The sequence below is a fragment of the Corallococcus sp. AS-1-6 genome, from assembly GCF_020037015.1.
Lineage (GTDB): Bacteria > Myxococcota > Myxococcia > Myxococcales > Myxococcaceae > Corallococcus.
On record NZ_JAIQDE010000037.1, the window covers coordinates 1 to 55,238 of the forward strand.

The 55,238-nt window shown below is 72.1% G+C and carries 51 protein-coding genes (1 of these 51 running past the window's edge); 25 read left to right on the forward strand and 26 right to left on the reverse strand.

Annotated features, from left to right (window positions below; translation table 11 throughout):
- Window positions 1-229 precede the first annotated feature (229 nt).
- Window positions 230-676 (forward strand): hypothetical protein, encoded by a 447-nt coding sequence (locus K8612_RS34525; RefSeq protein ID WP_223744330.1) that lies wholly within the window; start codon window positions 230-232, stop codon window positions 674-676.
- Window positions 677-688: 12 nt separating this feature from the next.
- On the opposite strand, the gene K8612_RS34530 is transcribed toward K8612_RS34525, so the two are convergent.
- Window positions 689-889: a SlyX family protein gene (locus tag K8612_RS34530; protein WP_120553911.1), complete on the reverse strand. Its 201-nt coding sequence runs from the start codon at window positions 887-889 to the stop codon at window positions 689-691.
- 31 nt (window positions 890-920) lie between these two features.
- Between K8612_RS34530 and K8612_RS34535 the strand changes: the two genes are divergently transcribed.
- Window positions 921-1,220 (forward strand): tetratricopeptide repeat protein, encoded by a 300-nt coding sequence (locus K8612_RS34535; RefSeq protein ID WP_014392969.1) that lies wholly within the window; start codon window positions 921-923, stop codon window positions 1,218-1,220.
- 15 nt (window positions 1,221-1,235) lie between these two features.
- On the opposite strand, the gene K8612_RS34540 is transcribed toward K8612_RS34535, so the two are convergent.
- From K8612_RS34540 to K8612_RS34550, 3 genes are all read right to left on the reverse strand, one after another.
- Window positions 1,236-2,117, reverse strand: a complete 882-nt coding sequence (locus K8612_RS34540; protein ID WP_223744329.1) for a tetratricopeptide repeat protein — start codon at window positions 2,115-2,117, stop codon at window positions 1,236-1,238.
- Between the two features lie 93 nt (window positions 2,118-2,210).
- Window positions 2,211-2,555 (reverse strand): DUF2007 domain-containing protein, encoded by a 345-nt coding sequence (locus tag K8612_RS34545; RefSeq protein ID WP_223765370.1) that lies wholly within the window; start codon window positions 2,553-2,555, stop codon window positions 2,211-2,213.
- Window positions 2,556-2,655: 100 nt separating this feature from the next.
- Window positions 2,656-3,072: a hypothetical protein gene (locus K8612_RS34550; RefSeq protein ID WP_223744328.1), complete on the reverse strand. Its 417-nt coding sequence runs from the start codon at window positions 3,070-3,072 to the stop codon at window positions 2,656-2,658.
- A 217-nt stretch (window positions 3,073-3,289) separates the two neighbouring features.
- On the opposite strand from K8612_RS34550, the gene K8612_RS34555 reads away from it, so the two are divergent.
- Window positions 3,290-3,481: a hypothetical protein gene (locus K8612_RS34555; RefSeq protein ID WP_223744327.1), complete on the forward strand. Its 192-nt coding sequence runs from the start codon at window positions 3,290-3,292 to the stop codon at window positions 3,479-3,481.
- Between the two features lie 55 nt (window positions 3,482-3,536).
- On the opposite strand, the gene K8612_RS34560 is transcribed toward K8612_RS34555, so the two are convergent.
- The 4 genes from K8612_RS34560 to K8612_RS34575 form a co-directional block, all read right to left on the reverse strand.
- On the reverse strand, window positions 3,537-4,367 hold the full coding sequence (locus K8612_RS34560) for a hypothetical protein (RefSeq protein ID WP_223765371.1): 831 nt from the start codon (window positions 4,365-4,367) through the stop codon (window positions 3,537-3,539).
- Window positions 4,364-5,119, reverse strand: coding sequence for a hypothetical protein (locus K8612_RS34565; protein ID WP_223765372.1), 756 nt, complete (start codon window positions 5,117-5,119; stop codon window positions 4,364-4,366). The genes K8612_RS34560 and K8612_RS34565 overlap by 4 nt, the downstream gene beginning before the upstream one ends.
- Complete coding sequence (locus tag K8612_RS34570; RefSeq protein ID WP_255672611.1) at window positions 5,119-7,152, reverse strand: TonB-dependent receptor; 2,034 nt, start codon at window positions 7,150-7,152, stop codon at window positions 5,119-5,121. Before K8612_RS34570 ends, K8612_RS34565 begins: the two co-directional genes overlap by 1 nt.
- A 226-nt stretch (window positions 7,153-7,378) precedes the next feature.
- Window positions 7,379-7,789 (reverse strand): hypothetical protein, encoded by a 411-nt coding sequence (locus tag K8612_RS34575; RefSeq protein ID WP_223765373.1) that lies wholly within the window; start codon window positions 7,787-7,789, stop codon window positions 7,379-7,381.
- A 209-nt stretch (window positions 7,790-7,998) separates the two neighbouring features.
- On the opposite strand from K8612_RS34575, the gene glpD reads away from it, so the two are divergent.
- The 4 genes from glpD (at window position 7,999) to K8612_RS34595 (ending at window position 12,953) form a co-directional block, all read left to right on the forward strand.
- Window positions 7,999-9,696 carry a glycerol-3-phosphate dehydrogenase gene (glpD, locus tag K8612_RS34580; RefSeq protein ID WP_223765374.1) on the forward strand — a complete coding sequence of 566 codons (1,698 nt, stop codon included), beginning with the start codon at window positions 7,999-8,001 and terminating at the stop codon, window positions 9,694-9,696.
- 277 nt (window positions 9,697-9,973) lie between these two features.
- Window positions 9,974-11,785, forward strand: a complete 1,812-nt coding sequence (locus K8612_RS34585; protein ID WP_223765375.1) for a S8 family serine peptidase — start codon at window positions 9,974-9,976, stop codon at window positions 11,783-11,785.
- Window positions 11,786-11,977: 192 nt separating this feature from the next.
- Window positions 11,978-12,682 (forward strand): hypothetical protein, encoded by a 705-nt coding sequence (locus K8612_RS34590; protein WP_223765376.1) that lies wholly within the window; start codon window positions 11,978-11,980, stop codon window positions 12,680-12,682.
- Window positions 12,683-12,743: 61 nt separating this feature from the next.
- Window positions 12,744-12,953 (forward strand): hypothetical protein, encoded by a 210-nt coding sequence (locus K8612_RS34595; RefSeq protein WP_223744320.1) that lies wholly within the window; start codon window positions 12,744-12,746, stop codon window positions 12,951-12,953.
- Window positions 12,954-12,967: 14 nt separating this feature from the next.
- Here K8612_RS34595 and K8612_RS34600 read toward each other — a convergent pair whose 3' ends face one another.
- Window positions 12,968-13,561 carry a CDP-alcohol phosphatidyltransferase family protein gene (locus K8612_RS34600; protein WP_223765377.1) on the reverse strand — a complete coding sequence of 198 codons (594 nt, stop codon included), beginning with the start codon at window positions 13,559-13,561 and terminating at the stop codon, window positions 12,968-12,970.
- Between the two features lie 182 nt (window positions 13,562-13,743).
- Between K8612_RS34600 and K8612_RS34605 the strand changes: the two genes are divergently transcribed.
- The 4 genes from K8612_RS34605 to K8612_RS34620 all read left to right on the forward strand — a co-directional run bounded on the left by K8612_RS34605 (window position 13,744) and on the right by K8612_RS34620 (window position 20,357).
- Window positions 13,744-14,637 (forward strand): DUF4846 domain-containing protein, encoded by an 894-nt coding sequence (locus tag K8612_RS34605; RefSeq protein WP_223765419.1) that lies wholly within the window; start codon window positions 13,744-13,746, stop codon window positions 14,635-14,637.
- A gap of 256 nt (window positions 14,638-14,893) precedes the next feature.
- Window positions 14,894-18,313 (forward strand): PAS domain-containing protein, encoded by a 3,420-nt coding sequence (locus K8612_RS34610; protein ID WP_223765378.1) that lies wholly within the window; start codon window positions 14,894-14,896, stop codon window positions 18,311-18,313.
- Complete coding sequence (locus K8612_RS34615; RefSeq protein WP_223744317.1) at window positions 18,310-18,774, forward strand: response regulator; 465 nt, start codon at window positions 18,310-18,312, stop codon at window positions 18,772-18,774. The genes K8612_RS34610 and K8612_RS34615 overlap by 4 nt, the downstream gene beginning before the upstream one ends.
- Window positions 18,771-20,357 (forward strand): ATP-binding protein, encoded by a 1,587-nt coding sequence (locus K8612_RS34620; protein WP_223765379.1) that lies wholly within the window; start codon window positions 18,771-18,773, stop codon window positions 20,355-20,357. The genes K8612_RS34615 and K8612_RS34620 overlap by 4 nt, the downstream gene beginning before the upstream one ends.
- 6 nt (window positions 20,358-20,363) lie before the next feature.
- Here K8612_RS34620 and yidD read toward each other — a convergent pair whose 3' ends face one another.
- Window positions 20,364-20,702 (reverse strand): membrane protein insertion efficiency factor YidD, encoded by a 339-nt coding sequence (gene yidD, locus K8612_RS34625; protein WP_223744315.1) that lies wholly within the window; start codon window positions 20,700-20,702, stop codon window positions 20,364-20,366.
- Entirely contained in the window at window positions 20,699-20,932 is a 234-nt protein-coding gene (locus tag K8612_RS34630; protein ID WP_223744314.1) for a DUF4177 domain-containing protein, read from the reverse strand. The genes yidD and K8612_RS34630 overlap by 4 nt, the downstream gene beginning before the upstream one ends.
- Before the next feature lie 272 nt (window positions 20,933-21,204).
- Between K8612_RS34630 and K8612_RS34635 the strand changes: the two genes are divergently transcribed.
- The 4 genes from K8612_RS34635 to K8612_RS34650 are packed head-to-tail and all read left to right on the forward strand — an operon-like array spanning window position 21,205 to window position 24,867.
- Window positions 21,205-21,849, forward strand: a complete 645-nt coding sequence (locus K8612_RS34635; protein WP_223765380.1) for an EcsC family protein — start codon at window positions 21,205-21,207, stop codon at window positions 21,847-21,849.
- 56 nt (window positions 21,850-21,905) lie between these two features.
- Window positions 21,906-23,186: an ABC transporter substrate-binding protein gene (locus K8612_RS34640; RefSeq protein WP_223765381.1), complete on the forward strand. Its 1,281-nt coding sequence runs from the start codon at window positions 21,906-21,908 to the stop codon at window positions 23,184-23,186.
- Window positions 23,183-24,061 carry a carbohydrate ABC transporter permease gene (locus tag K8612_RS34645; protein ID WP_223765382.1) on the forward strand — a complete coding sequence of 293 codons (879 nt, stop codon included), beginning with the start codon at window positions 23,183-23,185 and terminating at the stop codon, window positions 24,059-24,061. The genes K8612_RS34640 and K8612_RS34645 overlap by 4 nt, the downstream gene beginning before the upstream one ends.
- Window positions 24,058-24,867 carry a carbohydrate ABC transporter permease gene (locus K8612_RS34650; protein ID WP_223765383.1) on the forward strand — a complete coding sequence of 270 codons (810 nt, stop codon included), beginning with the start codon at window positions 24,058-24,060 and terminating at the stop codon, window positions 24,865-24,867. The genes K8612_RS34645 and K8612_RS34650 overlap by 4 nt, the downstream gene beginning before the upstream one ends.
- 2 nt (window positions 24,868-24,869) lie before the next feature.
- Here the strand turns inward: K8612_RS34650 and K8612_RS39680 are convergent, their stop codons facing one another.
- From K8612_RS39680 to K8612_RS34670, 4 genes are all read right to left on the reverse strand, one after another.
- Window positions 24,870-25,187: a type II toxin-antitoxin system RelE/ParE family toxin gene (locus K8612_RS39680; RefSeq protein WP_223744309.1), complete on the reverse strand. Its 318-nt coding sequence runs from the start codon at window positions 25,185-25,187 to the stop codon at window positions 24,870-24,872.
- Between the two features lie 8 nt (window positions 25,188-25,195).
- The gene (locus tag K8612_RS34660) at window positions 25,196-25,438 is read right to left on the reverse strand and encodes an addiction module protein (protein ID WP_223765385.1); all 243 of its coding nucleotides are present in this window, start codon (window positions 25,436-25,438) and stop codon (window positions 25,196-25,198) included.
- Window positions 25,439-25,513: 75 nt separating this feature from the next.
- Window positions 25,514-26,170, reverse strand: coding sequence for an NAD(P)H-binding protein (locus K8612_RS34665; RefSeq protein WP_223765386.1), 657 nt, complete (start codon window positions 26,168-26,170; stop codon window positions 25,514-25,516).
- A gap of 113 nt (window positions 26,171-26,283) precedes the next feature.
- Entirely contained in the window at window positions 26,284-27,471 is a 1,188-nt protein-coding gene (locus tag K8612_RS34670) for a phosphatidylserine/phosphatidylglycerophosphate/cardiolipin synthase family protein (RefSeq protein ID WP_223765387.1), read from the reverse strand.
- A gap of 226 nt (window positions 27,472-27,697) precedes the next feature.
- Here K8612_RS34670 and K8612_RS34675 point away from each other — a divergent pair, with 226 nt between their 5' ends.
- From K8612_RS34675 to K8612_RS34685, 3 genes are read left to right on the forward strand one after another with little or no spacing between them, the layout of a single operon-like run.
- Complete coding sequence (locus K8612_RS34675) at window positions 27,698-28,048, forward strand: YciI family protein (RefSeq protein ID WP_223765388.1); 351 nt, start codon at window positions 27,698-27,700, stop codon at window positions 28,046-28,048.
- A gap of 4 nt (window positions 28,049-28,052) precedes the next feature.
- On the forward strand, window positions 28,053-29,291 hold the full coding sequence (locus K8612_RS34680; protein WP_373692161.1) for an RNA polymerase sigma factor: 1,239 nt from the start codon (window positions 28,053-28,055) through the stop codon (window positions 29,289-29,291).
- Window positions 29,292-29,339: 48 nt separating this feature from the next.
- Window positions 29,340-30,659: a hypothetical protein gene (locus tag K8612_RS34685; RefSeq protein ID WP_223765389.1), complete on the forward strand. Its 1,320-nt coding sequence runs from the start codon at window positions 29,340-29,342 to the stop codon at window positions 30,657-30,659.
- Between the two features lie 12 nt (window positions 30,660-30,671).
- Here K8612_RS34685 and gor read toward each other — a convergent pair whose 3' ends face one another.
- Window positions 30,672-32,102 carry a glutathione-disulfide reductase gene (gor, locus tag K8612_RS34690; protein WP_223765390.1) on the reverse strand — a complete coding sequence of 477 codons (1,431 nt, stop codon included), beginning with the start codon at window positions 32,100-32,102 and terminating at the stop codon, window positions 30,672-30,674.
- Between the two features lie 186 nt (window positions 32,103-32,288).
- On the opposite strand from gor, the gene K8612_RS34695 reads away from it, so the two are divergent.
- Both K8612_RS34695 and K8612_RS34700 read left to right on the forward strand, forming a co-directional pair.
- Complete coding sequence (locus tag K8612_RS34695; protein ID WP_223765391.1) at window positions 32,289-35,837, forward strand: serine/threonine-protein kinase PknK; 3,549 nt, start codon at window positions 32,289-32,291, stop codon at window positions 35,835-35,837.
- A gap of 7 nt (window positions 35,838-35,844) precedes the next feature.
- Window positions 35,845-36,708, forward strand: a complete 864-nt coding sequence (locus K8612_RS34700) for a methyltransferase domain-containing protein (RefSeq protein ID WP_223744297.1) — start codon at window positions 35,845-35,847, stop codon at window positions 36,706-36,708.
- On the opposite strand, the gene K8612_RS34705 is transcribed toward K8612_RS34700, so the two are convergent.
- Window positions 36,698-37,558 (reverse strand): SDR family NAD(P)-dependent oxidoreductase, encoded by an 861-nt coding sequence (locus K8612_RS34705; RefSeq protein WP_223765392.1) that lies wholly within the window; start codon window positions 37,556-37,558, stop codon window positions 36,698-36,700. The two genes, K8612_RS34700 and K8612_RS34705, sit on opposite strands and share 11 nt — an antisense overlap.
- Window positions 37,559-37,625: 67 nt before the next feature.
- On the reverse strand, window positions 37,626-38,027 hold the full coding sequence (locus tag K8612_RS34710) for a 3-keto-5-aminohexanoate cleavage protein (protein ID WP_223765393.1): 402 nt from the start codon (window positions 38,025-38,027) through the stop codon (window positions 37,626-37,628).
- A gap of 168 nt (window positions 38,028-38,195) precedes the next feature.
- Here K8612_RS34710 and K8612_RS39415 point away from each other — a divergent pair, with 168 nt between their 5' ends.
- Window positions 38,196-38,738: a DUF2378 family protein gene (locus K8612_RS39415; protein ID WP_223765394.1), complete on the forward strand. Its 543-nt coding sequence runs from the start codon at window positions 38,196-38,198 to the stop codon at window positions 38,736-38,738.
- 8 nt (window positions 38,739-38,746) lie between these two features.
- On the opposite strand, the gene K8612_RS34720 is transcribed toward K8612_RS39415, so the two are convergent.
- A complete protein-coding gene (locus K8612_RS34720) occupies window positions 38,747-41,014 on the reverse strand; it encodes a hypothetical protein (RefSeq protein WP_223765395.1) in 2,268 nt (755 codons plus the stop codon).
- Between the two features lie 219 nt (window positions 41,015-41,233).
- Here K8612_RS34720 and K8612_RS34725 point away from each other — a divergent pair, with 219 nt between their 5' ends.
- Complete coding sequence (locus tag K8612_RS34725; protein WP_206786293.1) at window positions 41,234-41,782, forward strand: DUF2378 family protein; 549 nt, start codon at window positions 41,234-41,236, stop codon at window positions 41,780-41,782.
- Here the strand turns inward: K8612_RS34725 and K8612_RS34730 are convergent.
- The 6 genes from K8612_RS34730 to K8612_RS34755 all read right to left on the reverse strand — a co-directional run bounded on the left by K8612_RS34730 (window position 41,764) and on the right by K8612_RS34755 (window position 51,129).
- The gene (locus K8612_RS34730) at window positions 41,764-42,516 is read right to left on the reverse strand and encodes a lysophospholipid acyltransferase family protein (protein WP_223765396.1); all 753 of its coding nucleotides are present in this window, start codon (window positions 42,514-42,516) and stop codon (window positions 41,764-41,766) included. The two genes, K8612_RS34725 and K8612_RS34730, sit on opposite strands and share 19 nt — an antisense overlap.
- Window positions 42,513-43,481, reverse strand: coding sequence for a ketoacyl-ACP synthase III (locus K8612_RS34735; protein WP_223765397.1), 969 nt, complete (start codon window positions 43,479-43,481; stop codon window positions 42,513-42,515). The genes K8612_RS34730 and K8612_RS34735 overlap by 4 nt, the downstream gene beginning before the upstream one ends.
- Complete coding sequence (locus tag K8612_RS34740) at window positions 43,478-45,319, reverse strand: cyclic nucleotide-binding and patatin-like phospholipase domain-containing protein (RefSeq protein WP_223765398.1); 1,842 nt, start codon at window positions 45,317-45,319, stop codon at window positions 43,478-43,480. Before K8612_RS34740 ends, K8612_RS34735 begins: the two co-directional genes overlap by 4 nt.
- 87 nt (window positions 45,320-45,406) lie before the next feature.
- Window positions 45,407-48,601, reverse strand: a complete 3,195-nt coding sequence (locus tag K8612_RS34745; RefSeq protein ID WP_223765399.1) for an efflux RND transporter permease subunit — start codon at window positions 48,599-48,601, stop codon at window positions 45,407-45,409.
- A gap of 9 nt (window positions 48,602-48,610) precedes the next feature.
- Window positions 48,611-49,819 carry an efflux RND transporter periplasmic adaptor subunit gene (locus K8612_RS34750; RefSeq protein ID WP_223765400.1) on the reverse strand — a complete coding sequence of 403 codons (1,209 nt, stop codon included), beginning with the start codon at window positions 49,817-49,819 and terminating at the stop codon, window positions 48,611-48,613.
- Window positions 49,807-51,129 (reverse strand): TolC family protein, encoded by a 1,323-nt coding sequence (locus tag K8612_RS34755; protein WP_223765401.1) that lies wholly within the window; start codon window positions 51,127-51,129, stop codon window positions 49,807-49,809. Before K8612_RS34755 ends, K8612_RS34750 begins: the two co-directional genes overlap by 13 nt.
- A 651-nt stretch (window positions 51,130-51,780) precedes the next feature.
- On the opposite strand from K8612_RS34755, the gene K8612_RS34760 reads away from it, so the two are divergent.
- The gene (locus K8612_RS34760; RefSeq protein WP_223765402.1) at window positions 51,781-52,422 is read left to right on the forward strand and encodes a hypothetical protein; all 642 of its coding nucleotides are present in this window, start codon (window positions 51,781-51,783) and stop codon (window positions 52,420-52,422) included.
- Between the two features lie 82 nt (window positions 52,423-52,504).
- Window positions 52,505-52,888, forward strand: a complete 384-nt coding sequence (locus K8612_RS34765) for a hypothetical protein (protein WP_370640009.1) — start codon at window positions 52,505-52,507, stop codon at window positions 52,886-52,888.
- An 87-nt stretch (window positions 52,889-52,975) separates the two neighbouring features.
- Here K8612_RS34765 and K8612_RS34770 read toward each other — a convergent pair whose 3' ends face one another.
- Complete coding sequence (locus K8612_RS34770) at window positions 52,976-55,039, reverse strand: HEAT repeat domain-containing protein (RefSeq protein WP_223765403.1); 2,064 nt, start codon at window positions 55,037-55,039, stop codon at window positions 52,976-52,978.
- A gap of 140 nt (window positions 55,040-55,179) precedes the next feature.
- Here K8612_RS34770 and K8612_RS34775 point away from each other — a divergent pair, with 140 nt between their 5' ends.
- Window positions 55,180-55,238, forward strand: the 5' end (the start) of a protein-coding gene (locus tag K8612_RS34775) for an alpha/beta fold hydrolase (RefSeq protein ID WP_223744282.1). It continues 769 nt past the right edge of the window; 59 of the gene's 828 nt are visible here — the first part of the coding sequence; its start codon is at window positions 55,180-55,182; its stop codon lies off the right edge, out of view.

Genomic DNA, 55,238 nt, shown 5'->3' on the forward strand with positions numbered 1-55,238 from the left:
GGAGAGTAGGTCGCTGCCGGATTCTTTTTGAAAGCCCCTGGTGCCGCAAGGCGCCGGGGGCTTTGTCTTTGCGGGCTTGGGCTTGGGCTGCCGGCCTCGGACGCGTGCTTCGTCGTGGATTGATCCGACGGGATGCGAACGTACTGGCGCCTGGCTTTGAGGCTGGCCTGACCCTGGCTGCTTTTGCTTGAGTGACGCTCCTTCCCCCTCTCTGGACAGGAGCTCTCGCATGCATCTGCTTCGAATCTACGCCGCTGGGCTGTTCGCGTTGGGGCTCTTGCTGGCGCCCGCGGAGTCCAAGGCGCAGCAGTCCGGCGTCCGCCTGGGCGTGGGCGCGGACTACTGGGTGGACACCAGCGCCGCGTTCAACTTCACGCTCGGCGTTGAAGGTCATGTCGCGGGCCCGCTCTTCGTGGGTGCCCGGTTCGGCGCGGTGCTCGTCACGGACGGCAACATCATTGGCGTCCCGTTGGATATCTCGCTCCGCGCGACGCTGGGGCGGACCGTCTACATCGAGGGGCTCGCGGGCCCGTGGATCTTCTTCAAGGGGGACACCTTCAAGGCCCACGCGGCGTTTGGCTTTGGCCTCCAGGGCAAGGCCGCGAGCATCGGCGTCGAGGTGGGCTACCTCGATCCGAACCCCATCATCGGCTTGCGGCTGGGCTACAAGTTCTGAGGCCGTCCTGCCTCAGTAGTGCGGCGGCCGCTCCTGCTGGCGGGCGTCCACCAGGCCCGGCTCGGCGTCCAGCTTGCGCTTGAGCCGGTCCAGCTCCGCGCGGAGCGCGTCGATGACGCGCCCCTGCTGGTAGAGCACGTCGCTCAGCTCCTGCAGCAGCTCCTGCTGCTGCGTGTAGCGGATTTCCAGCTCGACCAGGCGCTTGTCTTCCATTGCCGTCTTCTCCGCTCGGGGACCGTGCCCCATGAATACCCTTGAACACCTGCAGCGCGCCCGCGAGCTGCTTGGACGCGGACAGCCCGAGCTGGCCGAGTCCGCGCTGAGTGACGCCATCGATGCGGCCGTGGCGGCGGAGGACCTGGTCCTCCTCACCCAGGCGCGGTTCGCGCTGGGGGAGTTGCTCTTCCAGCAGGGCCGCGATGAAGAGGCAATCCCCTTCCTCCAGGCCGTGGTGCGCACCGAACGGGCTGATGGGTCCGTGGACGCGCCGGTCATCGCGTCGGCGCGGATGCTCCGCCAGATTCGGGGGCAGGAGCCGCGTTGAAGCAGCCCCCGCGCCTCAGGGCAGCCGGCACTGCTCCCGGATGGCGTCCATCCGCTGCGGGAAGCGCCGCTCCAGGTCTGTGCGCGTCAGGCGTGCTCCCTCGAGCCTTCCTGCCTTCACCTGGAGGGTGCAGAGCGTGGCCAGCGCCCGTGTGTCGGATACGTCCAGCCGGTCCGCCTGTCGCAGGGCCTCCTCGGCGGCGGTTTCATTTCCCAACTGGAACCAGGCGATGCCCAACTGGAAGTGCCCTTCCGCGAGCTTCGGGTCCTTCTGTACCGCCTGCTGCAAGAGCCCCACGGCTTCGCGGCTCCGGCCTTCCTTGCTGAGCACCAGTCCCTGTTCCACCAGGAGCCGGGCCGCGGGGACCTTGCCCTCCAGGGAGGTGAAGACCTTCAGGGCGTCCTCGGGTTTTCCCATCCGGCTGAGCAGCCGGCCGTAGCGCACGCCGATGAGGGGATCGCCTGGAGTGCGGCTGTAGGCCCGGGACAGGGCCTCCGTGGCGCCCTCGACGTCGCCCTTCTGCTCGCTCAGGTCCGCCCGGAGCAGCTCCGGCCGTGGGTCCGCCGGCGCGAGCTTCCGCGCCTTTTCGAGTGACTGGTCCACGCAGCGGGTCATCCGCTCCCGGTCGCAGATGCGCGCGAGCAGGAGCTGGGTCTCCAGCGCGTTCGGGTCTCGCCGCTCGGCTTCCAGGGCCAGGTCGTGCGCTTCCGCCGGGGCATCGCGCAGGAGCTCGGCGGCCTCCCGCAGGTCCGCCGCCGTCGCCTTGTCGTTGTGCTTCAGGGGCACCAGGAACCGCAGCCGGCCTTCCACGCTCTCCGTGGCTCGCGCGATGGCCAGCTCCTGCTCCGGCATGTCGCGGGGCAGGAACAGCGGGATGACGTGGATGGCGAGCGCCACGCCGCAAACCCAGAGGACGCCTCGGAGACCCTGGCTCCGGCGCCGGCCGCTCCGCTCCCCTGGTTCGTTCGATGGGTCGCTCATGGGGCGTTTCTAGACGGCTCGGAGGTGCGGGCGCAGCCCCGACGGCAGTTCCAGCTCGCAGCTCCAGCAGAGCTCGAAGTTGGCCGGGTTCTCCTCTCCACAGCGTGGACAGGTCACCGAGCGGCTGGCGGCTTCCTGGTTGGCCTGGAGCTCCGCGAGGATCTGGCGCCCGGCCTCCAGTTCCTGGGGCCACAGCCACAGCTCCACCCAGGCCTCGGTGCTGGGAATCTCTCCGCTCAGCGGGACCAGGGACTCGCCGCGGATGTCGACCGAGAGCCCGGCTGATTCCAGGGCTCCCGCCAGCATCCGCGCCTCTCCGACCGTGCGGTGCACGGAGAACTGCACGCGCTTCATGCTTCTTGTCTGTCAGAAGCGCGCCTCCAGGGCAACCCGCCCCGGCTGCTCCCCTGCTGGGCCTCGGGCGGCGCGGCCCTCACGGACCGTGCGGCCTCCGTCATTCATCGTGACGCAGTTGGTGCGGCAGGACGGCGTGGGCGTGGCGGGGGGCTCGCGCGTGGAGCTCCGCTGATAGCAGGGCGTCCAGCTCCGCGAGCAGGCGATCATACCCGCCTCCCTTCGCGGGCAGCCGCTCGGTGGCGAGCCTCAGCCGAGGAGTCTCCTCGTCCTCGAAGGCCAGGGTGACTGCCAGGATGTCCGGGCCTCCTGCCTGGGACGCGAGGGTGGCGGGTTCGGGCTCCCGTTGCAGGGGTTCCAGCAACGGGGCCAGCCGGTGGATCTCCTCCGGCGTCAGGTCCCGCTCCACCACCGGTTCGCCCTGCTCCAGCACACGCAGGTGCTTGAGGCCCTCCACTCGCAGCGCCTGGGCCCCGGTGTTCGTCTGGCCACTGCGCTCGTAGGTCACCGTCTTCACGCGCCGCACCTCCTCGCGGTCAAGGAGTAGGCATTCGCATCCTCCCCGGCATCCGAGGGAGACCCCGGCGAGTGCTCCCGGTCCGTCGGGGACAGCCCGAGCGACGGGTGCCGGACACTGTGCAGCGCCCCCTGGGCCCCTGCGCTTCCTGGGGGCGTCTCCCTACCGTGCCTTTCGTCCGGGCGCCCATGTCCGGACACACGGAGGACGCCGAACGATGAGCAAGCACAAGAACCCGACCCCGAATGATCAGCGCTCCAACACGAAGAACCCCGAGCGCCCGGAGCACAAGTCCGCCCAGGACAACCGCTCCAACCAGATGAACCCGAACCGTCCTCCGAACCCGCCGTCCCACACGCCCTCGCACGGCGGTGGCATGACGGGCGGGGACGACTCCTCGAAGCGCTGAGCGGAACAGGAGAGGCCGGCCGCGCGTTCGGGCCGGCCCCTCCGGGGGTGTTGTCCTAGCGGACGCGCGGCGAGCACTCGCCTTCGCCGCGGTAGTGGCCCACGGTGCGCACGAGCGCCGTCACGAAGTCGCGCAGCGTCCGCACGCTGCCCGCGCCTCCCGTGCCGTACTGGCCCGAGGGCAGCGACGTCAGGTTCACCAGGCCCAGCTCATCCAGGGTGATTTCGCCGTCCGGCCCGACGATGCCCGTGCTGTCCGCCGCGGCGATGGCGTCGAAGCGCATCTTCGCGTCCGGCGACTGGAGGTCGTCGAAGAACAGGTGGTCGCCGTGGAGGGTGAGCTGCACCGTCTCCGTGCTGCCCCTGGGCACCGTCACTCCGCTGCCGAGGTCCTCGTTCTCGCAGTGCTCGTAGAGCGTGTTGGTGGCGAAGCCCCAGTGGAAGCGCTTCGTCAGGGTGCCCTTGGTGGCCGTGCCCTCGACGTAGACGGACCAGCCTTCGGTGTTCATCCGCGTCACGTCCTCCGCGTCCGCGTTGCCGGCGGTGGCGTCCGCGACGGGGGCGATGGCGTAGCTCACCTCGTCCCATTCCTCAGCGGCCAGGTCGTTGAACGTCGCGACGTTCACGGGGCCCGGACGGTGCACGTCGTAGACCTTCGCGGCCGTCTGCCCGGCGGCGGTCTCTCCCTCGTGGTTGGCGACCTTCAGCTCGCCCAGCTTCACGAGGAACTTGTCGTACTTCACCGTCCAGCCGTCCTCGAAGGCGCTGGCGGGGATCTCCTTCTCGATGAAGTCCTCCCCATACGCGGTGAACGTCACGTTGCCTTGACCCGACGAGCAGGCGACCAGGGCCAGGCAGGACACTCCCATCAGCCAATGCTTCTTCATTGCGCTGCTCCTTCCACCCACGTCACGACGTAGGCGCTGGTGTCTTCCACGCCGCGCACCAAGCCGTTCTGGGCCTGGCTGTTGGCGGGGAAGGTGGAAACGCCGGCCGCGTCCGGAGGCGACGCGGTGGCGAAGTCGATGCGGTCCATCCATTTCCCCAGGTCCACCGCGATGCGCACGTGGCCCGTCTCCTGCCGGAGGTCGCGCTCGAAGCGCACGCCTTCAATCGCCTTGGGCAGGTCCACCGCCGCGTCGAAGCGCACCGTGGCTCCGGAGGTGTGCGTGGCGGTGCCTCGCACGTGGGCGTGGTGGCCTCCGAGGACGTTCCGCGCGTCCGTGGCCGCCGTGGGCGTCACGAGCGTCAGCTCCAGCGAGCCGTATGAACCGGTGACGGCGTTGGCGTTGCCCAGGTTGCCACCCGCGAGCAGATCCACGGTCTGGGCGTTGAGCACCTCTCCCAGGGCATCGCCGGGGACATAGTGGCCTGGGTGCGCGTTCGCGGTGCCTCCAATGAGCGAGTACCAGTCGAGGCGGGGGAGGCGTCGAGACAGCAGCACGCGGCCTTCGAAGAAGCGCACCGAACCCACGGAGAGCTGCGCGGCCTCGGGCGTCACCGTCCAGCCGTACTCGTTCGGGGCCGTGGGCGCTGTCGCCGTCATCGTCACGGCGAAGGTGCGGCGCTCTGCCTCGGTCTTGCCGCCGCAGCCCAGGCTCATCAGGGCCACGAGCAAGGCCAGTGCAATCGGGTTCATCACAGGTGGACCTCCAGGGTGAGCGAGGCCACGCGTGGTGCCCCCGCGGTGAAATGTCTGGCTGGAACGAGGCTCGGCTGGGCGGTGGGGTCGAAGCGCGAGCTGTAGACGAACTCGCCGTCCCGCCAGCGCGTGTTCAACAGGTTCTTCACGTCGAGCCGCAGCGCGAGCGCTCCTCGCCGCAGCGCGGCCTGCGCGTCCGCGAGGAACACGGTGTGGCTGTGTTCGTCGTAGGGCAGGGGCCTGGGGCCGATGAGCGTGAGGCCCGTGCCCAGCGACAGCACGGAGCCGATGCCGGGCAGCGGCTTCTCCCAGCCGAGGTCCGCTCGGGCGACCAGCGGCGCGAAGTAGGGGAGCTTCGCGTCCGTCTTCGTCACCGTCGCGTTCGCCACCGTGGCGCTCAGCGCGGCCGTGACGCCTTCGAGCGGACGCGCCTGCAGCGACGCGGAGATGCCCGTGCGCAGCGTCTCTCCCGTGAAGACGGTGGTGCCCACCGTGTGGTCGAAGAAGAAGTCGTCCGCCACCCGCGAGCCGAAGACGCTCGCCTGGAAGGACAGACGTTCTCCGTCCCTCCGCGTGCCCAGCTCCGCGCCGTGCACGTTCACGAAGGGCGCCTGCTCTCCCTCCGCGAGGCTTCGCGCCTGTGGCGAACGGAAGCCGTCTCCGTAGCTGGCGAAGAGGGCCCACGTGTCCGTGAGCGCGTATTCGACGCCGGCCTTCGCGCCCCAGTGCACCCCGAAGGCGCTGCGCGAATAGCCCTGTCCGTCGTAGTAGCGCGGGTCCCGGAAGGCGAGCGCGTCGAAGACCTCCACGCCCAGCGCGTCCGCGCGGCCTCCCAGCCGGAGGGCCCAGCGGCCCAGCGGGAGTCTGGCCTCGGCGTAACCCCAGACGTCCGTCTGCGTGAGGTCCGCGTCCACTTCGTCCGCGAAGAAGGTGCCGTCCGTCTCACGGTAACGGCGTTGCGTCTGGTGGATGCCGTCGCGCCTTCCCCCGAGCCCCAGCTCCAGCGCGACGGGGCGGTCGAAGAGGGTCACCTGTCGGCGGTGCTCGGCGCGCAGGCCCAGCGTGGTGCCGTCGTGGGTCTGCTCCAGGCCGTCACCCCGGTCGTCCACCCGGTAGCCCGTGAAGTTGTTGCGCAGGCGCAGGTCCGAGAGGATTCCGAAGGCCTCGATGCGCGTTCGCGCGGTGCCCTCGCGCGGGAGGTCCACGCCGACGAGGAGCTGGTGCCTGGAGACCGTGCCTCCCTGCCGGTCGAAGGAGCCGGAGTAGAAGGTCCGGCGGCCGGCTTCGAGGTCGTCCTCTCGCACCACTCCGGGGGAGTCGAAGCGCGTGACGTAGCTGCCTCCCAGGATTCGCGCGCTCAGGCCTTGGCCCAGGTCCAGGTTCGCCTGGGCGAGGAGCGTGGCCCGTCCGTAGCCCCGCTGGGGGCCGAAGCCGTCGCTCTCTCCGATTTCCGCCGCCGCGAAGGTGCCGGGGTCTTCTCCCGGGCGCACCGTCACGACGAGCCGGCGCGTGTTGAACTGGCCCAGCGTGCCCGCGAACTCCACGCCCTTCTCGCGCGCGCCCAGGTCCATGCGCACCGTTCCCGCGACCGCGAAGTCGCCCTGGAACGCGCGGTAGGAGCCTTCCGTCACCTCCAGCGATTGGACGAGCTCCGGGATGATGAAGTTGGTATCCGCGTAGCCCAGCGCGTGGATGTGGCTCACCTCGTTCACCGGCAGGCCTCCGACGTTCAGCTCCACGTCCTGGCCGTGGAGCGCGTCGAAGCCCCGGAGGAAGAGCTGCTGCGCCTTGCCCTCGCCGCTGTGCTGCGAGGCCACCAGCCCCGGGACGACCCGCAGCACGTCCGTCGCGTTCGTGCGCGGCGCCGTGTCCAGGATGTCCCGGCCGATGGTGACCTCGGCGGCGCTCTGGGCCGGGCGCGTGCCCCGCACCACCGTGGAGCGCTGCTTCCCGGGGACCTCCGTTGGCTGTGGCTGTTCGGGTTGCTGCTGTTCTGGCGTGGCCTCTGGCCCCTCCTGGGCGGCGGGCATGGCCGAGGGAAGACTCGTCGAGAGCGTGGCGAACGCGATGAGCAACAGGGTCACGGTGGAGGGCACGAACAGACGACGACACGTCCCCGGCGCGCGTCGGGACGCGCTCCAGGGCGTGCGGGTTGAAAGGACAGACGACACACGCCCGCGCAGGCCCGTGCCTGGCCAAAGCCAGACGGTCCGCGCGCTCGCGAGTCATGCTTGCGTTACGGAGGTCCGAGGGGGACTAGGGGCCCTGCGGCATCGCCGCGGACCGCAACCGCTGGCCCGGCGACCACTCCGGGCTCCGCTCCGGCGCCACGCTCCAGGACACCCAGCGCAACTTCGGCGGCACGAACACCGTCCAGCTCGCCGCCACCGCCAGCAGGTGCTCCACCGAGCCCGTCAGGTGCTGGTGGCCGTGGCCCCGCTTCGCTCCGTCCGGCGTGTCCTGCCCGGACTCCGCCGGACAGGGGGCCTTCGCCGCCTCACACGTGACCGGGGTGCGGTGGACGTGGGTGCTGGCGCCGTGCTCGTGGCGTCCCAGGCCTCCGCCGTGTCCCACCACCGCGTGCAGCACCGGCGCCACCGCGAGCCCGTACACCAGGACCCACAGCCCCAGGAACGCCAGGTCTCGTCGGTCTCGGGAATCCCACACGGCGGTTCGGGGGTACGGCGGCGGAGCGTCCAGGACGGGGGAGGTGAGGCGGCCGCCTGCCTATCCGTCCTCCCCACGACACGCAAGGCCACCTCCGCCGCTCGCTGCGAGACAGTTCCCTGCCGCCCGGTCCCATCACCCCGTGGACCTCTTGACGCATTGCATCGGAATCCGCTGCGGCCGCAGACTTCCCGTCATAGACTCCTGGCGTGCGTTCCGACTCCGCCGCGCTTCGCTCCCTGCCTGCCTCCACGGAGGTTCCCGCCCCGCCCTCGCGCGCCGACCGTCTGCGTGCGCTGGGCAGTGAGTCCTTCGACCTGCTCGTCATCGGCGGCGGGGTGACGGGCGCGGGGGCCGCCCGGGACGCGGCGCTGCGGGGCCTGAAGGTGGCCCTGGTGGAGCGCGAGGACTTCGCCAGCGGGACGTCCAGCCGCTCGTCGCGCCTCATCCACGGTGGCCTGCGCTACCTGGAGCACGGCCACCTGGGGCTCGTCTTCGAGTCGAGCATCGAGCGGCGCCGCCTGCTCCACCTGGCGCCCCACCTGGTGCGCCCGCTGGCCTTCGTGTGGCCCGTCTACGAGGGGGCTCGCGTGCCGCGCTGGAAGCTCAACGCGGGCCTGATGCTGTACGACGCCCTGTCCCTGTTCCGGAACGTGAAGGCGTATCAGCGCCTGTCGCTCAAGCAGGTGGTGGAGGCCGAGCCCGGCATCCGCGCCGAGGGGCTCAAGGGCGGCGCCCGCTACTACGACGCGGCCACGGATGACGCCCGCCTCACGCTGGCCAACGCGCTGGGCGCGAGCGAGGCCGGCGCGGTGGTGCTCAACCACGCCTCCGTGAAGCGGCTGGTGCTGGAGGACGGCAAGGCGAAGGGCGCGGTGGTGGTGGATCACCTCACCGGCCAGGAGCACACCGTGCGCGCGCGCGCCGTCGTCAACGCGACCGGCCCCTGGAGCGATGAGATCCGCCGGCTGGATTCGCAGCAGGAGCGCACGGGGCCCTCGGTGCGCGGCAGCAAGGGCGTGCACATCGCCGTGCCCCGCTCGCGGCTGAACATCGGGGACGCGCTCACGCTCCTGTCGCCCGTGGATGGCCGCGTGATGTTCATCCTCCCCGCGGATGCGTTCACGCTCATCGGCACGACGGAGACCGCCACCCGCGCCCACCCGGCCGAGGTGCGCGCGAGCGAGGCGGACGTGGCCTACCTGCTCTCCTCCGCCAACGCCTTCTTCCCGAGCGCGAACCTCACCCGCGAGGACATGGTCAGCGCGTGGGCCGGCATCCGCCCGCTGGCGGCGAGCGGCTACCACGGCAACAGCGACGCGGGCAGCGCCAGCCGCGAGCACGCCATCGACGTGAGCCCGTCCGGCGTGCTGGCCATCAGCGGCGGCAAGCTCACCACCTTCCGGGTCATGGCCCGCGACGTGGTCAACGCCGTGGAGCGCCACCTGGCCCTCCCGCACAAGAAGCCCGTCACCCACGAGCAGCCCCTGCCGGGCGGCGACATCCTCAAGCTGGACGCGGAGCTCGCGGCGGCCAGGCAGGCCGTGGGGGACGCGGCCACGGGCGAGCACCTGGTTCGCGCGTACGGCAGCCGCTGGCCCGCGGTGTGGGCGCTCACCCGCGAGTCGCCCGAGCTGGCCGATCCGCTCGTGGAGGGCCTGCCGTACCGCCGCGCCGAGGCCGCCTGGGGCGTGACCCACGAGATGGTCCAGACGCTGGCGGACCTGCTCATCCGCCGCCTCAAGGTCGCGTTCGAGACGCGCGACCAGGGCCGCGCCGCCGCCGTCCGCGCCGCGGAGGTGATGGCGCCGCGCCTGGGCTGGGACGCGGCGGAGACCGAGCGGCAACTGGCGGCCTACGCCGTGGATGCCCAGCGCATCTTCGGCGTGGATCCCTCCGACGCCTGACGCCCCGCCGGGTGGCCGGGCCCGGTGCGTCATGCCGACGCCCGAGGTCCCGCCCCGAGCGGGGCGCTCCCCCTCTTGAGCGTTGAGCGCCTCACGTTGGACCGGCACCGGATGGCCGTCGGGCGCACGACAGCCGCCCGAGCAGTCGTCCTGCGTCCATGCTTAAATCGTCGTGGGAACGGGAAGCAGGGCCGGCCCGTTCCTTTCGGCCCCCTTTCCGGGGGCGGCGGGTCACGGCGCGGTCGTCCACGTTGGCCGGGCGAAGGAGATACACCCCATGAAGCGTTGGCTTTGGCTTGGGCTCGGGTTGTCCGGTCTGGTGGCGAGCGGCTGTGGCGAGGATCCGGCCCCCATCGACGTCCTGCCCCAGGAGTGTCCAGGCACCGAGGAGGTGTCGCTGCCGAAGCCGGGGGTCTCCCCGCTGAGCACGGACACGGCGCCGGACGGCGTCATCATCACCTACAAGCCGAAGGTGACCGCGAGCGCGCTGGCCGCGTCGGCGGACATCGCGGCGGCCGTGGAGCGCGAAGGCGGCACGGTCATGCGCCGCATCCCGAACATGAACGTGGTGTCCGCGCGGCTGTCGCCGGAGGCCATCTCCGCGCTGAAGCTCCGCCCGGACGTGGTCTCCGTGTCGCCCAACCGCCGCGTGCGCGCGATGGGCCTGCCCACGCCCCCGCCGCTGGCGTCGTGGCAGGGCATGCTCAACACGCAGGGTTCGGTGGGTGAGTACACGGAGGGCCTGAAGATGATCCAGGCCCCGCAGGTGTGGGACGCGAACAACGACGGCGTCATCGACACCGGCGCGCCCACGGGCGAGGGCGTGAAGGTGTGCGTCATCGACAGCGGCTGGGACAGCAAGCACCCGGAGCTGAAGGCGGCGTTCCTCCTGGGCAAGGACTTCGTCGACAAGGACGATGACCCGTCCGACCAGAGCGAGTCCCAGGGCGTGGTGACGGTGGGCGGCGGCCACGGCACGCACGTGGCCGCGACCATCCTGGCGCAGTTCGGCGCGGGCTCCGGCGCGCGCGTGGCGCCCGGGGAGGAGCCGAACGGCGTGGTGGGCGTGGCGCCGGGCGCGTCCCTGCTCGTCGCGCGCGTGCTGGACACGGACGGCGGCGGCCGCACGGACGACGTCATCGCGGCGGTGGAGTGGTGCCACTCGCAGGGGGCGAAGATCGCCTCGCTGTCCCTGGGCGCGCAGGACCCGTCCGAGGCCGAGCAGCTCATGTTCGAGAAGGTCTGGGAGAACGGCAACGGCATGCTGTCCGTGGCGGCCAGCGGCAACGACGGCAAGATGGGCATCGCGTATCCGGCCGCGTACCTGCCGTCCGTGATGGCGGTGGGCGCGGTGGACCTGCAGGGCGAGTACGCGCCCTTCTCGCAGTTCGGCCAGGAGCTGTCCGTGGTGGGGCCGGGCGTGAACGTGCTGAGCGCCACGGTGCTGGGGGCGGCGTCGCTGTCCTCGGTGACGGCGTCGTCGTCACCCATCAGCTCGTCGCCGCTGTCGTACACCGCGCAGGGCACGTACACGGGCCGGCTGGTCGACTGCGGCCTGGGCGCGGACCGCGCGGCGTGCGGTGAGGCCGCCACCTGCGACGGCTTCGTCGCGTACGTGGACCGCGGCGACCTGTTCTTCGAGGAGAAGGCGCGCAACGTCATCCAGGCCGGCGCCCGCGCGGTCATCATCGGCAACAACGTGGAGGACGACGGGGACGGCAACTTCACGCTGGGCTCCGCGAACTCGCACTGGGTGCCCACGGTGTCGGTGTCCATGGCGGCCGGCGCGTCCCTCAAGAAGATGGTGGGCCAGGACGTGACGGTGTCCATCACCGGCCTGGACTACCAGCGCGAGTCGGGCACCTCCATGGCCACCCCGCACGTGTCGGGCGTGGCGGCGCTGGTGTTCAGCGCCCGGCCGGACCTGAGCGCCGCGCACGTGCGCGCGGTGCTGGAGAAGACGGCGCTGGACGACAAGACGACGCCGGGCAAGGACCCGAAGTACGGCTACGGCCTGGTGCAGGCGGCCAAGGCCGTGGAGCTGGCGCGCACGCTGCCCCCGGGCGGCGGTCCGCTCCCGCTGCCGTAGCGGCGCGCCTTTCGCGCCCGTGGGCCCGACGCCCCCGTGTCCCTTCGTGGGGCCGGGGGCGTTCGCTTTTCTGCCGGGCAGGCGCCGGGTCGGGGTCTGGCGCTCCGGACGGACAGGCGACCGCCAGGGCCCAGGGCCGGTGGTTCGCGCCGGGTGCGCGTGCACCTTCCCAAGAAGGGAGGCACGCGGCGCATGAGGCGAGACACCTGGCTGGGGTTGGGCATCGCGGGCCTGGCCTTCCTGCTGATGTGCGGGGCGCAGTCCGGCGGGATGGAGGATGACGCGGCGTCCGAGGAGACCGGCGCTCCCGCGGCCTTAAGGCCGGGCACGTCCCAGGCCCAGACGCCCGCGCCGCGCGAGCAGCCGCGGCAGGGGACGGGGGGCTCCGGGGCGAACACGCAGGCCCCCGCCGGGACGGCCGCTGGCGCCGCGCCCGCGCAGGGGAGCGAGGGCGACCTCCCCGTGGCGGATCCGAACAGCCCCAGCGCGGATCCGGACCCAGAGGGCCGCACGCAGCCGCCCAACCCGGGCCCGGAGACGAACACGGGCACGGGGGGCACGGGCAACACGGGGACGCGGGCTCCCGGCGCGGCGAAGGCTCCCGCTTCGGGCGCCTCGCAGGGCGTCGCGGTGGTGGACGCCATCTACCGGGGCAAGGTGCGCTCGGTGTCCGACACGGAGGTCGTCATCGACAACGATGGCTCGCGCCTGCCGCTGGAGATCAGCACGAAGACGCGCATCGTCCGCGACGGTGAGCCCATCCGCGTGACCCAGCTCCAGGAGGGCGAGCGCGTGCGCGCCACCGTGAACCTGGTGGGCCGCAGCCACACGCGGGAGATCGCCGTGCTGACCGGCGCCGAGGCCCGCCGCGACGCCGCGACCCAGCGCCGCCGGTAGCCAGCGGCCCTTGCGTCAGCCGCACGGCTCCGTCCGCGTCTCCCGGACGGAGGTTTCCACCATGACGGTCTACGACCGGTACCGAACCCTGTTGCACAAGCTGGCCCTCGTCCGCGCCCGCGCGCCCGGCGGGGACTCCCCCGAAGCGGACGCGCTGCTCGACACGATGGACGAGGTCTGGGACGCCCTGTCCGACGGCGAGCGCGCCGCCATGGAGCGCGAGCGCGCCCGCCTGGCCCTGGCCGTGGACACGCGCGCCGTGCCCGCGTGAGGCCGCGCCCCGCGTCACTCCCGCACGGACTCCATGGGTGCCCCCGTGGGCCCATGGGGGAGGCGCGAGGACGGCGGCAGCTCCCGGCGCTGACGCTGGCGCCACACCGCCCGTGAGTAGTCCACCACCGACGCCAGCGACAGCATCGCGACGAGCGCCACGAGCGGCCGCACCAGCGGAGGGTAGAGCAGGACGCACAGCAACACCGCGAGCTGCAGCGTCGTGACGATCTTGCCCAGCATCCGCGCCTTGAGCTCGACGGCCCGCATGTCCGGCCGCAGCCTGGCGACGATGAAGCCGATGGCCGTGCCGATGTCCCGCAGGAGCAGCAGCGTCAGCTCCACCGGGTCGATGAGCCCGTCCAGCAGACACACGATGAAGGCCGTCACCATGAAGGCGCGGTCCGCCACCGGGTCGATGAGCGCCCCCAGGCGCGTGGCCAGTCCCCGGTGCCGGGCAATCCAGCCGTCCAGGAAGTCCGTCGCCGCGGCCACCACCACCAGGAGGGCCCGCACGCGCAGGTCCGACACCGCGATGAACGCCGCGGCGAGCGGCAGTCGCGACAGGGACAGCGTATTGAGCAGCACGAGGCTTGCCCGACGGTGCATGGCCTTCAAAAGGTAGTGCTCGGCCCCCGGGGCGCACCTGTCCGCCCAGACGAGCGTCCGGCGAAGGACTCCTCCGGTGCCCTCGTGGCGCGAAAGGGACCCCGAGGTCCGCGTGCGGTGTCCCAGGGAGGGCCGGGGCTCCTCCCGGCGCGTCCTCTCCTGGAGCCCGCCCCTTGAACCCGATGGGACCCTTCCGCCCCCTGCTGGCCCTGGCCACCCTGCTCACCGCCGCGCTGTCCCTGGCGAGCTGCGAAGCGGCTGGCCGGGCGAAGGTCGCGGCCCGCGCCCCCACGGAGGAGGAGCGGACGCGCTACCCGTGGCTGCCGGCCTCCGTCCAGGTGCGCTCGCTGGAGGAGACCTTCGCGCCCCCGGAGGGCTACGCGCGCGTGCCGCTGGAGGCGGGCTCCTTTGGCGCCTGGCTGCGCGGCCTGCCCCTGCGCCCGGAGGGCTCCCCCGTGCGCGACTTCCAGGGCCGCACGGTGCTGGCGGCCTCCGACGCCCGGCTGGCGGCGGTGGGGGAGCTGGACGTGGGCACAGCGGACCTCCAGCAGTGCGCGGACTCCATCCTGCGCCTTCATGCGGAGTGGCGCTGGGCGTCCGGCCACCCGGAGCGCATCGCCTACCGCTTCACCAGCGGCCACGTGGCGTCCTGGCCCCGGTACGCGGCCGGGGACCGGGCGCGCGTCTCCGGCTCGAAGGTGACGTGGGTGCCGGAGCGCGCGGCGGCGGACCGCTCGCGGGCGGCCTTCCGCGGCTACCTGAACCTGCTCTTCACCTACGCGGGCACCCTGTCGCTCCAGGCGGAGGGCGCCCGGCCCCCGCGGGAGCAGCTTCGCCCGGGGGACTTCTTCGTCCTGGGCGGCAGCCCCGGCCACACGGTGCTCGTGCTGGACGTGGCCACCAACGCGAAGGGGGAGCGCGTGGCGCTCGTGGGGCAGGGCTTCAGCCCCGCGCAGGACTTCCACGTCCTGGCGGGACGGGACGGGCCCTGGTTCCCGCTGGAGGGGGAGCACCTGGCCACGCCCTTCTGGGCGCCCTTCCCCATGACGTCCCTGCGGCGCCTGCCGTCGCCCTGATCGGCCTGGAAACCTGAAGCAGCAACGAGGTGCGGCCGGGGGGACGGGCGCCCTCCCGGTGTGTCCCCTGGCGGACGGGGAGGCCGCGAACGGAGGCCGCCCGAGGGTTCTGCTGGAATCGGCGGGGGGGAGGAGGCAGGTTGCGACGTGGAGTGTTGTCCTGCCGTCAACGGCGGGCACACCGACGTCGGGCCCGTCCCCCACCGCGTGCCCGCCAGCCTAAAGGGAAGGGCAGTCCGTCCCCCGAGCCTCCACCATGTCCTCCGCCGCCGTGTCCGTGCCCGCGTCTTCCCCCAGGGCCAGCATCCTCCTTGTCGACGACACGCCCGGGCACCTCCTGGCGCTGGAGGGCATCCTCGCGCCCCTGGGGCAGCGGCTGGTGCGCGCCTCGTCCGGACGCGAGGCGCTGCGGCGCGTGCTGGACGAGGACTTCGCCGCCGTCCTGATGGACATGAACCTGGGCGACATGACGGGCGTGGAGGTGCTGGGCCTCTTGCGCGAGCGCGACCGCAGCCGGCGCACGCCCGTGCTGCTGATGACCGCGGGCGACGGCGACGAGAAGGAGTGGCTGGCGGCATACGCGCACGGGGCGGTGGACTACCTGCGCAAGCCGCTGCGGCCTGAAATCCTCCTGGCGAAGGTGTCCATGTTCGTGGAGCTGCACCTGGCGCGCGAGGCCGTGCAGCGGCGCGAGGAGTCGCTGCGCGAGCGCGAGCGCAACGCGCTGGAGGCCGTCCACCGCGAGCGGCTGCACGCGTTCTTCATGCAGGCCCCGGTGGGCATCTCCATCACGCGCGGGCCGGACTTCGTCTTCGAGCTGGCGAACCCCTACTACGAGCTGCTGGTGGGCCGGCGGGTGACGCCGGGCCAGGCGCTGACGGACGCGTTCCCGGAGCTGGCGGAGCAGCCGGAGGTGATGGAGGTGCTGCGCGGGGTGGTGCGCACGAAGCAGCCCTTCGTGCGGCCGGAGTTCGAGGTGAAGCTGGTGCGCGACGGCCAGCCGGACTCCGTCTTCTTCAACGTCATCTACCACCCGATGCTGGAGGGGGACGGCACCGCGTCCGGCATCATCACCCTGGCCACGGACGTGACGGAGTTCGTGCGCGCGCGCCGGCACACGGAGGCGCTGGCGCAGGACCTGCGCAGGCAGCAGGCCGCGCTGGCGGACAGCGAGCAGCGCCTGCGCCTGGCGCTGACGGCCACCCAGTTGGGCACCTTCGACATGGACCTGGCGACGAACGAGCTCAAATGGGACGCGCGCTGCAAGGCGCTCTTCGGCCTGCCGCCCGAAGCGGAGTCGTCCTACGAGCTGTTCCTCGCGGGCCTGCACCCGGAGGACCGGGAGGCCGTGCAGCGCGCGGTGGCGCTCAGTTGGGACCCCAGCGGCAAGGGCGACTACGACGTGGCCTACCGCACCGTGGGGTTGAAGGACGGCGTGGAGCGCTGGGTGCGCGCCACGGGCCGCACGCACTTCCAGGACGGCGCGCCGGTGCGCTTCGTGGGCACCGTGCAGGACATCACCGCGCGCAAGCGCGCCGACGCGGAGCGGGCCCGGCTGATGGCGGGCGAGCTGCGCCGCACCGAGCAGCTCCGCGGCCTGTCGCGCGCGAGCCTGGCGCTCAACGCGGCCGGCAGCGTGCCGGCCATCCTGGACCTGGTGACGCTCAAGGCGCGCAAGCTGATTGGCGCCAACCAGTCCTTCGTGCAGGTGGCGGACGGCCGCGACGCCCCGCCGCTCGCCGCGCTGTCCGCGGCGGGGCATGAGCCGCTGGCGCCGGGCGCCGCCCAGCCGGGCGTGGACGAGCGCGGCCTGTTCGCCCGGGTGTGCCAGGAGAACCGGCCGCTGCGCCTGACGCGCGAGGAGCTGCGCCAGCACGCGGCCTACGCCGAGGCGCCCGCCGCGCCGCCGCCCGCGCTGCCCCTGAAGGGCTTCCTGGCGGTGCCGCTGGTGGGACATGACGGCCGCAACCTGGGCCTGGTGCAGGTGTCCGACAAGGCGGAGGGCGACTTCGACGCGGAGGACGAGACCATCGCCGTGCAACTGGCGCAGATGGCCAGCGTGGCGCTGGAGAACGCGCGCCTGTACGAGACGGCGCAGGCGGAGCGGCGCAACCTGTTCGCGGTGCTCAAGCAGTTGCCCGCCGCCATCACCGTGCTGCGCGGGCCGGACCTGGTCTTCGAGATGGCCAACGACCTGCGCCTGAAGCTCACCGGGTCCCGGCCGCTCCTGGGGCTGACGGTGCGCCAGGCCCTGCCGGAGCTGAAGGACCAGGGGCAGGTGGCCCAGTTGGAGCACGTCTACCGCACCGGCGAGACCTACCGCGGCCACGAGGTGCCCATGCGCCTGGTGCGCGACGTGGGGCAGGAGGCGCCCGAGGGCTACTTCAACCTCACCTTCCAGCCGCTGCGCAACGCCGAGGGCAAGGTGGACGGCATCGTGTCCGTGTCGTGGGAGGTGACGGAGCAGGTGCTGGCGCGCCGGCGCATCGAGGCGCTGGCCGCGGAGCTGAAGGAGCGCGAGCAGCAGTTCCGCACGCTGGCGGACTCCATCCCCCAGTTGTCGTGGATGGCGGATCCGGACGGGCGCCTCTTCTGGTTCAACCAGCGCTGGTACGACTACACCGGGACGTCGCCCTCGCAGGTGGGGGAGAAGGACTGGAACGAGCTGGTGGACCCGGAGGACGTCGGGCGCGTGCTGGAGCACTTCAGCGCGGCCCTGCGCGAGGGGACGCTGTGGGAGGACCAGTTCCGCCTGCGCCGGGCGGACGGCAGCTACCGCTGGTTCCTGTCGCGCGCCATGCCCGTGCGGGACGGCGAGGGGCGGATCGTCCGCTGGTTCGGCACCAACACGGACATCGACGACGAGCGCCGCACGCTGGAGAGCCTCAAGCAGGCGGAGGAGGAGATCCGCCACCTCAACACGGGCCTGGAGAAGCGCGTGCGCGAGCGCACCGCCCAGCTCCAGGAGGCGAACAAGGAGCTGGAGTCCTTCAGCTACTCCGTGTCGCACGACCTGCGCGCGCCCTTGCGTCACATCACCGGCTTCGCGCAGTTGCTGGAGCGGCGGGCGGGAGCGAAGCTGGACGACGTGTCTCGCGGCTACCTCTCCACCATCGCGGGCGCGGCGAAGCAGGGCGGCACGCTGGTGGATGACCTGCTCGCGTTCAGCCGCATGGGCCGGGCGGAGCTGCGTCAGTCGCGGGTGGACCTGGGCCAACTGGTGGAGGAGGCCCGGCGCGACCTGGTGCCGGAGGCCCACGGGCGGCAGGTGGAGTGGAAGGTGGGGGGCCTGCCCACGGTCGAGGGCGACCCGGCGCTCCTGCGGCAGGTCATCCACAACCTGTTGGCGAACGCGCTGAAGTATACCCGCCCCAAGCCGGAGGCCCTCATCGAGGTGGGGGCGCGGGAGACGGAGGGCGAGGTCGCGGTGTGGGTGCGCGACAACGGCGTGGGCTTCGAGATGCAGTACGTGGACAAGCTGTTCGGCGTCTTCCAGCGCCTGCACACGGCCGAGGAGTTCGAGGGCACCGGTATCGGGCTCGCGAACGTGCGGCGCATCGTGTCGCGCCATGGTGGACGGACCTGGGCGGAGGGCGCCGTGGGGCAGGGCGCGACCTTCACCTTCACCCTGCCCCGGGCTTCTCCGTTGGAGAAGAAAGTCGAGACGCACGCGTGATCGAGCTGAAGCGGATCCTCCTGGTGGAAGACAGCGCCAATGACGTGGCGCTCACGCTGGCGGCGCTGGAGGAGGTGCACCTGGCCAACGAGGTCGTGGTGGTGCGCGACGGGCAGCAGGCGCTGGACTACCTCTTCCGCAAGGGCGAGTACGCGAACCGGCAGGACGGCCACCCGGCGGTGGTGCTGCTGGACCTGAAGCTGCCGAAGGTGGACGGGCTGGAGGTGCTGGAGAAGGTGAAGGGCGCCCCGGAGCTGAAGGCGGTGCCGGTGGTGATGCTCACCTCGTCGCGCGAGGAGCGGGACCTGGCGCGCAGCTACGGCCTGGGGGTGAACGCCTACGTGGTGAAGCCGGTGGCCTTCCCGGACTTCGTCTCCGCGCTGCGCGAGCTGGGGTTGTTCTGGGCGGTGGTGAACCAGCCGCCGCCGGGCGCTCCTGGCGCATCCGGAGCGCCCAAGTGAGCGCTCGCGGCGGTGCCGCCGCATTGGACCTGACGCCCCTGCCCTCGGCGCAGCGGCCCCTGTCCATCCTCTTGCTGGAGGACAGCCCGCTGGACGCGCAGTTGGTGGCCGCGCAGTTGGAGGAAGGCGGGCTGCCTTCGACGTTGGAGTGCGTGCAGGGGCGGGCGGCCTTCGTCGCGGCGCTGGAGAAGGGGCGGTTCGACCTCATCCTGTCCGACTACAACGTGCCGGGCTTCGACGGGATGAGCGCGCTGGAGGCGGCGCAGGCGGTGTGTCCGGACACGCCGTTCCTCTTCGTGTCCGGCGCGCTGGGCGAGGACCGCGCCATCGAGCTGCTCAAGCGCGGCGCCACGGACTACGTGCTGAAGGACCGGCTGGAGCGGCTGGGCCCCAGCGTGCGGCGGGCGCTGCGCGAGGCGGAGGGGGTGCGGCTGCGCAAGCGCACGGAGGAGGCGCTGCGCCGCTCCGAGGAGCGCTACCAGTTGGTGGCGCACGCGAGCTTCGACGCCATCTGGGACCTGGAGCTCCAGACGGACGCGATGCACTGGATTGGCGACGCGACGGAGGAGGTCTTCGGCTTCCCGCTGGAAGAGGTGGGCGCGGACGGGGGCTGGTGGCGCCGGCACATCCACGGCGAGGACCGCGAGCGGGTGCTGTCGGGGCTGCAGCGGGCGTTCGACTCGGACGAGGACCGGTGGCAGGACGAGTACCGCGTGCTGCGCAAGGACGGGGAGTACGCGTACGTGGCGGCGCAGGGCTCCATCCTGCGCGGAGAGAACGGGAAGGCGCGGCGCATCGTGGGCGCCATGCGCGACATCACGGAGCGGCGGCGGGCGGAGGAGGAGCGGCAGAAGCTGGTGCACGAGGCGCAGGCGCGGGTGGAGTTCGAGCAGCAGCTCATCGGCATCGTCAGCCACGACCTGCGCAACCCGCTGGGCGCCATCCTCACCGGCGCGTCGCTGATGCTCCGGCGCGACGACATCCAGCCGTGGCACGCGAAGGCGGCGGCGCGCGTGCTGTCCGCGGCGGAGCGGGCCACGCGGATGATCCGCGACCTGCTGGACTTCACGCAGGCGCGCATGGGCGGCGGCATCCCGGTGCACGCGGCGCCGTGCGACTTCCACGCGCTCACGCTGCAGGTGGTGGAGGAGGCGCGCACGGCGCACCCGGAGCGCACCATCCAGGTGGAGCAGGAGGGGGACGGGCAGGGGGCGTGGGACTCCGACCGGATGGCGCAGGTGCTGTCCAACATCCTGGGCAACGCGCTGAAGTACAGCCCGGAGGACACGCCGGTGCGCGTGGAGAGCCGGGGCGAGCCGGACGCGGTGGTGGTGCACGTGCGCAACGGGGGAGACCCCATCCTCCCGGAGATGCTCCCGCGCATCTTCGAGCCGCTCCAGCGCGGGACGACGGTGGGGCGCTCCGAGCGCAGCATCGGGCTGGGGCTCTACATCGTGCGGCAGTTGGTGCTGGCGCACGGCGGGACGGTGGACGCGCGGTCGTCCGCGGCGGAGGGCACGGTGTTCACCGTGCGCCTGCCGCGGCTGCCGCCGAAGGAGCCGGCCGCTCCGGCGCCGGAGTAGGGCGCCTCAGGGCAGGTCGGTTCCCCCAAGAAACAGCACGTCGTTGCAGCGCCGGATGCGTGCCCAGGTGTGGAGGCCGCCGCGCCAGAGGCCGTACTTCTGGAGGGACTGGAGCCCGTACAGGGAACACGTGGGCGTGTAGATGCACTGCCGCTTCCAGCGGTGGGGCACCGCGTGGCGGTACAGCAGGATGAGCGCCACCGCGACGAGGCACAGCGGGTCGAGCCACCAGGGCAGGCGCGTGGGCCGGGGCGCGGGCGCGGCCTGGAGCTCGCGGGACGCCTCGGGGAAGAGGGCGAGCGCGGAGTAGGGGTTGCCTTCCCAGGGCGGAGGGCCCGGGTTCATTCCTGCTTCGTCCGCTCGAAGACGCACACCAGCCAGGAGGCCGCCGTGGTGCCACAGCCCTTGGTCGCGGTGACGGCGCGGTACTCGCTGGAGTGCAGCTTCCAGCCCTGCGCGGCGTAGTTGTTGAGGAACTTCGCGAAGTCACCGCAGCGCTTGGGGTTCCAGCCCGGGTCGGTGCTGTTGCAGCCGGGGGCGGGCGGGACAAAGGCATCCACGTGATACTCGTACATCCAGGGCTCCTTCGGGGTGTCTGGGATTGGCGGCGGATGCTGTCTCAGGCCCGCCGCGTGGCAAGAATTCATGCTCCAGTCCATTGCGTGGGTTTGGCCATACCCCATGCGTGGGATGGCTCGAGGGGAGACGGGCCGGCAGGCTCGCGTGGGACGCCGCGGATGGGTTTCACGTGCCTGCCTGGCGGACGGACAGGCGGAGCCGCCTGACTCCGGCTGGGGACCTGCGCGGGGTAGGATGCGGGGCTGGCCTCATCGTGGAAGGTGGACGCATGTCGAAGCCGCTGGAGGTCGTGAACGCCGTGCTGGACGCGGGCTTCGAGGGCCTGGGGCCGCTGTGCAGCGCGACGGCGCTGGCGGACGAGTACCTGCGCGACACGCGCTACGCGGACCACGGCGCGCGCGTCGACTCGCTCATCCACTGGGAGACGGGGAAGCTGTTCACCACGGGCTTCCTGTCCGGGCTGGGCGGCCTGCTCACCCTGCCGGTGGCGCTGCCCGCGGGCCTGGGCGTGTCGTGGGCGGTGCAGGCGCGGCTGGTGGGCGCCATCGCCCGCATCCACGGGCACGACGTGGAGGAGGACCGCGTGCGGACCCTCACGCTGCTGGCCATCGTGGGGGACCTTGGAAAAGAAGTGGTGAAGCAGGCCGGCATCGAAGTGAGCCAGCACCTGGGCATGCGCGCGCTGGAGGCCGTGCCGAAGCAGGCGCTGAGCAGCATCAACCGCGCGGTGGGCTTCCGGCTGGTGAGCAAGGCGTCGCAGAAGGGCGTCGTGAACCTGTCCAAGGTGGTGCCGCTGGCCGGTGGGCTGGTGGGCGGCGCGGTGGATGCGCTCGCGTGCCGCGCGGTGGGGGCCACGGCCCGGCGGTTGTTCTCACCGGGGCCGGGGGCCCTGGCGCCCGTGTCGCCTGGATGACCGGGCGCGGGGCTTGTCGTTGACGGTGGGCCCTGGCGCTGGAGTCATCCGGGCGCATGGGCCGCCTCCTCGTCCTCCTCGTCGCGCTGGGCCTTTCCGTGGGGGGCTGCCGGCGCTCGTCCGAGGAGGCGGGCGCCGGGGGCCGCACGCGCATCGTCTTCAAGTTCCAGCCGCTGTGGGGGGACCCGAAGCCGTTCCGTGAGCTGCTGGCGCGGTATGAGCGCGCCAACCCGGACGTGGAGCTGGTGACGGAGGCGCTGCCGAACGCGTCCGACCTGGCGCACCAGTTCTTCCTCACGTCGTTGCAGGGCGGGGCCACGGACTTCGACGTGCTGGTGGCGGACGTCGTCTGGGTGCCGGAGTTCGCTCGCGCGGGCTGGGTGGCGGACCTGTCCGAGGAGTTTCCTCCCGCGCGCCTGCGCGAGGAGTTCCTGCCCGGGCCGGTGGACGCCGTGGTGATGAACGGGCGCACGTACGCGGTGCCCTGGTACGTGGACGTGGGCGTCCTCTACTACCGCACGGACCTGGTGCCTCGCGCGCCGCGCACCTACGAGGAGCTGCGGCGCTTCACCCGCGACGCGATGGCGAAGGCGCCCGGCCTCCAGGGCTATGTGTGGCAGGGTCGGCAGTATGAAGGCCTGACCTGCAACGTGTACGAGGCGCTGTGGGGGCACGGCGGGCAGTCGCTGGGCGCGGACGGGCGCGTGCTCCTGGAGACGGAGCCCGCGCGCGAGGCGCTGGCGTACCTGCACGGGCTCATCGCGGACGGGCTGTCTCCCCCGACGGTCACCGGCTTTGGCGAGGAGGAGTCCCGGCGCGTGTTCCAGGAGGGCCGCGCGGTGTTCATGCGCAACTGGCCCTATGCGTGGAGCGAGGCGCAGGCGGAGGGCTCGCCCATCCGGGGCAAGGTGGGCATCGCGCCGCTGCCGACGAAGGATGGGCAGCCGGGGTGGGGGACGCTGGGCGGGTGGCAGCTCGCGGTGAACGCGCACGTGCCGCCCGCGCGGCGCAAGGCGGCGGCCCGGCTCATCGCGCACCTGACGTCCCCGGAGGCCAACCGCGTGCTGGCGCTGCACTACGCGCGCAACCCGCCCCGGCTGGCGCTGTATGACGACCCGGAGCTGCGCGCGGAGCAGCCGTTCATCGCGAGCCTGAAGGAGGCGCTGGTGCGGGCGCGCCCCCGGCCGGTGACGCCGTACTACCTGCTCATCGCGGACGTGCTCCAGAGCGAGTTCTCCGCCGCCGTGGCGGGCCTGCGGACTCCCGAGGTCGCGCTCACGCGGGCGCAGAAGCAGGTGGATCACCTGACGGGTGAGCGGCCTCCGGAGGCGGAATGAGGGGCGCGGGTTCGCAGGCGCGGGAGCGGCGGCAGGCGTACCTGCTGGTGGCGCCGGCCGTGTTGGTGCTGGCCGTGGTGGCGCTGTACCCGGTGCTGGCGGCGGTGTGGCTGAGCCTGCACCGGTTCATCCTGGTGTTCGGTGAGCGGCGCTTCACGGGGCTGGAGAACTACGCCTACCTGATGGGGGACGCGCGCTTCGGGTCCGCGCTGGGGAACACGGCGTACTTCACGGCGGTGGCGGTGGCGGTGGAGCTGCTGCTCGCGGTGCCGCTGGCGCTGCTGCTCAACCGCGCGTTCCCGGGGCGGGGTTTGCTGCGCGCGTCGGTGCTGGTGCCGTGGGCGATCCCCACGGTGGTGAGCGCGCGGCTGTGGGCGTGGATGTTCAACCCGGACTACGGGCTCATCAACCGGCTGCTGGGCGGGGCGGAGATCAACTGGCTGGGCGCGCCGGGGTATGCGTTGCACGCGGCCATCCTGGTGGACGTGTGGAAGACGACGCCCTTCGTGGCGCTGCTGGTGCTGGCGGGGCTGCAGGGCATCCCGGAGGACCTCTACAAGGCGGCGCGCGTGGACGGGGCGTCGGAGTGGCGGCGGTTCCGGTCCATCACGTTGCCGTTGCTCAAGCCCGCGCTGCTGCTGGCGGTGCTGTTCCGGTCGCTGGACGCGTTCCGCGTGTTCGACGCCATCTACGTGCTGACGGAGGGCGGGCCCGCGAACACGACGGAGACGCTGAGCATCTACGCGTACAAGACGCTGATGCGCTCCGGGGACTTCGGGTACGGCAGCACGCTGTCGGTGGCGACGTTCCTGTGCGTGGTGTTGCTGGCGGTGGTGTGGCTGCGCTGGCTGGGGCGCGAGGAGGGGCGGCGATGAGGCGGCCGGGGCTGGGCACGGCGCTGGCCGTGGTGGCGTTCCTCACGTTCTTCCTGGGGCCGTTCCTGTGGCAGGTGCTGACGAGCCTGTGGCCGGACGGGGAGCTGACCCGGCCGTGGCCTTCGCACCTGACGGGGGCGAACTACGCGAGCGTGTTGTTCGGGCGGCCGTTCCTGTGGGCGGTGTTGAACTCGCTGGTGGTGGCGACGCTGACGACGGTGTTCTGCCTCACGGTGGGGGCGTCCGCGGCGTTCGCGCTGGCGAAGCTGGAGTTCCGGGGGAGGGGGCTGCTGCTGTCCGCGGCGCTGGGCGTGTCGATGTTCCCGCCCATCGCGACGGTGAGCCCGCTGTACCTCATCCTCAACGCGGTGGGCCTGCGGGACAGCCTGGTGGGGCTGGCGCTGCCGTACACGACGTTCGCGCTGCCGCTGACGCTGTGGGTGTTGACGTCGTTCTTCCGCCAGCTTCCGGACGAGCTGTACCGCGCGGCGCGGGTGGACGGGTGCACGCCGGTGGGCGCGTTCCGGAGGGTGCTGTTGCCGCTGGCGGCGCCGGGGTTGGCGACGACGGCCATCCTGGTCTTCATCTTCGCGTGGAACGAGTTCCTCTACGCGCTGACGTTCCTGTCCACGCCACAGAAGCGCACGGTGCCGGTGGCCATCAGCCTCTTCGCCAGCGAGTACAAGGAACCCTGGGGCGAAATCGCCGCCGCGTCGGTGGTGGCCACGCTGCCGCTGGTGGTGCTGACCGTGCTGTTCCAGCGGCGCATCGTGTCCGGGCTCACGGCCGGCGCGGTGAAGGAATAGGCCTACGGACGGCTTCGCGCGCGGGGCAGCCAGTAGTCCGGGCGGCGACGCAGGTGCGCGATGGCGAGCACCACCACGTCCTTGTCGCGAACGAGGTAGGGCAGGGCGAAGGGGTACTCCGGTAGCAAGAAGCGGCGGATGGGCGGCGTGTGCAGGAGGTCCGGCCAGAGAGGCCATCGGTCCGGGTGCTCATGGATGGAGGCCATCGCTTGATGCATGGCTCCGACAAAGTGGCTACCGAGTCCTGTGCGTTGGTTCTCGTACCACTTGGCGACCTTGAGCATCTCCGGCTTGGCGGCGTGATGCAGTCGGGTGCGCATGGGAGCACCTATCGCCGCATTCGCTCCAACTCCTCATTCACTTGTTTTCGTACGTCGTCCCAATCGACGAGCTCCGCCGTGCCGTCGAGGACTTCCTGCGCGCGGCGGCTGATTTCCTCGCCCCAGGCTGCCTCGGCATCCGAAGTGGCCACACCTTCATCCAGGCTGTCGAGCAGCTCATGGGCGAGCCGTCTGCGGTCCTCCGGTGAGAGTCGCAGGGCCTGGGCAAGCAACTGGTCTCGGGTAGCCATTTTCCTCATTGTAGCGCCTCCATGCGTCACGTGCTCGCGCAGCGGAGGAGCCTTCCTACCTGGAGGGTCTGACAGCTACCGGCCTACCGCTTCGACCTCCGCCCAGAGGCGCTTGTCCTCGAGCGCCGTGTCCAGGGGGGCCCGGCGCTCCGCGATGCGCAGGAGCACGGCGGCCAGTTGGTCCAGGTGCATGGGCTTCAGCTTGTGCAGCAGCGGCAGCTTGCCCAGCGTGTGCAGGATGCCGGGCGGCGCGTGGTATTCGCCTTCCAACGCCGGGGGCCGCACCATCGTGTAGGGGATTCCGCTCTCTCGGACGATGCGCTCCGCTTCCGCCTTGGCCTTGAGGTACGCGCCCACCGGGCTGCCCGCGCCCACCGACGTGAGCAGGATGAAGTGGTCCACCCCCGCCGCCTTCGCCGCGTCCACCAACTGCCGCGTGGTGCCGATGTCGCTCGTCTCGTAGGTGTCCCCGGCCGCGAAGCGCTTGCGCATCGTGCCGATGAGCTGGAGCACCGTCGTGCTGCCCTTCATCGCCTCCACCAGCGCGGGCCCGTCCGCCAGCTCCAGCACCGCCTTCTTTGGCCAGTGGTTCGCGGGCTCCGTGTTCGCGCTCTTGGGGCGCACGTGCGGCGTCACCGGCACGCCCCTGGCCAGGGCCTGCCGCATCAGCGTGCGGCCCGTCGCGCCCGTGGCGCCCGCGACGAAGAGATGACGAGGAGCTGCGCTGCTCATGGCGATGCCTCCCGGCCGCGAACCTCGCGGCCCCTGGACGCACTTCTTGAGCACACGGCCCGCCCCTTGCCCACTGTTTCCAGGGGCCACGCGTGAAAGCGGACAGCCTGCCTTCAGCGCTTCGCCTGCTCGGCCTGGACCTCGCGCGCCCTCGTGAGGTCTTCCAGGAAGATGGCCTCCAACTGACGTGCCGCCTCCACGTCCTCCAGGACCAGCGAACCTTCCTCCAGCAGATTGAACGACAGCGCGTCGTAGTTGATGGACCCCACCAGCACGAGCCGGTCATCCACCAGCATCGTCTTCGCGTGCATCATCGCCGGCTGGTACTCCCAGAGGCGCACGCCCGCCGCCCGCAGCGTGTCGTAGCTCTGGCGCTGGAGCACCGTGATGGCCCGCTGGTCGTTCTTGTCCCCCGGCGCCAGCACCCGCACGTCCACGCCCGCGCGGGCCTTCTCCACCAGCAGCGCCGTCAGCGCGTCGTTGGGCGTGAAGTACGCCTGCGAAATCCACAGCCGCTTCTTCGCCGCCTTCACCATCAACTGCGTCAGCCGCTCCGCGCGCGTCACCTCCGGGTTCGCCGTGCTGCTGACGAAGGCCGCCCAGCCCTCCCCCGCGGCGTCCAGGCCGGGCTGCGCCACCGACAGCGTGGGGAAGTCCGTCGGGGGCAACAGCTCGCCCGTCGTCTCCTGCCAGTTCTCCGCGAACGCCTGCTGGAGCTGCGCCACCACCGGGCCCTGGACCCGCACGTTGGTGTCGCGCCACTCCTTCTCGTTGCGCACGTCGCCCAGCCACTCGTCCTGGATGGCGAGCCCGCCGGTGATGGCCACCTTGCCGTCCACCACGACGATCTTCCGGTGGTTGCGCGCCAGGTTCTCGTCCGCCGGCAGCGGGCGGAACAGGTGGGCCTCACAGCCGATGGCCTCCAGCCGGGGCTTCACCTCCGTCTCGAAGGGGCCGCTGCCCAGCGGATCCACCAGCACGCGGCAGTGCACGCCCTCGCGGGTCCGCTCGGCCAGCGCTTCAATCATGCGGTCGGACGCGCGGCCCGGCCTCCAGATGAACATCACGATGTGGACGGAGGCGCGGGCCCGGGCGATTTCTTCCACCATCACGTCGAATACGGCGCCGTTGTTCGTCCACCGGATGCGGTTGCGCGGCTCCATCCGCACGCCCGTCGTCTGGTACAGCGCCGATGCGAAGCCCGCCCCACGCGAACCCACCTGCCCCGTGAGCTGGAATGGACGGGACGACTCCTTCGAGTTGCACGCGGACGGACATCCCGCGAGCAACAACGCCCCCATGACTCCCCCCCACCATCGTCCGCCCTTGCTCACGTCCGGTGCCCGCGCCTCCTGTCCTTCAGGGGTAGGCACCCCCGGGTGACGTGTCACCCGTGAGCGCGAGACAAGTGTTCTCTGTCCACGGAGTGGGTGTGCGCACAGGGTGACGGGGTAGGCATGTCGATCCTCCGCGACGTGGGCCGTCTCTTTCGACGAAACCCCCGCTGTCCCCCGAAAGGTCCGTCCCATGGCCCGCTACCTGATGCTGCTGCACGAGAACCCCGCCACCTTCGCCGCCATGTCTCCCGCCGAGCTGCAGGCCATCGTGGAGGAGTACGCCCGGTGGAGTGACGGGCTGCTCCAGGAGGGCCGCCTGCTCCAGGGCGAGAAGCTGCGCGACGAGGGCGGCCGGCGCCTGACGCAGCAGGGCGGACAGGTGCTCGTGTCGGACGGGCCGTACGCGGAGGTGAAGGACGTGGTGGGCGGCCTCTTCATCCTGTCCGCGGATTCGTATGACGCCGCCGTGGCCCTGGCCCGGACGTGTCCGCACCTGCGCTACGGCGGTGAAGTCGAGCTGCGCGCCATCGAAGAGGTCTGACGCCGTGTCCTCCGCGACGCAGGCGCTGGAGCTGGCCTTCCGGCAGTGGTCCGCGGGGCTCGTCGCGGCCGTGGCCCGGCGCGTGGGGCTGGGACGGCTGGACCTGGCGGAGGACTCGGTGCAGTTCGCCATGCTCCAGGCGGCGCGGACGTGGGGCTTCCACGGCATCCCGGAGCAGCCGCGGGCATGGCTGCTGCGCGTGGCGCTGAACCGGCTGACGGACCTCCTGCGGCAGCGCGCGCCGGAGGAGCCGGAGGGCCCGGAGGCCGAGGATGAGGCCGGGCCTCCGGATGCGCCCACGCGCTTCGCGGCGGAGCTCCCGGATGATGCGCTGCGGTTGCTGTTCGCGTGCTGTCATCCGGCGCTCTCCCGCGAGATGCAGGTGCCCCTCACGCTGAAGGTGGCGTGTGGCTTCTCCGTGCGCGAGGTCGCCGCCGCGCTGCTCGCGGACGAGCCCACCGTGGCGCAGCGGCTGGTGCGCGCGAAGCGGACGCTGCGCGCCTGCCGGGCCACGCTGGAGGTGCCCTCGCCCGAGTCGCTGCCGGAGCGGCTGGGCGCGGTGCACGCCGCGCTCTACCTGCTCTTCAACGAGGGCTACGAGGCCTCCGAGGGCCACGACCTGTCCCGCGCGGAGCTGTGCCTGGAGGCGCTGCGCCTGTCGGAGGTGTTGCTTGCGCACGCGGGGACCGCGACGCCGGAGGGCCATGCGCTGGCGGCGCTGTTCTGCTTCCGCGCCGCGAACCTCCCGGGCCGCGTGGATGCGCGGGGCGCGTTCGTGCCGCAGGAGGCGCGAGCCGGGACGGAGCCGTCGCCCCTCTTGCTGGCGCGCGGGCTCTGGCACCTGCGCGCCTCCATGGGGACGGTGCTGACGCCGCTGCACCTGGAGGCGGAGATCGCCCTCGTGCACGCGAAGACGTCCACGCCGGGGCCGGAGGACAGCGCCCGGTTGCTGCGGCTGTACGACGCGCTGCTCGCCCTCAAGCCGTCGCCCATCGTCGCGCTGTCGCGGGTGGTGGCGCTGGCGCGGGTGCGCGGGCCGGCCGAGGCGCTGGAGGCGTTGGGGCCCTTGCGCTCGGAGGCGGTGCTGCGGCGATACCCGTACCGCTTCGCCGTGGAGGGCATGCTGCTGGAGCAGGCAGGGGCGCGGGGGAGGGCGGCGGACTGCTTCCGTCAGGCCGCGGCGCTGGCCCGCACGCCGCCGCAGCGGGAGTACCTGCTCTCCCGGGCCCGCGCCTGCGAGTAGGAGCGCGCGTGCTACCGTCCCGCTCTCGTCGGGTCACCGGGAGCGGGCATGTCGCTGAGCACGTCGGAGGACTTCAAGTCGGACCTGGGCCTGGAGCCCCGTCACCTGCTGCCTGTCGTGTCCCGGCTGGAGGACTTCGTCCGGCCGTTCTGCGCCGCGCTCGACGCGTTCCATGCGGACTGGAGCGGCTGGGGCAAGGCCTCGTACTTCTTCACGGGCAAGCAGGCGTGGGCGGACGCGAAGCTGAAGGCGCTCGATACGGCGGAGCACCTGCTGTACCGGCTCTGCGACCTGGAGCAGGAGCGGCTCGCGCACTCCAAGCCGTCGCGGCTGCTGTTGATGCGGCTGCTGGTGGAGATCCAGGAGGCGCACATCGAGCTGGTGGACTACGTCCACACGAACGACCTGAAGCTCTACACGCCGGACCGCGGGACGCTGGGGACCGCCGCGCTGAACCAGTTGGACGCGGACTGGGATGCGCTGCGCAACGGCACGGGCGCGGTGAAGCTGCCCACCGGGGCGCAATACGCGCGCGGCAACCGCGAGGTGCGCGCCATCCACGCCCGGCTGCTGTCCCGTGCGCATGGCCGGGAGTTGATGCGGTGGATCCTCAGGGACACGGAGGCGGACCCGGAGTGGCCGGTGACGCTGGTGTTGACCCAGGCCTTCACGCCCTCCGCCAACTTCCGGCAGAAGGTGGAGGTCAACAAGCAGCGGCTGGTGGCGACGTCCGATGAGCTCACGCGCTTGAAGGCCGAATACGAAGGGATGAGCCAGGAGCTGACCCGCATGGAGGAGGACGCGCGGCAGGGCAATGAGAGCTGGGGCGAGCTGCGCAAGCGCCTGGCGTCGTCGTCGAGGATCTACGCGGACCTGGGGGCCCGGCGCGATGCCGTGGACACGCGCATCGGGAAGCTGGAGGTGGAGCTTGGCTGGTACGACGAGGACGGCCACGGCGAGGACTACCTGCTGAGCGAACCGGCGCCGGGGCTCGCGGGCAAGGGTTCCGGACGCGGCTCCCGGCTCAGCCTGCGCTCCGGGCTGCGCGACAGCACGCAGCGCAACTATTCCCGCGACCAGCACCCCATCCCCGCGCCTGCGTTCATCGTCTACGGGCACGAGCTCATCCACGTCCTGCAGAACCGCCATCCGACACGGATGGTGCTGCAGCCCCAGGCGTACGCGCGCGAGCACACGAAGCACGGCTACAGCAACACCACGGAGCACGAGACCATCCGCGCGCTGCGCAAGCAGCGCACGGCGCAGCACCTGCCGTTCTACGAGAACCAGCTCCGTGACGAGCACCAGCTCACGAAGCGCAAGCACCACACGGGGACGTCCGCCTTCGAGCTGGGCGAGACGGACTGAAGCGCACGCGCGCTACTTGCGCTGGTCCCCCGGAGGCGTGGCCACCACCTCCCGCCCCAGCTCCAGCATCGTGGCGCTCTCCGACGGGTCGGGCCGCTTGTCGCGCAGCGTGACGAACTCCTCCGCCGCGGTGGGGTGGATGCCCACCGTGGCGTCGAGCTGCTTCTTCGTCACGCCGCACTTCAGCGCCACCGCGAGCCCCTGGATGATCTCCGGCGCGTCCGCGCCCACCATGTGGAAGCCCAGCACGCGCTCCGTGCCCCGCTCCACCACCACCTTCATCATGGAGCGCTCGTCCCGGCCCGTCAGCGTGTGCTTCATGGGCCGGAAGCTGGAGACGTAGACGTCCACCTTGCCGTAGCGCTCCATGGCCTCGCGCTCCGTGAGCCCCACCGTGCCCACCGGCGGCTGGCTGAAGACCGCGGACGGGACGTTCTCGTGGTCCATCGTCACCGGGTTGTTCCGGTACAGCGTCTCCACCATCGCGCGCCCCTCCGCGATGGCCACCGGCGTGAGGTTGAGCCGGTCCGTCACGTCCCCCACCGCGTAGATGCTCTCCACCGAGGAGCGCGACTGCGCGTCCACCACCACCGCGCCGCGCTCGTTCAGCTTCACGCCCGCCTCCTCCAGGCCCAGGCCCTGCGTGTTGGGAACGCGGCCGGTGGAGTACAGCACCGCGTCCACCTCCAGCGTGTCCCCCATGCGCGTCAGCAGGCTGAGCGTGCCGTCCTCGCGCTTCTCGATGTCCTGGACGAACGTCTCCGGGCGGATGTCCACGCCCTTCTTGCGCATCTCCTGCGTCAGCGCCGCGCGGATGTCGTTGTCGAAGCCGCGCAGCACCGTGTCGCCGCGGATCAGCATCGTCACCTTCACGCCCAGCGCCGCGAAGATGCCCGCGAACTCCACGCCGATGTAGCCGCCCCCCACCACCGCCACCCGGCGCGGCAGCGCGGGCAGCTCCAGCGCCTGCTCGGAGGTGAGCGCGTGCTCGATGCCCGTCACCTCCGGCAGGTAGGGCCGGCCGCCCGTGGCCACCAGGATGCGCTCCGCCGTGTAGCGCCTGCCCGCGACCTCCACCGTGTGCGCGTCCACCACCCGGCCCCGGCCCTCCACCAGCGTCACGCCCGCGTCGCGCAGGAGCCGCCCGTAGATGCCCGTCAGCCGCTCCAGCTCCTTCGCCTTCGCCGCCTGGAGCTTCTTCCAGTCCAGCGCGGGGCCGTTCACCGTCCAGCCGTAGCCCGCCGCGTCCTCCATGTCGTAGCGGTAGTGCGCCGCGTACACGAGCAGCTTCTTGGGCACGCACCCGCGCAGCACGCACGTGCCGCCCACGCGCCCCTCCTCGCAGATGGCCACCTTCGCCCCGGAGGCCCCCGCGCGCCGGCTGGCCGCCACCCCGCCCGACCCCGCGCCCACTGTGAACAAGTCGAAGTCGTAGCCAGCCATCCGGTGTCCTCCTTGCGTCAAAAGTGATGTTTCAGCGCTCCGGAGGGAAGGAACCCTGCCGGGCCCCGCCCGCAGGGCTGCTCCCCGGGGTCCGAAGCGCCTCCTGCTTCGGCTGCCCCCGATACATTCAAGCTCCCTCTCGCACGGGAAGGGGGGATATCCTCACGGACAGGGCGGCCTCCCCTCATGTCTCACCCCCCTTCCTGTCAGACCTCCTCCCGGGCGGATGCCCCGGACGCCGACTCGCCTCCGGGCATGGATCCGGAGGTCGTGGGGCGCCGCTACCGCATCCTCGACCTGCTGGGACGCGGCGGCGCGGGCACCGTGTGGCGCGCGCAGGACGGACTGTCCGGCCCCGTGGCCCTCAAGCGGCTGCACAAGACGGTGGCGGACCTGGCGCGGCGTCCCGGCCGGGGCACGCCCTCCGCCTTCGCCACGCAGGGCATGGCGCTGTCGCTGGCCCACGAGTTCCAGACGCTGGTGTCGCTGCGCCACCCGCACGTCATCCGCGTGCTGGACTACGGCTTCGACGCGGAGGGCCGGCCCTACCTGGCCATGGACCTGCTGGAGGACGCGCGCACGCTGGTGGAGGCCGGCACGGGCGCGCCCCTGACGACGCAGGTGGGGCTGCTCATCCAGACGCTCCAGGCGCTCGCGTACCTGCACCGGCGCGGCATCATCCACCGCGACCTGAAGCCCGGGAACGTGCTGGTGGTGCGCGGCCAGGTGAAGGTGCTGGACTTCGGCCTGGCCGTGGGCCGCGACCAGCAGGGCCGACGCGCGCAGCCCGCGGGCACCCCGGGCTACCTGGCCCCGGAGCTCTTTGAAGATCAGCCCCCGTCCGAGCGGACGGACCTGTTCGGCTTCGGCGCCATGGCGTGCCAGATGTTCTTCGGCCGGCTGCCCCACGGGGGCCAGGTGTTCGCGACGCCGGGCTTCCCGCCCGCGCTCAGGGCCCTGCTGGAGCAACTGGTGGCGCCCGAGCCCCACCGCCGGCCGCGCGACGCGGAGGCCGTCATCACCGCGCTGAGCGACGCCGTGGGCCAGCCCCCGCCCGCCGAGTCCGCCGCCACGCGCGAGAGCTTCCTCCAGTCCGCGCGCTTCGTGGGCCGCGTGGCGGAGCGCGAGCACCTGACGAACGTGCTCGACGCGGCGCTCGCGGGGCAGGGCGCCGCGTGGCTCATCGGCGGGGAGAGCGGCGTGGGCAAGTCGCGCCTGCTGGAGGAGGTGCGCTCGCTGGCGCTGGTGCGCGGCGCGATGGTGCTGCGCGGCCAGGCGGTGGACACCGGCGGCGTGCCCTACCAGGAGTGGCGCGCGGTGCTGCGCTGGCTGCCCATGCTCACGGAGCTCTCCGACCGCGAGGCGCGCGTGCTCCGGCCGCTGGTGCCGGACCTGGAGTCTCTGCTGGGCCGAGAGGTGCCCGCCGCGCCGGAGCTGGACGGGGACATGGCGCAACTGCGCCTGCACCAGACGGTGGAGGACCTCTTCGCCCGCCTGTCCCAGCCCACCGTGGTCATCCTGGAGGACCTGCACCAGGCGCACGCCGAGTCCCTCCAGCTCCTCGCGCAGCTCGCGGCGAGGGCGCCGGGCCTGCCGCTGCTCCTGCTGGTGAGCTTCCGCGACGACGAGTCCCCGCAGTTGCCGGAGCGCCTGAAGGGCACCCGCGTGCTGCGGCTTCAGCGGCTGAACGCGGAGGAGATCGCCCAACTGGGCGAGTCCATGCTGGGCGCCGTCGGCCGGCGGCCCGACGTGGTGGAGCTCCTGCGCCGCGAGTCGGAGGGCAACCCGTTCCTGCTGGTGGAGGTGGTGCGCGCGCTGGCGGAGGACGCGGGCGGCCTGGACCGGCTGGGCGCCGTCGCGCTGCCCCAGCGCGTGTGGGCGGGCGGCATGCGCGCGCTGGTGCAGCGCCGGCTGGAGAAGGTGCCCCGGGAGGCGCGGGAGCTGCTGGACGTGGCGGCGCTGCTGGGCCGGGAGCTGGACCTGGCGGTGCTGGAGCGGGCCGCGCCCGGCGCGGACGTGGAGGCGTGGCTCACCGACTGCGCGGCGGCGGCGGTGCTGGACGTGGCGGACGGCCGCTGGCGCTTCGCGCACGACAAGCTGCGCGAGCGGCTGCTGGAGGACCTGCCCCCGGAGCTCCGCCCCGCGCTCCACCGGCGCGCGGCCCAGGCGCTGGAGGCGGCCCACCCCACGGGGCACGCCGCCGCGCTGTCGTACCACTGGGGGCAGGCCGGGGACGCGGCCCGTGAGTCGCATCACGCGCGGCTCGCGGGCGAGGAGGCGCTGTCGGTGGGCGCGTGCCGGGAAGCGCTGCCGCTGCTCTCCCGGGCGCTGGCGGTCGCGCCCCAGGCCACGCCGCTGGAGCAGGGCCGGATGGAGGCGCTGCTGGCGGAGGCGCGGTTCCAGTTGGGGGACCTGGAGGCCTTCCGCGCGCACGCGGAGGCGGCGCTCGCGCACTTCGGCTGGCGCGTGCCCTCGTCGCGCGGGGCGTGGGTGCTGGGCACGCTGGGGCAGGTGCTGTCGCGGCTGGCGCAGAGCGCCCGTCCGGACGCGTACGTGGATGACTCCCGGCGGCGCAAGGAGACGCGGCGGGTGGCGGGCCGGCTGCTGATGCGGCTCACCGACGCATTCATCTACGCGCAGGAGGCGCTGCCGGTGCTCTGGAGCGGCCTGCGCATGCTCAACCTGTGCGAGCCCGCGGGGCCCACGCCGGAGCTGGCGCGCGGCTACACGGTGATGGCGGTGGTGGCGGGCACGGTGCCGCTGCACCACGTGGCGGACGCGTGGGTGAAGCGGGCGCATGAGGTGGCCGAGAGCGTGGGCCGCCCGGCGGACCTGGCCTACGTGCTCAACCGCAACGCCGTGTGCGCGGTGTACCAGGCGCGCTGGCAGGACGTGGAGACGTGGCTCGCGCGGGCGACGGCCATCGTGGACTCGGTGGGGGACCTGCGGCTGGCGGAGGAGTGCCGCGCGCTGCTCACCGTGTCCGCCATGTACCGGGGCCAGTTCGCGCGGGGCCTGCCGCTGATGGACTGGCTGGAGGCGTCCGCGGCGCGCCGGGGCGCGGAGCAGACGCGGCACTGGGCCCAGCACTACCGGGCCCACATGCTGCTGCGGCTGGGCGAGCACGCCCGGGCCCGCGTGGCGCTGGAGCCGGCGCTCGCGTGGACGGAGGCGCACGGCGGCGCCACCGACCGCATCATCACGGACGGCACGCTGGCGCTCCTGTGCCTGCGCGAGGGTGACACGGCGGGCGCGCGCGCGGCGGCGGAGAAGGCGCTGGTGCGGCTGGCCGCGGGCAAGCCGGTGGCGCACTTCGTCTACTTCGGCGCGACGGCGGTGGCGGAGGTGCTGCTCACGCTGCTGGCGCGCGAGACGCCCGGGCCCGGCCTGCAGGCGCTCACGCACAGCGCGCGCTCCGCGCTCCATGAGGTGGAGCGCTTCGCGCGGGTGTTCCCCTTCGGCGAGCCCTCCGCGTGGCTGTGGCGCGGCTGCGAGGCGTGGCTCGCGGGCAAGCACCGCAAGGCCTTCCGCGCGTGGAAGCGCTGCATCGCGGAGTCGGACGCGCGGGGCATGCCCTACGAGGCGGCGCGCGCGCGGCTGGAGTGGGCGCGGCGCCTGCCCGCAGAGGACGCGGAGCGCGCGGAGCTGCTCCAGCGGGCGGCGGAGGACTTCACCCGGCTGGGGGCGCGCGAGGACCTGGCGCGGACCCTGGCCGAACAGGGGACGGCAGGGTGACGAAGCGATGATGTGGCTGCGGGACGTGGCGTTGCTGGCGTGCCCGGATTGCCGGGGCCAGTTGGTGTGGCACGGGCAGCGCGAGGACGACCGGCTGGACGAGGGGCGGCTGCTCTGCGGCGGCTGCGGCGAGACGTGGGGGATGGAGGACGGGCTCGCCCGGCTGTACCGCGAGGACCGCGTGCAGGGCACGGACCGCCTGATGCGCCACCTCTACGACGGGCTCCCCGCGCTGCACGACCCGCTGACGGCGGTGCTGACGCCGCTGTTCCAGTCCGTCTCCGAGTCGCGGATGCGCGACGGCTACATGCGCCGGCTGGAGCTGGGCGCGCTGAAGCCTCGCGACGACGGGCAGCCCGTGCGCGTGCTGGAGGTGGGCGTGGGCGCGGGCGCGAACCTGCCGCGCATCCGGGGCGCGCTGCCGCCGGGCCTGCCCGTGGAGGTGTGGGGCCTGGACCTGAGCACCGGCATGCTGGCGCAGTGCGAGAAGCGGCTGCGCAAGGGCCGGGGCGTGAAGGACACGCGGCTTTTGGTGGCGGACGCGCACGCGCTCCCGTTCAAGGACGGCCTGTTCGACCGCGTCTTCCACGTCGGCGGGATTGGGAGCTACCGCCAGCCCGCGGTGGCGCTGCGGGAGATGGCGCGCGTGGCGCGGCCCGGCACGCCGCTGGTGGTGGTGGACGAGCAACTGGACGCGGCCTTCCGTCCGTCGCTGTTCCAGCGCGCCGCCTTCCGCGCCCTCACGTTCTACACGCGCGAGGCGAGGAGCCCCCGCGCGCTGCTGCCCCGGAACGCGGAAGACGTCATCGAGGAGCAGGTGTCACCGTTCTACTACTGCCTCACGTTCCGCGTCCCGGCCGTCACGGGTTGAGCACCAGGTCCAGCAGCTTCAGCGTCATGCCGCCCGTGAAGTCGATGGTGGCGCCGTTGAACCACGCGGCGTCGTCGCCCGCGAGCACGGTGACGAAGCGGGCCACCTCGTCCAGCGTGGCCATGCGCCCCGCGGGGGTCATGGCCGCGTGGCGCGCCTCCAGGTGGGCCAGCGCCTCCGGCGAGTAGACGTGGCGCAGCGCGGGCGTCATCACGGTGCCGAACTTGAGCAGGTTGACGCGGTGGCCCTGGGGGCCCAGCTCCATGGCCAGGTGGCGCACGTACATCTCCAGCGAGGCCTTGGCCGCGCTGATGAGGCCGGTGTTGCCCAGGTGCGTCTCATCCAGCGGGTTCTGCAGGCCCAGGAGGCGCGCGTCCGGGCCCAGCAGGTCGCGCCGCACCAGGGCCTGCGTCCAGTACACGAACGAGTGCGCCATGCAGTCGAACGTGCGCTGGATGCGGCGCGGGTGCAGCCGGTCCGGTCCCTCGGAGAGGAAGCGGCCCACGGACGCCCCGGCGATGGCGTGCACGAACAGCTTCACGCTGCGGGGGCCCGCGCGCTGGAGCAGCTCGTCCGCGCCGGCCTCGGCGGCCTCGGGCGTGGAGGCGTCCGCCTGCCGCAGGTGGATGTCCCGGCCCAGCTCGCGCACGTGGGCCACCAGCTCGCGCGCGGTGTCCGGGTAGCGGCCCCGGTGCACGCCGAAGATGTCCAGCCCCGGCTTGCGCGCGACGGCCTCCGCGATGGCCGCGCCCGAGCCGGAGGAGGCTCCCAGGATGAGCGCCCACGCCGGGGGCGGCGGGTCCCCCTCTCTCGCTGGAGCGGATCCGCCTGCTGTGGGGGGCTCTTTCATGGTGCTTCCATCATAGGAACCCGGACGCGGCCGGGCTTGGGAGACGACCCATGCGGGGAGTGAATCCTCACGGGCCTCGCGGTGCCTGGACGGCCTCGGCCACCAGCGCGGCGTTGTCCTCCGCGCGTCGTCCATCCCGAAGCGTGAGCGTGTCCTCCAGCCCGATGCGCGTGTCGAAGCCGTGGCGCGCGGCGTGGTCGAGCACGGCCCACGCGCCTCCCTCCGAGCCGTGGACGAGCAGGGGACGCGACAGGCACTCCGGCGCGCGCGGCCAGGCCATGAGGCGCGGGACGTCCTCGGGGAACCACACCCCCGCCTCCACGCCGATGCCCGCGTCGAGCAGCGCGTCCGCGCCCGCGCCCGCGGCGTGACAGGCGGCGGCGTCCTCCGCGAGCGCTTCCGGGGTGATGGGCAGCCGGGGATGTCCGGTGGCCGCGCGGGCTCCGTTGAGGCAGGCCTTGAGCAACATGCGCGGGATGAAGCCACGGATGACCCCGGGCGCACGGGCTTCGTGAGGTTGCTCCGTCCGCTGGTGGAAATCCCGCTGCACGAAGGGGTGGGTGGGTTGTTCCCGGGTCCGTCCGCGTTTACCGATGAAGGACGCATCCCCAGCGCCGTGGAGAAGGAGCCTCCCAACGTGCGTCCTCCGGAAAAGGTCGTATTCGGCCACACCGTCGAAGGCCTGCTGGTGGTCCTGGACGGGCATCTGGAGGGTCCGCTCCGGGCGAGGTTGAAGGCCGTGGGGCTGGACCTGGACCGGAGGCTGGCGCCCGCCTATCCCCGGGACCAGTGGCACCAGATGTTGATCCTGAGCGCGCAGGTGCTCTTCCCCCACCTCTCCGTCGGGCAGGCGCACTGGCACCTGGGCCAGCGCTACGTCACGGCCTACTTCTCCACCCGCATCGGCCGCGCGCTCCAGGGCGTGGTGAAGTTCCTGGGCCCCGCGCGCACGCTGGAGCGCACGACGCGCAACATGGCCTCCGGCAACAACTACCTGCACGTGGACGTGGAGCGCCTGGCCGCCACCGACTACCGGCTGAAGGTGAGCGAGGGCGGCATCCACCCGGAGTTCATCGGGGCGCTGTGCCACTTCGGCACGCTGTCCACCGGCGTGAAGGGGCTGACCACCGTGGTGGAGGGCCGCGAGGGGCCCTCCGCCACGTACCGGATGCGCTGGTAGCGCGTGCTTCAGCCGTGGGAGATGACGAACTCCTGCTCTCCCACGCGCACCTGGAGCAGGCGCTGGATGCCCGACCCCAGCTTCCAGCGGAAGGCGAGCTGATCCATCCACGCGACGAACGCGGTGACGCGGAAGTCGTCGCAGGCCAGGTCATCCAGGGCCGCGAACACCTGCTGCACGGCGCAGGTCGCGTCGTTCTCCGCGACGACGGCCTCCGACTGGATGGCCTTGTTCAGCGCGATGAGCTTGTCGAGCAGGTCCTTCCAGAACACGTACACCTTCCCGTACGGCCTGCCGCCGACGTCGCCCCCGTAGCGCGAGGACTGCACGAGCACGTCGGAGAACGTGCCCGTGCCGCCGGTCTGCTCCCAGTGTGACGCGACGAAGCCGTCCGCCCCCGCCTGGGTCTTCAGGTGCCAGGCCACGCTCGCCCTCGCGCGGTCCAGCGTCCAGTCCCTCGCCCCGTCCTTGAGGTACGCGTCCCAGAGCGGCGTGTAGAGCTCCTCCCGGCGCTGGAGCTGGGTGCGCACGGGCTGGCTGGCCCGGGGCAGCGCGCGCGCCAGGGCCCTGGCGAAGGCGTTGCGTTCGAAGGCGGGTTCGGAGCCCAGCTTCGCCAGCAGCCGCCGGAAGCTGGGGTTGTCCACGCGCAGGTCCAGCCGCGTGGTGGTCTTCGTTCCGGCGGGCGCCGCGCGGAAGAGGCGGTCCACCAGCGCCGGCGCGTCCTCCGGACGGACCGCGCCCCAGACGGTGGCGCCGTCCACCGCGCGTTGGATGAGCTCCTTCGACAGGCCGTCCTCCACCTGGCTCTGGGCGAAGAGGGAGTACTCGAACTCGTCCGCGCTGGGCGTGAGGCTGAAGCGCGGCATCTGGGCGCTGAAGTCGAGCCCCCAGCGGGAGGTCTTCCCGTACAGCACGCCGGAGCTCGTGTAGCTGCGCGCCCCCAGGAACGCGTAGCGGCGCGGGCCCTGCCGGTGGTCGCGGGACGCGTGCTGGACGACGGCCTTGAGCTTGCGCCGGTCCTCCTGCGAGGCGAAGTTGAAGTCGCGCCAGCCCAGGCCCAGGCCCCAGACGCGCTGGGACTCCACGGACTTCATGTGGAAGTAGCGCCGCAGCCAGGCGTCCCGCACCCGGTGCTGGATGGAGGCCAGGTCGCCGGAGACGAGCGCGCCGTGCGCGCCCGCCAGCTCCTCCGCCGGCACCTCCAGCTCCAGCAGGGTGGAGTCCTCGGTGCTGCGCGCGTACTCGTACTCGAAGCCGGCCTTGAGCGCGCCGCTCACCACGCTCTCCACGAAGTCCTTCAGCTCTTCGTACGCGGCCGTCACCGACGCGAGCGTGGGCTCCACCGCCTTGAGGAACCCCAGTTGCGTCAGCAGCGCGGCGGCGACCTGGAGGAGCGCGGGCTGGAGCGAGCCCTTCTCCAGGCCTTCGACGAGCTTCAAGGCGTCCCGCACCTTGGAGTCCACGGCGCCCAGGATGGAGGCGAGCAGCGGCGACGAGTGCCCCAGCGACACGCCCGCGGACACGTGCACCGCCGCGGCGTCCGAGGTGGCCTTGCGCACCGACACGCGGAACGCTCCGCCGTCCTTGGGCCGGGAGAAGACGATGCGGAACTCGTCCTGGAGGGACACGGTGCCGCCGATGGACGCGCCCGCCTCCGCCTTCAGCTCGAACACCAGTGGCCCGGCCAGCCGCTTCGCGAGCGCGCCCACCAGGGACGCGCTGATGGCGGACCAGGACACCTTCACGCCGGCCTTCAGGGCCACGCACGTCTGGAACGACAGGGCGTCACCGGGCTGGAGCGCCTGCACGTCCCCCAGCACGAAGGGCAGGCGCAGGGACTTCGCGTCCGACCCCAGCGCGGCCTCCAGGGTCTGGGTGGCGGCGTGGTGCCGGTAGTCCGCCACCTTCACCTGGAGCGCCCCGCCGCCGCTCAGCTCGACGAAGGGGAAGTTCCCCTGGCCGTTGGCCTCCGCGCTCAGCTCCGCCGCGTACTTCAGCCAGCACGCGGCCCCGTCCGGGGAGAAGAGGGGCTCCGCCGTGGAGCCGTCCAGCTCCTTCGGGGGCACGCCGATGATGCCGTACGCGTCCTGGTCGTCCCGGTCGTTGAAGAGCTCCACGGGGACCTTGAGCGCGCCCGTCAGGGACACCTGGCCTCCCTGGATGGGGATGGCCCTGTTGCCGCTCAGCTCCGCGTGGCCCAGCGCCTGTTCGTGCGCGGCGTTGCCCAGCGCGAGCTTGAGCGTGTTCACCGCGGGAATGTGGATGCTCCAGCTCATGATGCCCCCCCACCGAGGAATGCCCCTGTTCCGGGGCTGGTGAGCAATCATTGACGTGGGGCCTGCCCGGACGCTTCTGACGGCGGGGAGGTGAGACTGTCCTCGCGTGAAATCGTCATCACCCCGGGGATGTAGGGGTTGATTCACGAGTCGATGTTCGGTCAAAAGAGGGGCCACCCAAGCCACGTCATCCCCCGAGACATGGCGGAGGAGCCTCTCGTGTCGAACCCCTCGGAGATCGTCTTCGGCCATACGGTCGAAGGGCTGCTGTTGGCCCTGAAGGGCCGGCTGGAAGGCCCCAGTCCGCTGCGCGCGAAGCTGAAGGACGCCGGGCTGGACCTGGACCGGAAGCTGGAGCCCGCGTATCCGAACAGCGTGTGGCAGAAGCTGCTGCAGATTGGCGCGACGGAGCTGTTCCCGGGCGTGCCCATGAACGAGGCGCAGTGGCTGCTGGGAGAGCGCTTCGTCGCGGGCTACTTCGAGACGAACATGGGCCGCGCGCTGCAGGCGGTGCTGCGGCTGCTGGGCCCGGCGCGCGTGCTGGACCGCATGTCGCGCAACCTGGCCTCCGGCAGCAACTTCCTGCACGTGGACGTGGAGCGGCTGGCGGACACGGACTACCGCGTCCGGGTGAACGAGGGCGGGACCTACCCGGAGTTCATCGGCTCCATCTGCCACCACGGGATGCTGACCACCGGCGTGAAGGGCCTGACCACCGTGGTCGAGTCCCGCCAGGGCCGCGCCGCCATCTACCGCGTGCGCTGGTAGCCGCGCGCCGCGTCCAGCAGCCCCTGCACCGCGCCCGTCACCTCGCGGTGCACCGTGAGCAGGGACTCGCGATCCGCCGCGTCGAACCCCGGGGCCAGGTGGGTCGTCAGCGGCGCTCCCACCCATTGGGTCATCTTCACCGGGAAGGGCAGGGACAGCGGCCACGGGCCCGTGGCGCCCACGCCCAGCCACAGCGGCAGCCTCCCCGGCATCCCCACGCGCTTGCCCCACGCGTAGCCGTCGTTCAGGCCCACGTAGGCGTCGTCCATGCCGTGGCCCGCGATGGGGACGATGGGCAGGCCGTAGCGCACGGCCAGCCGCAGGTAGCCCAGCCGCTCTCCCCAGTCCACGCGGTAGCGGTGCCGGAAGTCCCGGCAGCCCTCGCGAGTGCCTCCGGGCTGCACCAGCACGTGCTCGCCCTTCTTCACCGCCTCCGCCAGCAGCGGCCCGTCGCCGGTGACGAAGCCCAGCCCGTCCGCGACCTGACGCATGCCGGGGATGCGGTCGAACGCGCCGTGCGCGATGCCGTGCGGCAGGTAGCCCAGCCGGTCATGCAGCGTCACCGTCAGCATGCACAGGTCCAGCGCCAGGGGCCGGCCGTGGTAGCCCACCAGCAGCTTCGCGCCGGGGCGCAGCAGCGGCTCCAGGTTCACCACCTCGTAGCGGTGGTAGCGCTGGAGCAGGCGGAACGTCGTCAGCCACGCGGCCCGCGCCGCCGTCGCGGTGAACGTCACCCGCCCACCCGGTAGAGCACCGCGCCGTGGGCCACGCCCGCGCCCACGCCCACCATCAACACGCGGTCCCCTGGCTTCACCGGCCGGGTGCGCCACAGCCGGTCCAGCCCCGTGCCCAGCGACGCGGAGCCCACGCTGCCCACGGTGTCCACCACCGTGACGCTCTTCGCCTCCGGCACCTCCAGCGCCTGGAGGATGGCCGCGAACATGCTCCCGTTCGGCTGGTGCGTGAGCACCCACTCCACGTCCGCCACCGTCAGCCCCGCGCCCTGGAGCACCGTCGACGCCGCGCGCTTCAGCGCCCCCAGCGCCACGCGGGTCATGTCGCGCGAGGGAGTGAGGAAGCGCATGCGCTCGGGCTGGCCCGTCTGGTGCGGGTTCTCCAGAACGACGTCCGGCGGCAGCGTGCCGTCGTTGCCGAACGCGGCCCCCAGCACACCCTCGCCGGGGCGTGCCTCGCCCAGCACCACCGCCGCGGCGGCGTCACCCAGCACCAGGTAGGGCCGCGGGTCCTCCGGCCGCGTGGTGCGTGACAGCAGCTCCACGGACACCACGCCCACCGGCCCCAACCCCGTCGCCACCGAGCGCGCCGCCAGGTCGAACGCGCTCAGGAACCCCATGCACGCGTTGCCCACGTCCATCGCGTCGCAGGTCCCGGACAGCCCCAGCGCCGCCGCCACCCGGCTGCCGTTGGCCGGCGTGGTGACGTCCCCGCCCATCGACGACACGAAGAGGATCCGCCGCAGCGCCGTCGCGGGAAGTCCCGCCGCCTCCAGCGCGCCGCGCAGGGCCTGTGCGCCGAGGTCCGCCGCGCGCGTGCCCGCCGGAGCGAAGTGCCGCGTGCGGATGCCTGTCTTCCGCTCCACCTCCGCCGCGTCGCGACCCACGCGCGCGCAGACCTCCGCGGTCGTCACCGGCGGACCGGGCAGCACGCTCGCGGTGCCGAGGATTCGGACCGGAATCACGCGGCCCTCCTTCCACCGGACGGGTTCCGGCGCACGCGCAGCGCCTCCCAGGCCTGCTTGAGCTCCAGCAGCTTCTGCTCCAGGCCCATGTCGCGCGCGGCCTCGTCCAGCACCTCGTCCACGTGCGTGAAGCGCATGGAGCCGAGCAGCGGGTGCTCTCGCGTGCCCACGTCGTAGCGCAGGTCCCCTCTGGCGGACTCCAGGTCTCCGTTGCGGTGCAGGAGCAACACGCCGCTGGCCAGCAGGTCCTTCGCTCGCGCCACCGGGTTGAGCGCGGAGAGGAACAGCCCCACCGCCCCGGGCAACAGCGGCCGCGCGGCGTGCTGGTGGCCCGCCGGGAAGATGTTGCTGGAGAAGACCAGGTCCGCGCCCGCGTGGAGCAGCACGTCCACCGGCACCATGCTGGTGAAGGCCCCGTCCACGTAGCGCGCGGGCGGCTGGAGCGTGGGCGCCCAGACGCCCGGCGCCGAGCCGCTCGCGCGCACCGCCAGCGCCAGCGGCCCCTTCTCCAGCACCACGCAGCGGCCCGTGGTCAGGTCCGTCGTCACCGGCAGGAAGCCCACGGCCAGCTCCTCCAACGCCAGGTCCCCCAGGTCGCCGCGCACCAGCCACTCCATGGCCTGCGTCGTCACGACCGAGGACAGCGCCGCGGCCGACAGGTGCCCGCCCCGCGCGCGGTGCTGGAGCCGCCGCAGGCCGTCCAGGCCCTCGCGCCCGTCGCGCGCCGTGCCGCAGTAGTACGCCCCCACCAGCGAGCCCATGCTCGCGCCGCTGAGGAGGTCCACCGGCACGTCCAGCGCGGCCAGCCGCCGCAACAGGTGCACGTGGTAGAAGCCCCACACGCCGCCGCCGCTGAGCGCCAGCCCCACGCGCCGGCCGGTGATGGCGCGCGCCCACCGCGACAGCGCGTCCCGCGTCCCCGCGTCCAGGCCCAGCGCCGCCAGCGGCCTGGCGTCCCCGGGCCGCACCACCAGCCGCTCCCAGTCCAGCCGCAGCCGGCACCCGGGCGGCGGCGCTTCCTCGTCCCACCCGTCCTCGTCCGGCAGCGAGCGCCCTCGCAACGTCGGGCTGCCCTGCGGCTGCCACGGCGACAGCAGCACGGTGGGCAGCACCGGCGCTCCCGGCGTCCCCACGCCGTCCGCCTCTCCCTCCGGCGGCACGAGCCGCACCTCGCGCGGCGTCAGCGACTCCGGCACCGGCACGCCATCCACCAGCACGCAGTCGAAGTCCTCGCCCTCGGCCAGCAGCGGCGCGCCCGGCGCCACCGTGCGGCGGAACACGCGGTCGGCTCCGCGCACCGTGCCCTCCGCGCGCTTCGCCCCCGCGCGCACGAGCAGCACCCGGTCCCCGAAGTCGTGGACCATCACCTTCGCCACCAGCTCCACCAGCACGGACAGCGTCGCGGGCGGCAGCTCCAGCCCCTGCGCCGCGCGGAACGTCACCACGTCCACGCGAGCCGCCGCGCCGCCGCGAGGCACCACCGTCACCGCCTCCAGCTCCTCGCGGGGAAGGAAGAGCGCGTGCGACGCGGACGCCGCCGTCACCGTGACGGGCCACGTGCCGCGCGCGAGCGCCTCCACGCCCAGCGACATCCCCGCGCGCAGGTGCAGCAGCACCGTCCCCGCCGCCGTCACCCGCCACTCGCCCGAGCGCAGCAGGTAGAGGCCGTCCACCGGCTCGCCCTCACGGCAGAGGACCTCGCCGGGCCGAGGCTCCACCGGCCGGGCCCGCTCCAGCAGGCGGATCAGGGCGGACGCACGCGCGTGGCGCAGCACGGGGGCTTGCTTCAACGTGTACAGCCACCGACGCCGCTCATCGACAGTCAGGGGAGAAGCCATGCGTCGCCCAAGGATAACCAGGACGCTCCGGCGCCGGATAGCGCACCGGAGTGCCTGCCCGCTGTGCGGGTCCTCCGCGACGCGTCGCTACGCCGGCTGGGGTCGCGGCGGCTCCCCCTCGGGAGGGAGGGACGGCGGCGGATTCCTCGGACCGCCTGATGAATTGCCGTGCTTGCGGTTTTTCAGGATCTTCGTGCGCGCGCCCTCGACCAGCGCGTAGAGCACCGGGATGAAGATGAGGTTCACGAAGGTGGAGAAGAGCATGCCGCCGAAGACGGCCGTGCCCAGCGACTTGCGCGCGGAGGCGCCCGCGCCGCTGGCCAGCATCAGCGGCACCACGCCGAAGAGGAACGCGAAGGACGTCATCAGGATGGGCCGCAGGCGCGTCTCCGCCGCGTTGATGGCGGACTCCACCACGCCCTGGCCCTGCGCGCGGAGCTGCTCGCCGAACTCCACGATGAGGATGGCGTTCTTCGACGCGAGGCCCACCAGCATCACCAGACCCACCTGACAGAACACGTCGTTCACCAGCCCGCGCAGGTTCTGCAGGAGCAGCGCGCCCATCATCGCGACGGGCACCGCGAGCATGACGACGAAGGGCAGGGCGAAGCTCTCGTACTGCGCGGCCAGCACCAGGAACACGAACACGATGCCCAGCGCGAAGATGACGAGCACGGTGTTGCCCGCGCTCTTCTGCTCCTGGGACAGGCCCGTCCACTCGTAGGTGAAGCCCGGCGGCAGGGCCTGCTTCGCGACCTCCTCCATGGCGGAGAGCGCCTGGCCGGTGGAGACGCCGGGGGCGCCCTGGCCGTTGATGTTGGCGGAGCGGAAGAGGTTGTAGTGGGTGATGTTCTGCGCGCTGGTGATGGGCGTCACCTTCACCAGCGCCTCCAGCGGCACCATGGCCCCGGTGTCCGAGCGCACGTAGAAGCTGCCGATGTCCTTCGGGTTGTCACGGAAGGGTGTCGCGGCCTGCACGAACACGCGGTAGACGCGGTTGGCGAAGGTGAAGTCGTTCACGTACTGGCTGCCCAGGTACACCTGGAGCGTGGAGAACAGCGAGGACAGGGGCACGCCCAGGGCCTTGGCCTTCTCCCGGTCCACGTCGATGTTGAGCTGCGGCGAGCCCGCGGTGAACGCGGAGAACACGCCGCGCAGCCGCTGCTCCTGGCTCGCCTTGCCCACCAGCGCCTGCGTGGCCTGCGCCAATTCCTCCAGCGTGCGGCCGCCCTGCTGGTCCTCCAGCACGAACTCGAAGCCGCCCACGCTGCCCACGCCGCGGATGGCGGGCGGTTGCAGGGGCAGCACGCGCGCGCCGCCCACGGCGCTCAGCGGACCGCGCAGGCGCTCCACCAGCCCCGCGACGCTGGACTCCTTCGCCTTGCGCTCCTCCCAGGGCTTCAGGTTGATGAAGAGCGAGCCGTAGTTGGCGCCCGTGCCCAGCAGCGAGAAGCCGCCCACGGTGAAGATCTGCGTCACCTCCTGCTGCTGCTTGATGATGTCCTCCACCTGGATGAGCACGTTGCGCGTGTACTCCAGCGACGTGCCCTCCGGGCCCTGCACCGCGATGATGAGGTAGCCCTGGTCCTCGTCCGGGATGAAGCCCGTGGGCGTGGCCCGGTAGAGCAGGCCCGTGCCCACGAGGAACAGCGCGAAGATGCCCACCACCAGCCACCGCGCCTTGCCCAGCATCAGGCCCAACAGCTTCCCGTAGCCGCGCCGGAGCGCGTCCAGGCCCTGGTCGAACTTGCGCGCCAGCACGAACTTCTGGCCCTCGTTGGGGCGCAGGAGGCGCGCGCACAGCGCGGGGGACAGCGTGAGCGCGACGAGCGCGGAGAGGCTGATGGAGAACGCGATGGTGAGCGCGAACTGGCGGTAGATGGCGCCGGTGGTGCCGGGGAAGAAGGACACCGGGATGAACACCGCGGACAGCACCAGCGCGGTGGCCACCACCACGCCGGCCACCTGCTGCATGCCCCGGTGCGTGGCCTCCTTCGCGTCCACCTTCTCGTGCTCGATGACGCGCTCCACGTTCTCGATGACCACGATGGCGTCATCCACGACGAGGCCCGTGGCCAGCGTGAGGCCGAAGAGGGTCAGCGTGTTGAGCGAGAAGCCGAACGCGTTGACGAACATGAACGTGCCCACCAGCGACACCGGCAGCGTCGTCACCGCCACCAGCACGCTGCGCCAGCCGTGCAGGAAGATGAAGATGACCAGGATGACCAGCAGGATGGCCTCGCCCAGCGCGTGGAGCACCTCCTCGATGGAGGCGCTCACCGCGGCCGTGGTGTCGAACGCCACCTGATAGGTGAGGCCCGGCGGGAAGTTGGCGGACAGCCGTTGGAGCTCCGCCTCCACGCCCTCGCGCACCGCCAGCGCGTTGGAGCCGGGCAACTGCGTGATGCCCAGGCCCACCGCGTCCTGGCCGTTGAAGCGCAGGAGCTGCTGGTAGTTCTCCGCGCCCAGTTGCACGCTGCCCACGTCGCGGATGCGCACCAGGGCGCCGTCCCGGCCGCGCTGGATGACGATGGCGCCGAACTCCTCCGCGGACGTGAGCTGGCCCTTCACCTGGAGGGACAACTGGTACGCCTGCTCCTTGGAGGACGGGGCCTGGCCCACCTTGCCCGCGCCCACCTGGACGTTCTGCTCCTGCAGCGCGCTCACCACGTCCTGCGCGGTGAGGCTCCTGCGGGCCAGCTCCGAGGGGTCCAGCCACAGGCGCATGGCGAAGCGGCGCTCTCCGAAGATGCGCACGTCGCCCACGCCCTTCACGCGCAGGAGCGCGTCACGGATGTAGACGTCCGCGTAGTTGCTGATGAACTCCGTGTCGTAGCGCTTCTCCTTGTCATAGACGCCAAAGGAGACGAGCAGTTGTGTCTGCGCCTTGCGCACGGTGACGCCCAGCGCGTTCACCTGCGAGGGCAACTGCGGCGTGGCGGTGGCCACGCGGTTCTGCACGTCCACCGCGGCCAGGTCCACGTCGCGCGACGGGTCGAACGTGGCGGTGATGGTGCACTGGCCGTCGTTGGTGCTGGTGGAGGACATGTAGCGCATGCCCTCCATGCCGTTGAGCTGGCGCTCCAGCACGGTGGTGACGGCGCTCTCCACCGTCTCCGCGGACGCGCCGGTGTACGTGGCCGTGATTTGGACCTGCGGCAGCGCCAGCTCCGGGTACTGCTCGATGGGGAGGCTGGGGATGGAGATGGCGCCCACCAGCGTGATGAGGATGGACAGCACGCTGGAGAAGACGGGGCGCTGGATGAAGAAGTCGGTGAACATGGCAGCCCCCTAGCGGCCCGCGTCCGCGCCGCCGCCCATGCCCTGGGCGGGTGGCAGGGGCATGCCTTCGGTCTGGCCCTGCGCCTGTGGCGCGGGCTTCGGCTGGATGGGCATGCCGTCCCGCAGTTGCTGCACCCCGCTGATGATGACCTGGGTGCCCGCGTCCAGGCCCTTGAGCACCTCGTAGTCGTTGCCCTCCACCAGCCCCAGCGTCACCGGCTGGCGCTTCACCACGGTGCCCGCGTCGCCCTCACCCACCACCAGGGCGAAGGACTGGCTGCCCTGCCGCGTCACCGCGGTGGTGGGCATCTTCAAGGCCTCGCGCACGTCGTAGACGAGCTGCGCGCGGACCAACTGGCCCGCGCGCAGGCCCACGGTGTTGTCGAAGGCGGCCTTCACCTCCACCAACTGCGTGTTCGGGTTGGGGGTGGGGGCGACGAAGAAGGCGGGGGCGCGGACGACGGGCTCGCCGTCCTCGTCGAGGACCTCCAGCGGGGTCTGCCCCACCTTCACCCGCGCGGCCTGGTCCACGGGCACCTGCACGGACAGCTCCAGGGCGCGGCTCTGGTCCACGATGGTGAGCGCCGTCTGCGGCGTCACGTAGTCGCCTAGCTTCACGGGGATGTCGCCCACGACGCCGTCGAAGGGGGCGCTCACGTTGAAGAAGCCCAGTTGCACCTGCTGGTTCTGGATCTGCGCCTCCGCGGCCTGGGCCTGGGCCTCGGCTTGCGCGGCCTGGGCCACGGCCTGCTCGTAGTCCTGGCGGCTGACGAGCCCCTCCCGGAGGAGCTGCGCGCTGCGCTCGCGCGTCCTTCGCGCGAACTCGCGGTTGGCGACGGCGGAGGCCTTCTGGGCCTGGGTGGCGCGCAGGGAGGCCTGCTCCTGGCGAGGGTCCACGACGAGCAGCACCTGGCCGGCCTTCACCTTCTGGCCGGGGCGGATGGGGATCTTCTGGATGTAGCCGGCGACCTGCGGGACGACGGTGATGCTGCTGCGGGAGATGAGGGTGCCCACGTACTCGCTCGTGTCGCGCACCGGGCCGGGCTTCACCGCCATCACCTGCACGGGGACGGGCTTGCCGCTGCCCGGGCCCTGCTGGCCTCCCTGGGGGCCGCCTCCGGGCGCGGCCTGGCCGGGGCCCTTGCCGCCGCTGCACCCGCCTGTCGTCAGCGCGAGGAAGAGACCCCACGCGCCCCAACCGCGCCTCACCAATCGCATGCCGCCTCCGACAGGAATGCATCCACCACGGCCTGGCGGTACTGGAAGTCCCGGAGGACGAGCTCCAGTTCGGCCTGACGCAGGGCCCCGGCTGACTGCACCAGCTCGAGGCTCGTTCCGGTGCCCACCTCGAAGCTGCGGCGGGTGAGCCGGTCATTCTCTTCCGCGAGCCCGCGCTCGCGCTCCGCGAGGGCGCGCGTCGTCTGGGTCACCTGCACGGCGCGCTTCGCCTGGGTGACCTCCACGACGATGTCGCGCTCGCGGGAGGTGGCGTCCGCGCGGGCCTGCTCCAACTGGCCGCGGGCCTGTCGCAGGCGGCCCTCGCGCGCGCCGCCGTCCCAGAAGGGCAGCACCAGGCTGGCGCCGACGTTCCAGATGGGGACCTCGGCGAAGCCCGGGTTGACGGTGAGCGCGGTGGTGGTGCTGGTGAGGTCCAGGGTGGGCGCGTATTGGCGGTACACCTCGCCGATGGCGCGTTCGGCCACCACCTGGCGGGAGCGCGCGGCGGCGATGTCCGGGCGGTTCTCCAGGGACTCCAGCGTGCGGCAGGTGTTCTTCGCGCCCTGGAGCAGGGTGGTCAGCTCCAGGCCCGGCTTGAGGCCCACGGGGGACGGGGTGCCCAGGGCGAGCCCGAGCGCCTCGCGCGCCTGGCGCAGGTTCTCGTCTCCGGTGACGACGTTGCGGCGCGCGGCCTGGGCGTCCTGCTCCACTCGGACGACGTCCAGGCGGGTGCCGGCGCCCAGCTCGAAGCGGCGCTGCGCCAGGGCCAGCCGCTCCAGCGCGGTGCGCAGGTTGACGCGGTTGACCTCCGCCAGGCGCTCGTTGGAGGACACGGAGACCAGCGCCTGCGCGAGTCCGCGGGTGAGCTGCCGGCGCGTCTCCGCGAGCGACAGGCTGGCGGTGCGGCGCGACTCCTTGGCGCTGCCCAGGGCGTAGAGGCTGGCCAGGTCCACGACGGGGACGTTCGCGCTGAGCACGCCGATGCCCAGCAGCTCCGTGGGGGTGAAGCCCCCGGCGCCGCTCACGCCACCGCCGATGCCGCCGCCGATGCCACCGCCCACGGCGGGGATTTTCGGGTTGAGCACGTTGTATTGGGCGGACAGGGTGCCGGAGACGGAGGGCAGCAGGTTGGCGAGCGCGATGCGCCACGTGCCCGCGGCGACCTCGACCTGGCCGAGGGCGGCCTGGAGGTCGGGGGAGCGCTGGCGCAGGAGCGTGAGCGCTTCGTTCCAGGACTGGAGCTCCAGGGGCGCGGCGGGCGCGGGAGCGAGCAGCGGATCCGACACGTTCGCCTGGAACGGCGGGGGCACTTCAGGGACGTCGTCCGGGCTCTGGGACGGGGTGCTGGCGCGGCCGGGCCGCGGCGGAGCGGGAGCCCGGGGTGTGTTCGGGGCCGGGGCGGCGGGCGCGGGAGCGGTGGGAGCCGGCGTGGGCGCGGCGGGTGGCGCCACGGAGGGCGGCGGAGGCGCGGGTGGAGCGCGCTGCGGTGGCGCGGTGTATTGCGCGAGGACGGGACGGAAGGGTCCGGAGCCGGTGGGCGCTGGTGGCGCACCGGGGATTCCGGCGGGAACCAGCAGGGCTGCGAACACGAGCGCGTTCATAAGGGATGCTCCCCAGGTAGGGGCGAAGCCAGCCCCCCGCCACGGTTCGCGCCCCCCGGCGCTCCAGTGGACAACACAGCAGGGCGAGGAAGTGCTCAGCAGTCGATGCACGGACCTGGAGGTCCGGGGTTGCCCTTACGGATGCAAGGGCAGGGAAGGGGGAGGGGCTCGTGGAGACATGGCGCGTCCTGACGCGGGCTGGGACAAGGGAAGCGCCAACGTGCGTCACGAACGCCAAGCAGGCGTCTGTCTTCAGGGGAGGGCGCGCGTTCAGGAAGCCACGTCCGTCCTACCGGCCGGATCATGTGTCGTGGCCCGCTTCAATGGGAGATTATCTTGTTTTGATGGTATTGATGGCTGATGCGGAATTTCTGGAGATTGTTCCTGTGGGTCGTTGCGATCGGGCTTGGGTTCGTGTCCTGTGTGGGTGCCAGCCCGGTTCCGGTCGAGGATCGCGACTACGGACTCATGAATGGTGCCGTATGGGTGCGAGGCCCCTGGGATGCCATCCAACCCTCCGCTGACATCGATGCAGTCATCGATCAGCTCTGCCCCGCCGTCATGGAGCTGCCGCGCGCCCAGGGGCGTGAGTATGGACAGGAATACTGCGGGGTCCTCTACTCCGTGGGAGACGGTGCCTACTCGGCGAGCATGCCATCTCCGCTTGGACCGCTCTTGAAGGCGACTCCTGAGCAACAGAAGAGCTGCAAGCAGCCGAACTTCGTTCGGGACTCACGAGGCGCGGTGAAGATCCAGGCGGACTACCACAGCCACCCCTGGGCCAACTCACGCATGTCCAGGCCGGACCGAGCAGAGGCGCGTCAGAGGTACTCCATCCGGCTCCAGTTTGACACGGCATGCCGGGTGATGAAGCTGGTCCCGTACATCGGTGAAGCCAGACCTGGAGAAGTCTATGAACGGCGCGGGAAGCGCTGGGCGCTCATCGGTATCGTCAAGCCAGAGCACAAAGCCACGGGTCTGATGACCGCCGTGACGGAGTAATGCCCCGCCTATGAACCTCCTGAAATCAGCACCCCGCGGACGTAAGGGCCTCCCGAAGTCAGGATGGCTCCTGGCCCTGTGCTTGCTCCCCGCGTGTGCGCTCTTCCAGCGCACTTCGCGTCCTCCGCATGCACCGGAGGAAGAGGCGGCCCGCGTCCAGTTCCCACTGGACCTGCCCGAAGACGCGCAGACGCTCGCGGGCGGCACGGTGACCGCCATGCAACTGGCGCTGGATGATTTCCGGCCGCTGGACCTGAAGCCCCACGACGGGGCGACGGAGGAGGAGCGCTGTCTCTATCAGCGCGAGTCCTATGACGTCAGCGCGGCACCGGGCCCGGAAGGCGTGACCTTCGTGCAGATCACGCTCAAGCCCCAGCTCTGTGAGAAGCAGGGCGCCATCATGGACATGGGGGCGACCTATGCCGTGGACGTGAAGGGACGGCGCATCCTCGCCGTGCGGCACTGAGGCCGTTCACGGACGGCTGGATGGGCCCCCGTTACTCGTAGAACTTTCCCGCAACGGGTTCGGGTCATGGGCCATGGCGCACCTGCATCACCGCGGCAACATGCCCAGCCGCTGCTTCGCGGAGCGGTTCTGCGGATCGAACCGGAGCGCTTCCTCCAGACGCTCGCGGCCCTTCGCCGCGTTGCCCTGCACCACGTAGAGGTCCGCCAGCCGCACCAGCACGTCCGCGTTGTAGGGCTGCAGGTCCAGCGCCTGCTCGAACTCGCGCGTCGCCGTGACGACGTCGCGCTTGCGCATGGCCAACTGCCCCAGCATCACGTGCGGCTGCACCAACCCGCGCGTCTCCGGCTCCGTCGCCAGCGCCTGCAACGCGGGCATCGCCCTGGCGTCCCCGAACGCCGCCAGCGTCAACGCCGCGCCCTGGCGCACCCACAGCGAGCCGTCGTGGAGCAGCGCCGCCAGGTCCTCCGTCGCCTCGCGCGCGTTCGCCGCGCCCAACCCGTCGATGATGTCCGAGCGCAACGTGCTGTCCGTCGTCCCCTTCAACGCCGCCCGCAGCGCCGGCACCGCGTCATGCTTGAACCGGCGCGCCAGGAACTTCGCCGCCGCGCCCCGCAGCGTGCCCGCCTCCGACGTGTCCGCCAGCACCGCCTCCAGCGCCCCCCGGCTCCCCGCCGCCGTCTTCTCGTCGAACGCGTCCGCCAGCCGCAGCCTGCGCTCCTGCCGCGCCTCCGCCTTCGGCCACCACTTCACCAGCGCCGCCTGCATCGCGTCCGGCGTCTGCTTCGCGTGACAGGTGTTGCACGCGTTGGGGATGTCATGGCGCGCCGTGTTCTGGGGCGCCGGCACGTCCAGCGCGTGGTCCGCGAAGTGGTCCAACACGCCCGACACCACCGGCGGCATGTGACACGCCAGGCAGTCCTGCGCCGCCGCCGCCTTGTGGTGCGTGTGCTGCTCGCCCTGCGCCACCACCTCCGGGTGACAGCCCTGACACGTGGACGCGTTCACCGACGTGCGCGCCGCCACCGGCTTGTGCTTGCGCACCTCGTTGGGCGCGCTCGCGTCGTGCGGCGCCGTGTGGCACGTCAGGCACGTGGCCCCGCCCTTCATGTGGCACTTCGACTGGAGGAGCGCCTGGTACTCGAAGCTGGACGTGCTGGGGCGCCCGTCCGCGAAGAAGTCCCCGGAGCGCTCGTTGCCCACCAGCAGCACCATGGGCTGATAGCTCGCGTCGTAGCGCTGGCCGGGCAGGAAGTGGTGCTTCGCGTCCAGCATGGGGAACAGCGTGCGGCGCGGCCCGTGGCACTGCGCGCACACGGAGAAGCCCTCCTCCTTCGACAGCTTCGCCGGCTGGATGATGTCCTCCGGCGCCTGCGACTCCGCGTGCCGCCCGCCGGGCCCGTGGCAGGACTCGCACGCGACGCCCGCGTCCGCGAACTTCGTCTCCCACTGGTGGCTCGCCCGGTCATAGCGCGCGTCCAGCCCCGTCACGTGGCAGTCCAGGCACGCGTGCTGCGCGCTGCGGCGGAAGTTCGTCCAGAAGAACGGGTGGTCCGGCGACAGCGCCCCCTGCTTCTTCTCCGAGTAGTCCACCCACTCGCCCTTGCCCGTCACGTGGAAGTACACCGGCATCACCTGCCAGCGGCCGTCCGGCATCAGCGTGATGGGGTCCTGCATCCGCTTGCCGCCCACCACCCACTGCACCGGCCACTCGCCCAGGTTCCCGTCCGCGCCCTTGGTGCGCATCAGGTAGCGGCTCCCGTCGCGGCGCATCCACGCCTCGCTGGACTCGCCCTGGAAGTGCGTGCCCGCCGTGAACGCGCCCACCACGTACGGCTTCGTCGCCGGTGACAGCGCCCGCGAGTGCCAGTCGTGCTTCCAGCCCGCGTGCTGCTCCTCGTGGCAGTCCGCGCACACCTGCGAGCCCACGTAGTGATTGGGTGCGGCGGGCGGCGCCTCCACCGTCTTCACCGGCACGGGCGCGGCCACGCTGCCCGCGTCCAGCGGAGCCGGAGCCTGTGTCACCGGCGGAGCAGACGCGGGCGTGGGCGCCGGGGCGCGCAGGAAGAAGAACAGGCCCGCCGCGAGGACCACCACCGCGAGGGCGACAAGGACAGGGCGAGAGGAGCGCATCCGGAAGGTGCCGCCCATGCTCCTCCCAAGCGCCGGGCGGCACAAGCGGCCCTCCGCGCGAGCCCTTCTCCTCCAGTGGACAACGACCTCCCAGGGAGGGCTGCGGTCCTGGCGAGCCATGGATTAGGGTGCCCCTCCAGCGAAGGGAGGCCGTGCCCATGCCCATGCGGTCCGTGAATGGAACCCGGCTGTACTACGAGGACACCGGCGGCGCCGG

Excerpts from the sequence above, each read along its gene's own strand:
- K8612_RS34525 (WP_223744330.1), top strand. The coding sequence starts at position 230 with ATGCATCTGCTTCGAATCTACGCCGCTGGGCTGTTCGCGTTGGGGCTC.
- K8612_RS34530 (WP_120553911.1), bottom strand. The coding sequence starts at position 889 with ATGGAAGACAAGCGCCTGGTCGAGCTGGAAATCCGCTACACGCAGCAG.
- K8612_RS34535 (WP_014392969.1), top strand. The coding sequence starts at position 921 with ATGAATACCCTTGAACACCTGCAGCGCGCCCGCGAGCTGCTTGGACGC.
- K8612_RS34545 (WP_223765370.1), bottom strand. The coding sequence starts at position 2,555 with ATGAAGCGCGTGCAGTTCTCCGTGCACCGCACGGTCGGAGAGGCGCGG.
- K8612_RS34555 (WP_223744327.1), top strand. The coding sequence starts at position 3,290 with ATGAGCAAGCACAAGAACCCGACCCCGAATGATCAGCGCTCCAACACG.
- K8612_RS34560 (WP_223765371.1), bottom strand. The coding sequence starts at position 4,367 with ATGAAGAAGCATTGGCTGATGGGAGTGTCCTGCCTGGCCCTGGTCGCC.
- K8612_RS34565 (WP_223765372.1), bottom strand. The coding sequence starts at position 5,119 with ATGAACCCGATTGCACTGGCCTTGCTCGTGGCCCTGATGAGCCTGGGC.
- K8612_RS34570 (WP_255672611.1), bottom strand. The coding sequence starts at position 7,152 with ATGCCCGCCGCCCAGGAGGGGCCAGAGGCCACGCCAGAACAGCAGCAA.
- K8612_RS34585 (WP_223765375.1), top strand. The coding sequence starts at position 9,974 with ATGAAGCGTTGGCTTTGGCTTGGGCTCGGGTTGTCCGGTCTGGTGGCG.
- K8612_RS34590 (WP_223765376.1), top strand. The coding sequence starts at position 11,978 with ATGAGGCGAGACACCTGGCTGGGGTTGGGCATCGCGGGCCTGGCCTTC.
- K8612_RS34595 (WP_223744320.1), top strand. The coding sequence starts at position 12,744 with ATGACGGTCTACGACCGGTACCGAACCCTGTTGCACAAGCTGGCCCTC.
- K8612_RS34600 (WP_223765377.1), bottom strand. The coding sequence starts at position 13,561 with ATGCACCGTCGGGCAAGCCTCGTGCTGCTCAATACGCTGTCCCTGTCG.
- K8612_RS34605 (WP_223765419.1), top strand. The coding sequence starts at position 13,744 with ATGGGACCCTTCCGCCCCCTGCTGGCCCTGGCCACCCTGCTCACCGCC.
- K8612_RS34610 (WP_223765378.1), top strand. The coding sequence starts at position 14,894 with ATGTCCTCCGCCGCCGTGTCCGTGCCCGCGTCTTCCCCCAGGGCCAGC.
- yidD (WP_223744315.1), bottom strand. The coding sequence starts at position 20,702 with ATGAACCCGGGCCCTCCGCCCTGGGAAGGCAACCCCTACTCCGCGCTC.
- K8612_RS34630 (WP_223744314.1), bottom strand. The coding sequence starts at position 20,932 with ATGTACGAGTATCACGTGGATGCCTTTGTCCCGCCCGCCCCCGGCTGC.
- K8612_RS34635 (WP_223765380.1), top strand. The coding sequence starts at position 21,205 with ATGTCGAAGCCGCTGGAGGTCGTGAACGCCGTGCTGGACGCGGGCTTC.
- K8612_RS34640 (WP_223765381.1), top strand. The coding sequence starts at position 21,906 with ATGGGCCGCCTCCTCGTCCTCCTCGTCGCGCTGGGCCTTTCCGTGGGG.
- K8612_RS34645 (WP_223765382.1), top strand. The coding sequence starts at position 23,183 with ATGAGGGGCGCGGGTTCGCAGGCGCGGGAGCGGCGGCAGGCGTACCTG.
- K8612_RS34650 (WP_223765383.1), top strand. The coding sequence starts at position 24,058 with ATGAGGCGGCCGGGGCTGGGCACGGCGCTGGCCGTGGTGGCGTTCCTC.
- K8612_RS39680 (WP_223744309.1), bottom strand. The coding sequence starts at position 25,187 with ATGCGCACCCGACTGCATCACGCCGCCAAGCCGGAGATGCTCAAGGTC.
- K8612_RS34660 (WP_223765385.1), bottom strand. The coding sequence starts at position 25,438 with ATGGCTACCCGAGACCAGTTGCTTGCCCAGGCCCTGCGACTCTCACCG.
- K8612_RS34665 (WP_223765386.1), bottom strand. The coding sequence starts at position 26,170 with ATGAGCAGCGCAGCTCCTCGTCATCTCTTCGTCGCGGGCGCCACGGGC.
- K8612_RS34670 (WP_223765387.1), bottom strand. The coding sequence starts at position 27,471 with ATGGGGGCGTTGTTGCTCGCGGGATGTCCGTCCGCGTGCAACTCGAAG.
- K8612_RS34675 (WP_223765388.1), top strand. The coding sequence starts at position 27,698 with ATGGCCCGCTACCTGATGCTGCTGCACGAGAACCCCGCCACCTTCGCC.
- K8612_RS34685 (WP_223765389.1), top strand. The coding sequence starts at position 29,340 with ATGTCGCTGAGCACGTCGGAGGACTTCAAGTCGGACCTGGGCCTGGAG.
- gor (WP_223765390.1), bottom strand. The coding sequence starts at position 32,102 with ATGGCTGGCTACGACTTCGACTTGTTCACAGTGGGCGCGGGGTCGGGC.
- K8612_RS34695 (WP_223765391.1), top strand. The coding sequence starts at position 32,289 with ATGTCTCACCCCCCTTCCTGTCAGACCTCCTCCCGGGCGGATGCCCCG.
- K8612_RS34700 (WP_223744297.1), top strand. The coding sequence starts at position 35,845 with ATGATGTGGCTGCGGGACGTGGCGTTGCTGGCGTGCCCGGATTGCCGG.
- K8612_RS34705 (WP_223765392.1), bottom strand. The coding sequence starts at position 37,558 with ATGAAAGAGCCCCCCACAGCAGGCGGATCCGCTCCAGCGAGAGAGGGG.
- K8612_RS34710 (WP_223765393.1), bottom strand. The coding sequence starts at position 38,027 with ATGTTGCTCAAGGCCTGCCTCAACGGAGCCCGCGCGGCCACCGGACAT.
- K8612_RS34720 (WP_223765395.1), bottom strand. The coding sequence starts at position 41,014 with ATGAGCTGGAGCATCCACATTCCCGCGGTGAACACGCTCAAGCTCGCG.
- K8612_RS34740 (WP_223765398.1), bottom strand. The coding sequence starts at position 45,319 with ATGGCTTCTCCCCTGACTGTCGATGAGCGGCGTCGGTGGCTGTACACG.
- K8612_RS34745 (WP_223765399.1), bottom strand. The coding sequence starts at position 48,601 with ATGTTCACCGACTTCTTCATCCAGCGCCCCGTCTTCTCCAGCGTGCTG.
- K8612_RS34750 (WP_223765400.1), bottom strand. The coding sequence starts at position 49,819 with ATGCGATTGGTGAGGCGCGGTTGGGGCGCGTGGGGTCTCTTCCTCGCG.
- K8612_RS34760 (WP_223765402.1), top strand. The coding sequence starts at position 51,781 with ATGCGGAATTTCTGGAGATTGTTCCTGTGGGTCGTTGCGATCGGGCTT.
- K8612_RS34770 (WP_223765403.1), bottom strand. The coding sequence starts at position 55,039 with ATGGGCGGCACCTTCCGGATGCGCTCCTCTCGCCCTGTCCTTGTCGCC.